This window comes from Pseudomonas sp. E1BtOHC1 (assembly GCF_058744285.1).
In genome coordinates this window covers 5,621,257-5,678,927 of the sequence record NZ_CP196023.1, presented here as the reverse complement: position 1 = coordinate 5,678,927, position 57,671 = coordinate 5,621,257, and the positions used below count along the sequence as shown (strand labels likewise).

Sequence of the window (57,671 nt, the reverse complement as noted above, 5' to 3'; positions counted from 1 at the left end):
ACCGGCAAATTCACGGACCCGGGCCAGGTCGGGGTAGTGAAACAGCACCACGGGCGCCAGGCGCATCAATGAACCATTACCGGCGGTGTGCGGGTCGGTTGCGCCGGCGAAGGGTTGGCCATGTTCCTGGAAATCGCTCAGGGCCTGGCGCACGGTCATGCCGATATCGAAGCATTCGCCGGTGGCGCTCAAGTAGCCCCATTGCCACCAGTTGAGGTAGCGGCCCATCTGGTCGGCCGGGTCGAAGCCGTCCTTGCGCAGCAGGCTTTCCCCCAGGCACAGGGCCATGGAGGTGTCGTCGGTCCACTGTCCGGCCTTGAGGTTGAAGGGGCCGCCGCCCAGCAGATCGGTGACTGGCGCGAAGCTGCCACGGGGCTTGAATTCGACGCTGGTGCCGACCGCGTCGCCACAGGCCAGGCCCAGCAGGCTGCCGCGGTAGCGGTCGATAAGGGAGGGGGGCATGGCAGATCCTTTGCAAAGAGAGGTGCAGTTGCGCCGGCGACATTAGCATTTTTCGTTGGGGACGATCAGTCGCGCCTTCGGCCAGATAAAGGTTGCGCTGCAGTCACAGAGGTCTAAGGTCTGTACGAAAACTCGCCGAACGAAGATCAGGTAGTTTCCCTACAGAGCTAGTGTTCATCACTGGAGGTGATCCATGAACTCTTCAGATCGTATCGAACGCAAGATCCTGCTCCATGCCAGCCCGGCTCAGGTGTGGACGGCGCTGAGCGAAGCCGAGACCTTCGGTCGCTGGTTTGGCGTGGCCCTGCAGGGCCAGCATTTCGTGCCCGGCCAACGCGCTCGGGGCGCCGTCACTTACCCTGGTTATGAACACCTGACCTGGGATGTGCAGGTGGAACAGATGCTGCCCGAGGAGCTGTTTTCCTTTCGCTGGCATCCCTACGCCGTTGACCCGGCGCATGACTACTCGGCGGAGCCCACCACCCTGGTGCAGTTCGAACTGGAACAGCACGGCGGCGGCACCTTGCTGCGGGTTATCGAATCGGGCTTCGACGGCATTCCCAGCGAGCGCCGGCTCAAGGCTTTTCGCATGAACAGTCGCGGCTGGGACGAGCAGATGAGCAATATAGAAAACCACTTGCAACTGCGCTGAAGCCATTGGCGGCAAGCGGCACGTTGCGGATCGAGTCGTGGCGTTTGAAACTTACCGCTTACCGCTTACCGCTTACCGCTTACCGCTTACCGCTTACCGCTTACCGCTTGGAGCTGCTGTTTTGTTCGCAACCTATCTCGAACGCTGGCGTCTGTTGCCCGATGGCGAGGCCATCGTCACGCCGGGCAGCCGCTTGCTGCCGGTGCGTCTGGAAGACGGCGCGCCGGCGATGCTGAAGATCGCTCTGGATGAAGACGAGCAGGCCGGCAACCGCCTGATGGCCTGGTGGGCCGGGGAGGGCGCGGCGCAGGTTTATGCCCAGGAGGATCAGGCGCTGTTGATGGCGCGTGCGCTGGGACCGCGTTCATTGATGCGCATGGCCCTGGCGGGCGAGCACGATGCCGTCAGCCATATCGTCTGCGCCACGCTGGCGCGCCTGCATGCGCCACGTGCGAAACCCTTGCCGGCGTTGCTGCCCCTGGATCATTGGTTCAAGGATTTGCGCGAGGCGGCGCAACAGCAGGGCGGCTTGTTTCTCAATAGCCTGGCCATGGCCGAGCACCTGCTGGCCGCGCCTCGGGACCCCGTGGTGCTGCACGGCGATGTGCACCACGACAATGTGCTGGACTTCGGCGAGCGCGGCTGGCGGGTCATTGATCCAAAGCGCGTGCACGGTGAGCGCACCTTCGACTTTGCCAACCTGATCTGCAATCCGGACTTGCCCAGCGCCACCGATCCACTGCGCTTTGCCCGGCAGGTCCAGGTGATCGCCGCGGCGGCGCAGCTCGATCCTCGACGCCTGGTGCAATGGGTGCTGGCATTCAGTGGCCTGTCCGCCGCCTGGTTTCTCCAGGATGACCACCAGGCCGGCGCCCGCCACCAGCTCAAGCTCGCGGCTTTGGCCGTTCGGGCACTGGAGTGTTGAGCTAAGGGTTTGCGTAAGTGAGCTATAGCGAATTTCCTACACGCGCTGTAATTCAATGCGCCTTCTGCGCACCGGGCTTTGTGTTTAATCTTCTTTCCCACAACTGCAGCGCAGGAAGCGCTCAGGATCAAGGAAGATCGACCATTAGCACGGATGCTGCAGACAGGAAGTCATAATGGTCTTGGAAAAAACCCGCTTCGGCGGGTTTTTTTTCGTCCGGCATTTCGTGCCTGCTGCCTGGGTGCGGTGGCCGCTTTGATACTTCACGCAGTGGAACATGAACGTGGCAGGTTTTTTTCAGCCCGACGCTAAGCGCGGGCTTCTGTGCAAATGGCCGTGGTTGCGGCAGATCGTTGTACTGGGGGCGGCGCTGCTACCCACCTTGAGCTGGGGGGGAATGTCGTGCCAAGGGCCGGATTGCCCCGGCTTGCTGACGATGCTGGCATTTTTCCTGGGGGCCTTTGTCCTGGCCAATATCCTTGGTGCGCTGTGGATGATCGGCCGGAAGATCAAGTCGGTCTGGCGGCGCTGGCGTGCTCCGAATGGCCGTGAGGCGTGCGAGCCGCCCGCCACGGATGATGCCTGCGGCCATTGACGCCGGTGAGCGGGCGCTCTTCGCCGGCAAGCCGGCTCCTACAGGTGTGCTTAGCGGGTGATTTCGTTGCGGACCTTTTCCAGAGCCTGCTCCAGCAGCGGCAGGCCGATGGAGCCCAGGGCCAGGCGCAACGCCTGGGGTACATGGGCGGTGGTGGCGAAGGGCTCGGCCGAGGTCACCGTTACCCCCTGATGTTTCAGGGCCGCCACCACGGCATCGGCCCTCCGTCCTTCCGGCAGTTTCAGCCAGAGAAAATACGATGAGCCATAGGCCTGGTAATCGCAGCCCTTGAGCACCCTCCGGGCCAGTTGCTGGCGGCTGCGGGCATCGTTGCGCTTCTGTTCTTCCAGGCTGTCCACCAGCCCCGATTCGATCCAGCGGCAGCCCAGGGTCACGGTCAGCGACGGGGTGCTCCAGGTGGACACGCGGATCGCCCGTTCCAGGGCCGGGATCATCTCCAGGGGCGCGACGATAAACCCCAGGCGCAAGCCCGAGGCGACGCTTTTCGACAGCCCGGAAATATACAGCGTGCGCTCCGGGGCCAGGGTCTGCAGCGGCGGCGGTGCCGGTTCGGCGAGGAAGGCGTAGGCGCCGTCCTCGATCAGCAGCAGGTCATGTTCGCGAGCCAGTTGCGCCAGGCGCCGGCGTTCGGCCAGGGGCATCACCGTGCCCAGGGGGTTGTGCAGGGTCGGCATGCAGTACAGCGCCCGCACCGGGCGCCGGCGGCACAGGGCCTGCAGGGCGTCGAGGTCCATCTGGCCGTTGTGCTGAGGCAGCGCTTCGAGGTCCAGGCGATGGACCTGGGCCAGGGTCTTGAGGCCGGGGTAGGTCAGGGCGTCTACCGCCAGGATGTCCCCGGGCTGGAGCAGCGCCAGCAGGCTCACCGCCAGCCCCTGCTGGGCGCCGTTGACGATCAGCACCTGCTCGGCGGCGACACGGATTTCACGGTTGCGCAGGTGCCGCGCCGCGGTCTGGCGTTCATGGGGGCGGCCGCCCTGGGGCGCGGAATGCAGCAGGGCATCCAGGTCGCCGGAGGCGGCTATCGCCCGCAGCCCCTCGCGCAGGCTTTCCGCCTGGCCGGGCAGGGACGGGTAGTTGAACGCCAGGTCCACCGAGGCGGCGCTGGCCGGGTGCTGTTCCAGGCCCATGCCCCGGGGCAGGCTGGTGTCGCGGACAAAGGTGCCGCGCCCGGGCTCGCCCACCACCAGGCCGATGGCTTCCAGCTCGTGGTAGACACGCAGCGCCGTGGCCAGGGCCACCTGCTCGCTGGCCATCAGCGCCCGCACCGTCGGTAGCTGAGTGCCTGGGCACAACTGGCCGGCGCGGATGCGCTGGGCGAAGTGATCGACGATGGTTTTGTAGCGGGTACGGCGCATGCTCGGCCACCTTATGTATCTAGAACACTTTTTTGTTTGTATCAGGTAGGCGTCCTAATCTAGCGGCTTTTGCGCAGGAGCGCTCACATGCCGGACCTTTCCACCCTGTCGATCTTCCTCGGCGCCGTGCTGCTGTTGCTGCTGTCGCCGGGACCCAACATGGCCTTTGTCATCAGCCACGGCGTGGCCTATGGCTGGCGCGGTGGGGTGGCGTCGGGGCTGGGGATTGGCGCGGCGGATATTGGCCTGACCCTGCTCACGGCCACAGGCGTCACCGCCGTGGTGGCCAACTGGCCGCCGGCGTTCGATCTGCTCCGCTATGCCGGGGTTGCCTACTTGCTGTGGCTGGCCTGGAAAGCCCTGGCGGGTAACGGCGCCTTGAACCTCGTCGATACTGTCCGGGTGCCGCTGTCCACGGTGTTTGTCCGGGCCCTGTACAACAGCCTGCTGAACCCCAAGGCGTTGTTGTTCTTCATGGTGTTCCTGCCGCAATTCGTCAGGCCGGATCACGGCAGCATCGCCTGGCAGCTGGTTGTCCTGGGACTGTTGCTGACCCTGGTCAGCGGAATCTTTCACACCAGCCTGGGGATCTTCGGCGCGCTCCTGATACGCAGCTTTTCCGGTACGACGGCACGTTTTGCCCGGCTGCAATCCTGGCTGCTGGCGGCGGTGTTGCTGGCGCTGGCCTTGCATCTGGCACTGTTGGCCCGCCCGGTCTGACTTATCACCTCAACGGAGTTCAAGCATGTACATCGCCGCCTTTATCTATAAGCCGGGCCAGCGGGACGAGGAGTTCCATCGCCTCAGCGCGATCATCGACGACATCGCCATCAGCCTGCCGGGTTTCGTCGGCGCCCAATCCTGGACCAGCGCCGACCAGGCACTGATCAATGCCAGTTACTACTGGGAGGATGAGGCTTCGATCCAGGCCTTCGCCCGTCACCCCAGGCACCTGGAAGCCAAGCGCCAGTACCGGCGCTGGTACGCCGGTTATCAGGTGGTGATTTCCAAAGTCGAACGCACTTATGGTGACGGCGCCATTGCTCAGTTGCTGAGCAATGATCGTCAGGGACAGGTACGCCGCGCCTGAGGGGCGGGGCGTTGCGGGGTCAGCCGGCTTGCAGCCGGGCAGCCGCCCGCAGGGTGATCTCCCGGCGCTTGTGCAGGGAGTCCGCTGCCCGGCTGCGGGCTTCTTGCACCACGCTGGCCGGGGCGGTGTCCGGGCTGCCGGCTTCGAACGGCGGCGCCGGGGCGTACTCCAGTTGCAGTTGCACCCGCTGCGCGGTGGCAGCGTCGAACAGTTCGGCGGCCAGGGTCAGGGCGAAGTCGATGCCGGCGGTGATGCCGCCGCCGGTCAGCAGGTTGCCGTCACGCACCACCCGCTCGCGCACCGGGATCGCTCCCAGGGGCGCCAGCAGTTCGTGGTAGGCCCAGTGGGTGGTGGCGCGTTTGCCCTGAAGCAGTCCGGCGGCGCCGAGTACCAGGGAGCCGGTGCACACCGACGTCACATAGCGCGCCCGGGCTGCTTGGCGACGGATGAACGCCAGGGTCTGGGGATCTTCCATCAAGGGCCCGACCCCGGCGCCCCCGGGGATGCAGAGCACATCCAGGGGCGGGCAGTCGGCAAAGCCCGTGGTGGCCTGCAGCACCAGGCCGGAGCTGGCGACCACCGGTCCGGCTTCCTTCCAGATCAGGTGCAGCTGTACGTCGGGCAGCGATGCCAGCACGTCGTGGGGACCGGTCAGGTCCAGTTGTTGAACCTCGGGAAACAACAGAAAACCTATCTGCAATGCCATGGCCTGTTCCTTGTGTGGGTGGGGTGGACGGCTTGACTCTAGCGTTCTAGGATTTGGCGCATACGCCAACCTGCCCTCGATTCACGCCAATCATGCCCAGCTCCGCGAAAAACGTGTTTGTCCTGGCCTTTGCCAATGCCCAGTTGTTGGATGTCACCGGCCCGTTGCAGGTGTTCGCCTCGGCCAATGACCGGGCCCGTGGCCTGGGCTTGCCCTTGCCCTACAACCCCCGGGTCATTGCCAACCCGGGCGGGGCGACCCTGAGTTCCTCGGGGCTGGCGCTGCTGGCCGATGCCCTGCCGGCGCCGGAGGTGGCCTGCGATACCTTGATCATCGCCGGCGGTTGGGGCGTCTATGAGGCGGCCCGGGATCCGGAACTGGTCGCCTGGGTCGCCCAGCGTGCAAGCGCCTCGCGGCGGGTGGCCTCGGTCTGCACCGGGGCCTTTATGCTGGCTGCCAGCGGCTGGCTGGACGGGCGCCGGGTGGTGACCCACTGGACCCGCTGCGATCAACTGGCCGAGCAATACCCGCAGTTGCGGGTGGAGCCCAATCCGATCTTCATCAACGATGGCCCGGTGTGGACTTCGGCCGGGGTCACCGCCGGCATCGATCTGGCCCTGGCCCTGGTGGAGGCCGACCTGGGGCGCGAGGCGGCGCTGGATGTGGCCCGGCAACTGGTGGTGTTTCTCAAGCGCCCGGGAGGCCAGTCGCAGTTCAGCGTGACCCTGTCGCTGCAAAACAGCGGCGGGCGTTTCGATGGCTTGCACGCCTGGATTGCCGAGAATCTCAGCCGCGAATTGACCTTGCCGATCTTGGCCCAGCAGGCCGCCATGAGTGAGCGCAGCTTCATCCGTCACTACCGCGCCGACACCGGCCAGACTCCGGCCCGGGCCATCGAACTGATCCGGGTGGAAACCGCCCGGCGCCTGCTGGCCGACACCGGCCTGCCGATCAAGCGCATTGCCGCACAATGCGGTTTTGGCAGTGAAGAAACGCTGCGCCGCAGTGTGCTGCGGGCCCTCGGGGTGACGCCCCAGGCCTACCGCGAACGCTTTGCCGCCACCGAGCAGGCCTGAGCCCCGGGGGGGTGCGGTTCAGCCCTCGACCAGGCTCAACTGGCCGTCGGCATACAGCACTTCGCGTCCGACCCAGGCCGGGTCCACTTGCGGCAGCACCGCCGACGGCTTGCGCAGTTCTCGCAGCAGCGTGGAGCCGTGGGACAGGCGCCCCCCCATGCGCGCAATCACGGCCCGGGCCGCTTGGTAGTGGGCGTGGCGCCCGGGATCGAGGGTGTCTTCCAGGAGGATATCGACCCCCAGCACGCCCTGTACCTGTCCCGGATAGATCATGAAGCCTGCGGCCTGCTCGCTGCCTTCGCGGCCGTCCTGCCAGAAGCTGCCGCCGCGGCTGCGCGGATGCTCGTGGGGGGCAAACCAGTAGTCGCGATCGGCCTCGGGCACGGCGTGGTGCAGGCGGAAAAAGATCCGCATCAGGTTGTCCCGGTACCACTCGCGCACTTGCAGGTAATAGCCGCGCATACCCGGCAAGCCCAGGCGATGGGCCAGGGCAATGGCCGGGCTCCAGTGCGCAAATGCCTGCAACGGCAGTTCGGCGCACGGCGGGCGCGGGGTGCCGGGGTCGGTTTCCCAGGGCAGGCGGTGAGGGCTGTTGTCCAGGTTGTCGTAAGCGGTGGGCGGGCGCCCCAGCAGCGCGCCGCCGCTGCTGGCCAGGGCGGTGGCGATGCACAGGTTGCCCTGCACCACGAACACGTAGAAACGGCTGAACCAGTCCGCCAGTTGCTGACCATCGGCAGCGCCCTGGTGCAACTGCGCCAACTCGTCATCGAAGCGCCGCAGGCCCTGTTCCAGGGTCAGCAGATGGCCTCGGGCGACGTGCTGCATGCGCAGGAAACGCGGCAGCGAACGCAACAGGCGCAGCGGGCGCAGGGGCAGCTCCGGGGTGGCGCCACCGACTTCTCCGGCATAGCTGGAGGAGGGCAGGCCCCAATCGGCCAGGCGCGCCAGGAACAGGTCGTTGTTGATATAGGAGGCGCCGCCGAACACCGCGGTGAAGGGTTCGTTGTCCTGCAAGACCCGGGTGTCCCAGCGGGCCATGATCGCCGGGATGCTCGCCGCTGCCCGGCGTTGGCCGTACTCGACGAAGCGGCTGGGTTGCGGCGGCAGGATCTCGGCGATATTGGCCGCGGTCAGGTGCCGGCGCCAGCCGTAGTCGCTGATGGGGCGGTACTGCAGCAGCCACAGTTGCTGGCCGTCCCAGGCCCACTCCACATCGCCGGGCACATAGTGGAAGACCTTCAGCACCCCTTGCAGGAAGTCCCACAAGGCGCTGGCGTCGAGTCCCTGGGTGCTGGCGAAGTGGCCACTTTCCCAAGCACTGCCCAGACGCGAGAGCACCGCCCGCTGGGGGCTGACCTGACCGTCGGCGAGGCTTTCCAGATGGCCTTCGACCCACTCCAGTTCCACCGAGAGATGACGCACGAAGGCGATCCCCGACAGGGTCGGCTGGATGAAGCGCTGCACCACCACTTCCTCGACGCCGGCGTCCCGCAGCTCACCAATGCGCGACGCCACCTGATCCCGGGGGACCCGCAAGTAAGTGGTGCTCAGCCCGGCATTGGCCGAGTCGGCTTGATCCTCGCCGTAGCTGGAGGAGCGCACTGCCCACAGGGCCTGCGGCTGGCTGGCGAGCAGGGTCGGCAGGCGCGGGTCGCCGGCGCTGTCCAGGGACAGGGCGCTGGGCACCGGCTGGCCGGCCAGCTCCGCCAGACGCAGGCGACCGCCCTTGGTGTGGGCGACAAACCCCGGGTCGGCGGATTCCAGCCAGTCGACGAACGCCGTCGGCGCATCGATCCAGGGGTAATGGCCCCAGCCCGGCTTGAGGCTGATCCGCAGGTCGGCCCGAGCCAGGATCGCCGACCAGGCCGCGGCCTGGGCAATCCCCAGCAGCCGGTCCTGGTCGCCCCAGACCAGTTGGACCGGGTCCTTGATCCACTCCAGCAGCGGCAGCGCGGTGTCGGCTCGCAGCTGTTCCCACAAGGGCACGAAAGACCGGCAACGGGCGTAGCCCGAGCCCATGCGCAGGTACTGCTGCGGCGTCCATGGCTGGCGCGAGAATTTGCCGGCGAACAAGGTTGGTTTATGGCTGAGCAAACCATGAATCAGCAGGCGCGCCGGCAGCGGCGACATCAGTGCCGGCAGGCGCCGTTGCCAGAGAAAGGCCCCCACCGGAGACAGCAGCACACTGCGCGAGAAATGCCCGGGGCGGCGTTGCAAGGCGTGCAGCACGATCAACGCGCTGACCCCCACCGCGACAATCCCCTGGCCCGGCTCGGTCATGCCCAGCAGGGCCTCGGCGTACTCACCGAGGTCATTGCAAGGAGGCAGTGGATTGTCGCCAAAACCCGGTAGCTCCAGGGGCTGCACCTGATAGCGCTGAAAGTGCGGCAGGGCATCGTCCCACCAATCGGCGGCGCTGCCATTGCCCGCCAGCAGGTACAACAGGGGCTTGCTCATGGGCATTCCTCAGCTCAGGTCAGGTCCCGCAGGGCGGCGTCCAGGGTCGGGTAACGGAAGCGGTAGCCGGCCTGCAGCAGGCGCGCGGGCACTACTTTCTGGCCGTCAAAGAACAACTCGGCCATTTCCCCGGCCAGGGCTCGCACCGGCGCGGCCGGCACATGCAGCCACACCGGGCGCTTGAGCACCTTGCCGACCGTGGCGGCGAAGGTGCCCTGGCTCACGGCTTCCGGCGCCACCATGTTGTAGGTGCCGGACAGAGAGGCGTCGTTGATGGCCCGGGCCATCACTTGCAAGACGTCGTCGCGGTGCACCCAGCTCATGATCTGCTGGCCATTGCCCATGCGTCCGCCAAAGCCGAAATGGAACGGCATCAGCAGGGGTTTCAGGGCGCCGCCGGGACCGAACACGATGCCTAGGCGCAGGACCACCTGGCGCACGCCGAAGCGGGTCGCCGGTTCCGCCGAGGACTCCCAGCGGGCGCACAGGTCGGCCATGAAACCTTCACCGCGCTCGGCGTTTTCATCCAGGCTCTGGCTGGCGTCGCGCACCCCGTAGAAACCGATGGCCGAAGCCTGGATCCACAGCTCCGGCTTGTGCTGGGCGTGCTGCAGCCAGTTGAGCAGGGCCTCGGTGGTGCCAACCCGGCTGGCCAACAGTTGCGCCTGGCGCTTGGCCGACCAGCGCGGTCCGGCCACCGGGGCACCGGCCAGATTGATGATCACGTCAAAGGCCTCGCCGTGGCCCAGCTTGCCCAGGGAGCGCAGGCAGCGGGCGCGGCCGTCGAACAGGTAGGCGGCGCGCAGCGGATCACGGGCCAGCACACTGACGGTGTGCCCGGCATCCAGCAGTTGGTTGACCAGGGTTTCACCGATAAAGCCGGTGCCACCGGTGACCAGCACCCGTTTGCCAGTACCGCCGGCAAAGGGGTTGGCCGCCTGACCCTGGCGTTGCAGGCGCAACGCCGCCAGGCCGTCACGAATGCCCGACGCCGTCACGCCGACGGCAAACAGGCTCAGGGCCCAGCCTTGCCAACCCAGGTCGATGGGGCTCAAGGCGCTGGGCAGGCGCGACCATTCCAGCAGTTGCAGGCCGTACAGGGCGAAGAAGGCCCCGGCATTGATCGCCAGCACGGTGTGCATGATGCGTTCGATGGCCGGCAGCTTGCGGCTGCGGTCCTCGACTACGAAGTCCCACAGGGTCAAGCCGATTTCCAGGGCGAACAGCACGGCGATCACCAGGGCCCAGATGCCCTGGAACGCCAGGTGGGCGATGCCCATGAACAACACGCCGTAGAAGCACGAGCGCAAGGCATGGATGCTCAGTTCCTTGCGGGCGCTGTGGCGTTGCGGCAGGGCCACGGTGAGTTCGTGATGGTAGATCGTGTCCAGGGCGCCGAGCACGCCTTGGGCGAGCAACAGGGCGATGGCCCACTGCAGGATTGGCAAATCAGCCACGATGGTGAAGTCCTTTTACGAGGGAAGACGAGAGGTATGGCGGTCATGGCGCTGCAGCCACAGTAACGGTGGCAGCAGCACCAGCAGGGCGAAGCTGTCGATCCACAGGTGGGCGGTCATGTTCATCTGCCACGACAGCCACATGTCCTGAGGTGCCCACAGCACAATCCCGGCCATCAGCCAGGCCCAGGCCGCCGGGGCCCGCAGGCGATTGCCCAGGTGCACCAGGCCCAGCAGGTACAACGAATAGCTTTGCAGGGTGGCGCCGAACAGACCCAGCCACCAGATCTGCTGAGCCCGGGCCGGAGCCGGTGCGGCGGCGCCCCAGAAAGCCTGTTCGATACTGGCCAGGTAGTCGTTGAACAGGCCGCTGTGGCCGGCCCAGGTCAGCAGCAGCCCGGCCAGCAGATGACCGGCGCCGACAGCGTAGAGCCAAAGCACCAGGACCCGGCGCAGGCCGGGCCGGGGAGAAGTCGTGGCGGGTAACATTCCATGTCCTGTGGGGGATCAAAGGCGCGAAGTGTACCGATTTTTCCCCGGCATGGCGTGCGGCCTGCTGCTCTTCTCAGGCGTTCTGGAGCAACTCCAGCAGCGCGTCGAGGGTGGCTTGGGGGGCTTCCTGGGGCAGGTTATGGCCGACGCCGGGCAAGATCCTGCGCTGATAGGGCCCGCTGAACAGGCCGATATCGGGGTCCGGCTCGGTGGCCGGACCGACCCCGTCATCGGCGCCACAGAGTGCAATGGTCGGCACCTGGATGGGCGGTTGTGCCTGCAACGCCTGCTCGATGCTTTCCAGGCTGGGGTCGCCGGGTACGTAGCCGAAGCGATGGCGGTAGGAATGGATCACCACTTCGACAAAGTCCGGGTTGTCGAAGGACGGCGCGCTCAGGCCATAGCACTGCGGTCCCTGGTTCCAGGTCGGCGACCACTGGCGCCACAACAGCTCGCAGAAGGCCCGACGGTTGGCCGTCAGCCCGTCCACCCCGCGCTGGGTGTTGAAGTAGTACTGGTACCACAACCGATGCTCGGTCTCCGGCGCCCTGGGTTCGCAGGCCCCGGGGATGTCCTGGATGTTGTAGCCGTCGGCGCTCATCAGGCCCTTGACCCGCTGCGGCCACAGGGCGGCGACGATGCAGGCGGCACGACCGCCCCAGTCGTAGCCGGCGAGGGTGGCCCGGGGCAACTGCAGTGCATCCATCAGTTCCAGTAGGTCCCGGGCCAGCGCCGCCTGCTGCCCGGAGCGCATGATCTGCCGACTGACGAAGCGCGTGGGGCCGTAGCCCCGCAGGTAGGGAACGATGACCCGATAGCCGCGCTCGGCCAGCGGCGGGGCGATCTCGTCGTAGGCTCGCACGTCGTAGGGAAAGCCGTGGAGCAGGATCACCGGCTCGCCGCTGGCCGGGCCGTGTTCTTCATAGGCAAGGTGCAGGCTGAGGGTAGTGACCTGATGCAGGGCGGCTGAACTGGGCATGGCGACTCCGGGGTTTGGTGACTTGGAACACCCTAGCTCAAAACGCGTTACGGGCGATCTACAGCGACTCGTACTGGCCGTCCTCGTCGACGTAGAACACTTCGCTGAGGTACCAGCGCTGGCCGCTGAAGATCAGGTGGTAGTGGTAATCGGCAGCAAAGCCCAGCTCGGGACTGACCGAGCGGGTTCTCACCAGCGCACGATCGGCTGTTCGGCTGCTGGAAAGGATCTGTTCGTACTGCGCACCGTGGCTGGCCGGAGAACTGAAGGCAATGGGCTGGCCCTGAAAGCCCGGCAGACAGAACTTGGTCAGCAACTGGGCGTACTCCTGCTGTGCCAGATCCATCGATTGCAGGGGCGCGTTGTCCGCTTGGCGGGCGCTGGCCCTGTCGCTCCACTGCTGATAGTCGGCAATGAATTGCCGTACCAGCGCTTCGGGTGAGTCGCTGAACGAGGCGCTCAAGGCGACGTTGTTGAACAGCAGGGCCAGCAGGGCGACCAATTTTTTCATGGGGGTGGGAGTCCCTTGCGTTGTGGTGTAGGCGAGCGGATCGAAGGCGCGGAGTTTAGCGCTGGCTGGCCCCCGGCGTATCGATGGCCTGCCACCGCCTTCACCGGCAAGCCGGCTCCTACGGGTGGCGCAGTGCCTGAGCGGTTGGCGTAGGAGCTGGCTTGCCAGCGAAAGGGCCGGTGAGATCGCCTTCGCCCACAAACCGGCCCCTACAGTTCGTCGCTGCGGATCAGGTGCTTGAAGTGATGCCGCCACAGCTCGATGCCCAGGCCGCCGCTGCGGTCCAGGGATGAGCCCACGGTCAGGTCGGTGAGCAGGGTCGGCTGCAGGCCGGCATCGAACAGGGCAAAACCCGCGGCCAGGACGCAGGTGTCGGTCTGGATGCCGCACACCAGCACCCGCTGGGGACTTAGGCTTTTCAGGTAATCGAGGAGTTCCTGTGTAGGCCCGTAGCCGTGCTTGATAAAGACCTTGTCGGCGGCCACCAGGCTCTGGTCGTCCACCGGCGGTTGCCAACCCAGTTGCCGGGCGAACGGCGTGCGGCTTTCATCATGGCGTTCCACCGTGGCCACCGAGGGCATCTGTCCCAGCAGTGCGTTGATGCCTTCCACCAGCCATTGCGGAGGGTTGAAACAGGGTTGCACATCAATGATCAGCAGCACCTGATGCATGCCGTTTCTCCTTGGGGCTCGGGTGAAAAGCTCGTCAGTGTGCCGCCAGTTAACGCGTCAGGCGAGCGTCGCCGGCTGGCGCAGGCCGATGCAGTTGCCCCAGGGGTCTTGCACCTGGCAGATCCATTCGCCGCCTTCGATGGCCAGGGGGCCGCGATACAGGCGTGCGCCCAGGGACGCCAGACGCTGTACCTCGCCGGACAGGTCGCTGACCTGCCAATACACCACTGTGCCCGCCGGGCCCTGGCCCACCTTGGCGTCGCTGGGGACGATTTCCAGGGACAGGCCATCGAGCTGCAAATGGCCAAAGTCATCCGGTTCATGCACGACCCGGCGAGCCCGGGGAAAGGCCTCGGCGTACCAGGTGGTCGCGGCGCGCCAGTCGGCGGCGTGGATCATTACGGCGATGATCGGAGAGTCGGGCATGGGATCCATTCCATCAGATAAAGGTGTTTGGGCGTTCAGCGGATGCGCTCGATCCACCGGCCATGTCAGTGGCTGGGCGCCTCGCTGCTGGCCAGATGCTGACGAATCAGCTCGGCGCCGGAACTGGCCGACTGCAACAGGGCCCGCTCCGTTTCCAGTGCCAGGGCAAAGAAGTCCTCGACCTTGCGGACGATGGCAAATGAGCGATGGCCGGCCAGCTTCAGGTCCAGTTGCCGGGACTCCTCAATCTGCTGCTGACGGACCCGAATGCTGGCGCGGTGTGCGTGGACGGCGTGTTGCAGAAAGTCCAGCTGGGCCAGCAGTTGTTCTCGGGTGGTACGCGGATCGTCGATAAACAGCCGCATCAACTGCGGCTGTTGGAACGAGCCCTGATGCTCGCTGCAAAAGCGCAGGTGAAAGTGTTCCAGGCGGTCGCCAACGGCTTCGCCGAAGGCCTGGGCCAGTTCGTCGAGTTGCTGGGGGGCGAACAGCATGTCACCCATTTTCAGGGCCACGCAGATATCCGTCAGTGAGCGCAGTTTCAGCGGCTTGATAAAGGGGCAGGCCTGTTGGGTGAGCGTGGCGATGTTCATGTTCAGTTGGTGAAAGAAGTCGCTCAGGTCCTGTTCCTGGTGCTGTTCGATAAAACTCACTGACAGCAGGTCGGCGACTTGGCTGTGGATGATCACCGAGTCGGTGACATCGACCAGCAGATCGCTGCGTTCGAGGTCTCCCGGGGTCATCAAGTGCGCGGGTTGCCCGCTCAGGGGGACCCCGCACTGGGCAAAAGCGGAGGCGATCAACTGCGAGCAGAAGAGCCGGTCTTCATCGGCGGTTGGGACGCGAGCAGTGGCGATCTGGGTCAGCAGCGCGCCTTTGAGCGAGTACCGTTTGTGAACATGGGACTTGGCGACGCTGGCCAGTTGAGCCTTGTCCAGGATGATCTGTTCCTTGAGTCTGAGCACCTTGATGCTGGCCCGGGTGAGAGCGGCGCGTCCCAGCATCGAACTCAGCTTGACCCCGGTCTTGATGGCTTCGATCAGCACGCCACCGTCGTGAACGAACAGCGCCGCGTGGCTGAATCCGGAGCCGGTGGCGGAACGGATCAGGCTGCTTTGCAGTGCATCGTTGCGGCTGAGCAGAATGTCGCCCACCTGCAGTTTCGAGACATCGAGGAGAAAACAGCAGGAGGCTGGTTGGGCAGGGCGTCGGGTCAAGCTGTCCATGGTTCTATCACTCTGAGGCAGGCGTGGTGTCAGCGCTCGGCGAGCGATTGTCGCGGCGCAAGCCCCGCAGGATCAGTTGCAGGCCCACCCGACTCTCTTCGAGTTTCTGTGCCGGTTGCGGCGCATTGGCAATCCACAAGGCGGCCTCCACCAGGCTGCCGTTGATCAACCGTGCCAGGGCCTGGGGCGACGCCGGTTCGATCACCTGCTCCTGGATCAGCCGGCTCAGCAGGGCGCCAAGGGTGTCGATGCACTGATCCTCGCCGGCCTGGGTGACGTTCCCCAGCACCGCCCGTGCGTCCTGCAGGACGATACGTTGGATTTCCGGCTCCAGCGCCATCTCCAGATAGGCCTGGCAACGCTGGCAGAAAGCCTCCCAGGGATCGGCAACCTCGCTGGAGATGGCCTCCAGGCGTTGATCCATTTCCCCGTCGATCTGCTCCACTACCGCCGCCAACAGGCCCTGCTTGTCACCGAAGTGGTGATACAGCGCGCCGCGGGTCAGCCCGGCTTCGGCGGTCAGCTCGTCCATGGACGTCTTGGCGTAGCCCAGGCGGGCAAAGGCCTGGCGCGCGCTGGCAATCAGCCTGGCGCGGGTGGCTTCGATCATCTCGGCGCGAGGGCGGCTGCTCATGAACACAGTTCTCCAACAAAGGGTGGGTTGACATACGCGGCGTATGTTTACATGATTTTTAACATACGCGGCGTATGTGTTTCTACTGCGCGAGCACTTTGTGGCAAGTTGCACCCCCCCAAGGAGTCGTTGTAAATGGCAAACCCCTATCGCGAACTGTTCAATGCCCCCGGCAGCCGGGCGTTCGTCCTGGCCGGGATGATCGCGCGCATGCCGATCTCCATGACCGGTATCGGCCTGATCACCATGCTCGCGCAGCTCCATGGCGGTTATGCCCTGGCCGGTTCGGTGGCAGCCACCTTCGCCTTGGCCACGGCCTTTTGCGCGCCCCAGGTGTCACGCTGGGTGGATCGCTTCGGCCAGGGCAGGGTGCTGCCCCTGGCCGCGGGCCTAGGAGGCGGTGCCTTGCTGGCGCTGCTGCTGTGCACGCGTTTGCAGGCCCCGCACTGGACCCTGTTCATCTGCGCCGCCCTGGCCGGCTGCATGCCCAGCATGTCGGCCATGGTCCGCGCCCGCTGGACCGAGCTGTACCGTGGCCAGCCGCAGTTGCAGACCGCCTACGCCCTGGAATCGGTGCTCGATGAAGTCTGCTTCATCATCGGTCCCCCGGTGTCGGTGGGCCTGTGCGTGGGGCTGTTCCCCGAGGCCGGGCCCCTGGCCGCGCTGTTGATGCTGGCCCTGGGGGTCAGTGTGTTCGTCATGCAGAAAAGCACCGAGCCGCCGGTGCATCCCCACGAAGAGGGGCATGCAGGCTCGATCATTCGCTCCGCTGAAATCCGCCTGTTGATCCTGTTGATGGTGGCCATGGGCACCATAGTCGGCGTGGTGGATGTGGTCAGCGTGGCCTTCGCCCAGCAACAGGGGCAGCCGGCGGCGGCGAGCGTCGTGCTCTCGGTGTACGCCATCGGCTCGTGCCTGGCGGGCATCGCCTTCGGCGCGCTGAAACTGGCCACGCCCTTGCCCCGGCTGTTCATGTACGGCGGTATCGCCACGGCCCTGGCCACCTTGCCGTTGCTCTGGGCGAGCAACATCTTTGGCCTGTCCCTGGCGGTGTTCGTCGCCGGGCTGTTTTTCTCCCCGACCCTGATTGTCGCCATGGCCCTGGTGGAACGCATCGTGCCCCCGGCCAAACTCACCGAGGGCCTGACCTGGCTGGTCACCGGTCTGAGCATTGGCGTGGCCCTGGGGGCTGCGGGTTCCGGGGGGCTGGTGGACCATTTCGGCGCCCGCAGCGGCTTCTGGCTGGCCCTGGCCGGCGGCGCGGTGGTCCTGGGGGCGGCGTTGCAGAGTTATCGCCGCCTGCGCTGAAGCGACCGTCGGACTAATTTGTCCGCCCCGTGCCGCGTTGTTCTTAACAGATCATCTGTTGAGGGATAAACCGTGACCCAGTTGAACCTGCTGTGCCTGCCGTATTCCGGAGCCAGCGCCATGGTCTACAGCCGCTGGCGGCGCAAGCTGCCCCAGTGGCTGCACCTTGCGCCCGTGGAACTGCCCGGGCGCGGCGCCCGTTACAACGAGCCCCTGCACACCGACATGCGTGTGCTGGCGATGCAGCTTGCCCGGGAAGTCCAGAGCACGTTGCGCGCACCCTATGCCCTGTTCGGTCATAGCCTGGGGGCGTTGCTAGCCTGCGAATTGGCCCACGCCCTGCGTGCCCTGGGATGTCCGGAACCGGTGGCACTGTTCGCTTCCGGGACGGCCGCACCGACCTTGCGCAGCGAGTACGACCGGGGTTTTGCCGAGGCCAAGACTGACCAGCAACTGATCGAGCAGTTGCGCACCCTCAATGGCACCAGCGAAGAGGTGCTGGCCAACCAGGAACTGATGAGCCTGACCTTGCCGATCCTGCGGGCCGATTTCCTGCTGTGCGGCCGTTTTCGCCCGTTGCAGCGCCCGTTGCTCAATTGCCCGGTGCATGTCCTGGGGGGCAAGACCGATCGCGCCACCACCGAGCAACTGATCGGCTGGAGCAAGGAAACCTGTGGCAGCTTCTCCGTGGACATGCTGGCGGGCGGGCACTTCTTCATCCACGAGCAGGAAGCCAAGGTCCTGAGCCTGATCAAGGGGCACCTTGAGGTGCATCGTCGGCGTCATCTGCAGCCTGAAGTCGCCGCGGCCCTGTAGCCGCCGGGCTGACTGCGCCGGCGGTTGCAGGTGCAGTCAGCCCAGGGACGTCCCCAGGCGCCAGTAACCCATCAGGGTCAGGTTGCGGCGTTCCTGGCCGCGCTCGTTGATCAGGTGGCGGCGGATGCTCATCACCGTCGCCGACTCGCCGGCCACCCAGGCATAGAAACTGTTGTCCGCCGGCGCCGCAGTGTCCCACAGCCGTTGTGCTTCATTGCGCTCGCTGACCTTGATCGGCCGTCGGCCACTATTGGCCGGCGGCAGCTCGGCCAGCTCCCGGGCGGCATGGATCAGGGTTTCACCGTGTTGGGCATTGAGCACGTCCCGCGGCAGCCAGTTGACCCGGGTCTGCGGGTTGCAGCGCAGGTCGATGCAGTCGCTTTCGTAGGGCACCTCGATGAATACCTGCACATCCGGGTAGTCCGGATAATCCTGCAACTCCTCCAGAATCCCGGCGATGGCGGGCAGGGCGGTTTCATCGCCCATCAACAGCACCTTGCGAATCCCCGCCGGCGGCAGCCACTCATAACCGCCGGGGTCACCGCTGTAGGCCTTGTTCGGCACCACCATCTGCAGGCGGTCGCCGGGCTGGGCGTGGGTGGCCCAGGTGGAGGCCGGCCCATTGACCCCGTGCAGCACGAAGTCCACATCCAGCTCCGCCGGCTGCATGCGCAGGGCGCGAATGGTGTAGGTGCGCATCGGTGGTTGCTGCTCGGCCGGCAACTGGCGCCGGGCGGCCTGCCAGTCACCTTGCACCGGCAACTGCGCAACGCTGCCATCGGCCCCGGGAAACAGCAGCTTGATGCGCTGGTCCGGGGCCAGGGTGCGGGCCTGGGCAACGTCCTCGCCGCCGAACACCAGGCGCACCAGGGAGGGGCTGAGGTCGATGCGTTGCTTGAGTTCGACGTTGATCACCCGGTAGCCCTTCGGCCTGGACCGATCGACGCCGGTCAGTTTGCGCAAGCCTTGGGTGAGGAGGCCGGTCAGCGATTGAGCGGAGGACATGGGCAGGTACCTGCTGCAAGGGGAGGATAAGGAAGGAACGAAGGATGGCCGAGGTGATTTACTGCCGGCGCCGTCTGTCGGGTCGCCTTGAGGGGCCCGGAGGTTGCTGGGTCGAGCCGTGTGTCGGGTTAATTTTCCCCGGCCTTCATCCGTTCCGTAGGGATGACCGAGCCAATGCTCGATACCCAACAAGTAAGTACGGATGACTCCCGATGAATGCAGAAGACTCCTTGAAGCTCGCCCGCAGATTCATTGAACTGCCGCTGGAAAAGCGCCGGCTGTTCTTGAAGGCTCTGGACAAGGAAGGCGTCGACTTCTCTCTGCTGCCGATTCCTGCGGGGGTTGCGGTGCCTGATCGCCAGGCCCTGTCCTACGCGCAGCAGCGCATGTGGTTTCTCTGGCAACTGGACCCGCAGAGCGCGGCCTACAACCTGCCCAACGCGGTCCGCCTGAGCGGGTCTCTGGACCGGACAGTGCTGGCGCAGGCCTTCGATTGGCTGCTGGAGCGGCATGAGAGTCTGCGCACGGTCTTTGCCCTGGAGGACGATGAGCCTCGGCAGGTGATTCAGGAGGCGCGGGTCGACATCGATTATCGGGATCTCTGCGACCTCGGCCCGGCGCAGCGCGAAGCCCGGGTGCAGCAGTTGGCCGACGCCGAAGCGCGCCGGCCCTTCGATCTGCAACAGGGGCCTTTGCTACGGGTTTGCGTACTGGGCCTGGGCGAGCAGGAGCACGTGATGCTGTTGACCCTGCACCATATCGTCGCGGACGGCTGGTCGATGGGGGTCTTGATCGAGGAGTTCCTGCACGCCTACGACAGCCTGCTTCAGGGTGAGGCGCCAAGTGTTCCGGCGTTGCCGATCCAGTACCGCGACTACGCCCTGTGGCAGCGCAGCTGGCTGGAGGCGGGGGAGCAGGAGCGTCAATTGGACTACTGGCGGGCCAAGCTGGGTGACGAGCATCCGCCGCTGAAACTCCCCACCGACCATCCGCGGCCGACCCATTCCAGCCGCCAGGGGCGCCGCCTGGATTTCGCACTGGAGCAGCCTCTGGCCCAGCAACTGGGCGCCCTGGCGCGCCAGCAGGGGGTGACCCTGTTTGCCGTGCTGTTGGCTGGCTTCAAGCTGCTGCTGTCGCGCTACAGCGGCCAGCAGGACATCCGGGTCGGTGTGCCCATCGCCAACCGCACGCGCCAGGAAGCCGAGGGGTTGATCGGTTTCTTCGTCAACACTCAGGTATTGCGCACCGAGCTGAGCCCGCAATTAACGGTGCAGCAACTGCTGGCCGATATCCGTGAGACCACCCTGGGCGCCCAGGCCCATCAGGACCTGCCCTTCGAGCGCCTGGTGGAAGCTCTGCACCTGGAACGCAGCCTGAGCCACAGCCCGCTGTTCCAGGTGCTGTACAACCACCAGCCCCAGGTCACCGAACTGACCACCCTGCGCAGCCGCTCCGGGCTGGAAGTGCAGGCCTTGCCGCGCAACGAGCGCACGGTGCAGTTCGACTTGACCCTGGACACCTTCGAGCGCGGCGGTCAGTTGCAGGCCGCCTTCACTTATGACTGCCAACTGTTCGAGCCGCAGACCATCGAGCGCATGGCCGGCCACTGGCAGAACCTGCTGTGGGCGATGGTGCGCGAGCCGCAGTCGGCGCTTGCCGAACTGCCGCTGCTCAGTGCCCAGCAGCACCGGGGCATCCTGGCCCAGGGGGTTGGCGCAGAAGAGGTGTTCAGCGCCGAATCGGTGCTCGAACTCTTTGCCCGCCAGGTCGCCGCGCAGCCCGAAGCACCGGCCCTGGTATTCGCCGGGCAGTGCCTGAGCTACCGCGAGCTGGACCTGCGTGCCAGCCGTCTGGCCGCAGCGCTGGTGGCGCGTGGCGTGGGGCCGGAAGTGCCGGTGGGTATCGCTGTGGAGCGTTCCCTGGAGATGGTGCTGGGCCTGTTGGCGGTGCTCAAGGCCGGCGGTGCCTATGTGCCCCTGGACCCGCAATACCCCGAACAGCGCTTGAGCTACATGCTTGAAGACAGCGGCGTACGCCTGTTGCTGAGCGAGACGGCGGTGCAGCCGCGGCTGCCGGTGGCGGCCCGGGTCGAGGTGCTGTTGCTGGATCAGGCACAGGCCTGGGCGCCGGACAGTGACCCGCTGGCAGCCTTGCCCGGGATGGCTGCCGGGAACCTGGCCTATTCGATCTACACCTCCGGCTCCACCGGTGCCGCCAAAGGCGTGAGCATCACCCACGGAGCCCTGGCCAACTATGTGCAGGCGATCATCCAGCGCCTGCCGCTGGGGGCTGCGCGCACTATGGCCGTGGTCTCGACCATCGCCGCGGATCTTGGCCACACCACGCTGTTCGGCGCCCTGTGCTCCGGCAGTTGCCTGCACGTGATCGACCTGGATACCGGGTTGGACGCCGACGCCTTCGGCGCCTACCTGCACACCCACCAGATTGATGTATTGAAGATCGTCCCGTCGCATTTGCAGGCGCTGATGAGCGGCGAAGAGCCGGCCCGTTCCCTGCCGCGCCAGTGCCTGGTGCTGGGCGGCGAGGCCTGTCCGGCGGCGCTGGTCCGCAGGATCGCGACCCTGGCGCCAGAGTGCGCGGTGTTCAACCACTACGGCCCCACGGAAACCACGGTCGGCGCCCTGACCATGGCTGCCGCTGCGCTGGCGGACGAGCTGGCGGTGGTGCCCCTGGGCCAGCCTCTGGCCAACGTCCGCGCGCGGGTCCTGGATGCATCGCTGCAGCCGGTGGCGCCCGGCACCCCGGGCGAGCTGTACCTGGGTGGCGCCGGCCTGGCGCGGGGTTACCACCAGCGCGCGGCCTTGACCGCCGAGCGTTTCGTGCCGGACCCCTTCAGCGGCGATGGGCAGCGTCTGTACCGCACCGGTGACCTGGCGCGCTATCTGGAGGGTGGGGTTATCGACTACCTGGGGCGCATCGACCATCAGGTGAAGATCCGCGGCTACCGTATCGAACTGGGGGAAATCACCGCGGCCCTCAAGCAGTTGTCCCAGGTCGAAGACGCCGTGGCGCAGGTGGTCAGTGTGGCGGGCGAGTCGCAAGTGGTGGCCTATGTGGTACTGGCCAAGGCTCAAGAGCCGGAGGCGGCGTGGCAGGAGATTCGCCGGCAACTGGCGGTGGCCTTGCCCGACTACATGTTGCCGATGCATTTCCTGGCGTTGGACGGCATGCCTTTGACCCCCAACGGCAAGCTCGACCTGCGGGCCTTGCCGCCGTTGCAGCAGCAGGCGCCGGTGGAGGCCTTTGTGGCCCCGGTCAGCGAGCTGCAGCAGGGCATCGCGGCGATCTGGCAGGCGGTGCTCAAGGTCGAGCGGGTGGGCCTGGGTGACAACTTCTTCGCCCTGGGCGGTCATTCATTGCTGGCGACCCAGATCATGTCCCGGGTGCGACGCCTGCTGGCGGCGGACGTGCCGCTGCGGGTGCTATTCGAAACCTCGCGCTTGGACGAGTTCGTCGAACAGGTACAGGCCTGCGCGGGCGCCGCGGCACTGCCGCAGATCGAGGCGCTGGAGCGTGATGGGCCCTTGCCGGCTTCCCATGCCCAGCAGCGGCAGTGGCTGTTCTGGCAGATGCACCCGCAGAGCACCGCCTACCACACGCCGATCGTGGTCCGGTTGCAGGGGGGGCTGGACCAGGCTGCCTTGCAGCAGACCTTCGACGCCCTGACGCAGCGCCATGAAGCGTTCCGCACCACTTTCACCCAGCATCAGGACCGTCTGTGCCAGGTGGTGCATGCGCAAGGTGAGATCAGTGTGGCCTGGGAGCGGCTGGCGCCGGGCCTGCCCCGCGCGGCCGTCCAGGCCCGCGCTCTTGAGGAGACCCAGCAACTGTTCGACTTGGAGCACGGCCCCCTGTGCCGGGCCCGGGTGCTGCAGATCGCCGAGCAGGATTGCCTGCTGGTGGTGACCTTGCACCACATCATTTCCGATGGCGCTTCCATGAGTGTGCTGGCCCGGGAATTCGTCGCGCTGTACCGCGGCTTGATCCAGGGGCAGGCACCGCAGTTCGAGCCGTTGAGCGTGCAGTACGCCGACTACGCCAACTGGCATCGCAACTGGCTGGAGCAGGGCGAGCAACAGCGCCAGCTGGATTACTGGCGCCAGCAACTGGGGCTGGAGCATCCGGTGCTGGAGCTGCCTCTGGATCATCCACGCCAGGCCCTGGTCACCCACCGCCAGGAGCGCCTGGGCCTGCGCCTGCCGACGGACCTGGAACAGGGGTTGCGCCGGGTGGCGCGGGAACATGACATGACCCTGTTCCAGCTTTTCCTGGGATCGTTCGCGTTGTTGTTGCACCGTTACTCCGACCAGCCGGATATCCGCATCGGGGTGCCGGTGAGCAATCGTCGCCACCAGGAAATGGAAGGGGTGATGGGCTTCTTCGTCAACACCCTGGTGATGCGCATTGAGCTGGCGCCGAACCTGCCGGTGGGGCAGTTGCTGCGGCAGGTCAAGGCTACGGCCCTGGCCGCCCAGGCGCATCAGGACCTGCCGTTCGATCGTCTGGTGGATGCTCTCAAGCCTCAGCGTGCGTTGGACCAGAACCCGTTGTTCCAGGTGATGTACAACCACCTGAGCATTGCTGGGGAGAGCACCGACGGCGCCAGTCTGCCGGGCCTGCTGGCCGAGGAAATGGTCCTGCAGGGCGGGACCGCGCAATTTGACCTGACCCTGGAAACCCTGGAGACCGACGCCGGGATCAACGCTTCGTTCATCTATGCCGGCGAGTTGTTCGAGGTGGCCACCGTCGAACAGTTGGCCGACCACTGGCGCAACCTGCTGCAAGGCCTGCTTGAACCGCAGCGGGCCCTGGGCGAGCTGCCGATGCTGGGTCAGGACGAGCAGCGCCGCATTCGCCAGGATTGGGACCACACCGATGTGGTCTACCCGACCCACCGTTTTGTCCATCAGCTGTTTGCCGATCAGGCGGCCAAGGCCCCGGATGCGCCGGCGGTGTTCTTCGCCGAGCAGCGCCTGAGCTACCGCGAGCTGGATATTCAGGCCAACCAACTGGCGCACAAGCTGATCGAACTGGGAGTGGGCCCGGAGGTGCGGGTGGCCATCGCCATGCCGCGCTGCGCGGAAATCATGGTGGCCTTCCTTGCCGTGCTCAAGGCCGGTGGGGTTTATGTGCCGCTGGATATCGAGTACCCCCAGGACCGTCTTCGCTACATGATGCAGGACAGCGGCGCGTGGCTGCTGCTGACCCAGAGCCATCTGTTGGATCGCTTGCCGATTCCTGATGGCCTGCCGACCTTGTCGGTGGAGCGGGCCGCGGATTTTGCCGGCTATCCCGCCAGTGCCCCGCAGGTGGAGCTGGCCGAGGAAAACCTCGCCTATGTGATCTACACCTCCGGCTCCACCGGGCTGCCCAAAGGCGTGGCGGTGTCCCATGGCCCGCTGGCCATGCACAGCCTGGCCACCGGCGAGCGTTATGAAATGAGCCCGGCGGATTGTGAGCTGCATTTCATGTCCTTCGCCTTCGACGGCTCCCATGAAGGCTGGATGCACCCGCTGATCTACGGCGCCAGCGTGCTGATCCGCGACGATAGTTTGTGGTCGCCGGAATTCACCTACGAACAGATGCATCGCTACGGCGTCACCGTGGGCGTGTTCCCGCCGGTGTACCTGCAACAACTGGCGGTACACGCCGAGCGCGACGGCAATCCGCCGGCGGTGCGGGTCTACTGCTTCGGCGGCGATGCAGTGCCCCAGGCCAGTTACGATTTGGCGTGGCGGGTGCTGCGTCCGAAGTACATTTTCAACGGTTACGGCCCGACCGAAACTGTGGTTACGCCGTTGATCTGGAAGGCCAAGGCGGGCGATCCGTGCGATGCGGCCTATGCGCCTATCGGCAATATCGTCGGCAATCGCAGCGCCTATGTGGCCGATGCCAACCTCAACCTGTTACCGGTTGGCGTGGCCGGCGAGTTGTACCTGGGTGGCCTGGGCGTAGCCCGGGGCTATCTGGATCGTCCGGGCCTTACGGCGGAACGCTTTATCCCTGACCCCTACAGCACCACCGGTGCCCGGCTGTACCGCAGCGGTGACCTGACCCGCTATCGCACCGACGGTCTGGTGGAATACGTCGGGCGTGTCGACCATCAGGTGAAGGTGCGGGGTTTCCGTATCGAACTGGGCGAGATCGAAGCGCGCCTGTTGGAACAGGACCCGGTGCTGGAAGTGGCGGTGATCGCCCAGCCAGGGCCGAGTGGCCAGCAGCTGGTGGGCTACATCGTGCCGGTGGACGCCGAGGTGGCGTTGAGCAACGAGCGTCAGGCGCAGTTGCGCGAGAGCATCAAGGCGCGTCTGCGGGAGAGCCTGCCGGACTACATGGTGCCGACCTACCTACTGTTCCTCGAAGCACTGCCGCTGACGCCGAACGGCAAGCTGGACCGCAAGTCGCTGCCGAAAGTCGATGCGCAGTTGATGCAGCAGACCTACGTGGCGCCGCAGAACCCGCTGGAACAACAGATCGCGGCGATCTGGGCCGATGTGCTGAAACTTGAGCAGGTGGGCGTCACCGACAACTTCTTCGAGCTGGGGGGCGACTCGATCATCTCGATCCAGGTGGTCAGCCGTGCGCGGCAGGCCGGTATCCGCTTCACCCCCAAGGACCTGTTCCAGCACCAGACGGTGCAAGGGCTGGCCACGGTGGCGGAGCAGGGCGAGGGCGGGTTGCAGATCGACCAGGGTCCGGTGCGTGGCGAAATGGCGCTGCTGCCGATCCAGCAGTGGTTCTTCGACACCCCGGTACCGGAGCGTCATCACTGGAACCAGTCGGTGCTGCTCAAGCCGCTGAAGCCTCTGAGTGCCCAGGCACTGCAGCAGGGCTTGCAAGCCTTGCTCGAACACCACGACGGCCTGCGCCTGAAGTTTGTCGAAGAAGGCGCAGCCTGGGTCGCGACTTATGCTCCGCTGGGGCAGGTGACTGCGGCACCGTTGGCGGCGACGCAGGCCGATGCGCTGCTGTGGCTGGCGGACGACGCCAATGAAGAATCGCTGCAAGCCCTGTGTGATACCGCACAGCGCAGCCTCGATCTGCAACAGGGGCCTTTACTGCGTGCCGTGCTCTTCACGTTGCAGGACGGCACCCAGCGCCTACTGCTGGCCATCCATCACCTGGTGGTGGACGGGGTGTCCTGGCGGGTGCTGCTGGAGGACCTGCATCAGGCCCTGGTACAGCAGGCCGCCGGGCAAGCCATCAAACTGCCGGCCAAAACCAGCTCCTCTCAGGCCTGGGTCGGGCAATTGCAAGCCTATGCCAACAGCGCGGCGCTGCAGCAGGAGCTGGGTTACTGGCAGGCGCAACTGCAGGGCGTCGAGTCGGGCCTGCCTTGTGACCGGACAACGGATCAGGTCGTGATCAAGGACGCCCTGAGCGTCAGCACCGAACTGGACCCGAGCTATACCCAGCGTCTGTTGCAGGACGCGCCGGCAGCCTATCGCACCCAGATCAACGATCTGCTGCTCACTGCCCTGGCCCGGGTCATTACCCGCTGGACCGGCGACAGCAGCGCCCTGGTGCAACTGGAGGGCCACGGCCGCGAAGAGCTTTTCGACAGCATTGACCTGAGCCGCACTGTGGGCTGGTTCACCAGCATGTTCCCGGTGAAGCTGACACCGCAGCCGGCGCTGGCCGACTCGATCAAGCTCATCAAGGAACAGCTGCGGGCGGTGCCGAACAAGGGCATCGGCTTTGGTGCCCTGCGCCACCTGGGGGATGCTCAAGCACAGGCAGCCCTCGCGGCACTGGCGGTGCCGCGCATCACCTTCAACTACCTGGGCCAGTTCGATGGCAGCTTCGATGAGCCGGATGCCTGGTTTGCCCCCAGCGCCGAAGCCAAGGGTGCCGATCAAGGCGCCCAGGCTCCGCTGGGCAACTGGCTGAGCATCAATGGCCAGGTCTATGGCGGCCAATTGAAGCTGGGCTGGACCTTCAGCCAGGCGATGTTCGATACCACCACCATCCAGCGCTTGGCAGACGAGTATGCCCAGGAGCTCCAGGCCCTGATCGAGCATTGCAGCCAGCCCGAGCACCGTGGGGTGACCCCGTCGGACTTCCCGCTGGCGGGCCTGAACCAACAGCAACTGGACCAGTTGCCACTGGCCCTGGCTGAGGTCGAAGACCTTTATCCGCTGTCGCCGATGCAGCAAGGCATGCTGTTCCACACCCTCTACGAGCAGGGCGCGGGCGACTACATCAACCAACTGCGGGTGGATGTGGACGGGCTTGAGCCCGAGCGCTTCCGCCAGGCCTGGCAGGCGGCCATCGACGGCCATGACATCCTGCGCAGCGGCTTCCTCTGGCAGGGCGAGCTGCCGGCGCCGATCCAGGTGGTGCACAAGCGTATCCGCCTGGACTTTGTCGAGCATGACTGGCGGGCGAACGAGGCCGTGCCAGCCGCCCTGGATGGTTTGGCCGAGGAGGAGCGCCTGCGTGGTTTCGACCTGCTGGCCGCGCCACTGCTACGCCTGACTCTGGTGCGCACTGGCGAGCAGCGTTACCACCTGATCTACACCAACCACCACATCCTGATGGACGGCTGGAGCAACTCACGGCTGCTAGGGGAAGTGCTGCAGCGCTATGCGGGGCAGTTCGCGAGCCAGGCACCCGGGCGCTATCGCGACTACATCGCCTGGCTGCAACGCCAGGACGCCCAGCTCAGTGAGACCTTCTGGAAACAGCAACTGGCGGCCCTGGATGAGCCGACCCGTCTGGCCCAGGCCATCAGCCGCGGTGGCCAGGCTCCGGCCGGCAAGGGCTACGCCGCCCATCAGCAGCACCTGGATCTGCAACAGACGCAACGCTTGAGCGAGTTCGCCCGCCAGCAGAAGGTCACGGTCAATACCCTGGTGCAAGCCGCTTGGCTGTTGCTGCTGCAACGCTACACCGGGCAGGACAGCGTGGTGTTCGGTGCCACCGTGTCCGGGCGTCCGGCGGAGCTCAGGGGCGTGGAGCAGCAGATCGGCCTGTTCATCAACACTCTGCCGGTCGTGGCTGCGCCGCGTCCGGACATGCCTGTCAGTGACTGGTTGCAACTGGTGCAGGAACGCAATCTGGCCCTGCGTGACTTTGAACACACGCCGCTGTACGACGTGCAGCGCTGGGCCGGCCTGGGGGGCGAGGCGCTGTTCGACAACATCCTGGTGTTCGAGAACTACCCGGTGTCCGAGGCCCTGGCCCAAGGCGCCCCGGCACAGTTGCGCTTTGGCATGGCGGCCAACCATGAGCAGACCAACTACCCGCTGACCCTGTCGGTCTACTTGGGGCAGACTCTGGCGTTCGACTACAGCTATGCCCTGGAGCATTTCGCCCAGGCGAACATCCAGCAACTGGCGGGCTACCTGGAGCAGGTGCTCATGGCGCTGGTGGAGCAGCCGCAGTCGAGCATCGGCGAGTTGGCGCTGACTGGCGCTACCGAGCGCCGCTTGATCGAGGAACAACGCAGTCGTACTCCGGCGCGTGACCTGTCGCCGCTCTGTGTCCAGCAGTTGATCGAGACCCAGGCCGCGCGCACTCCGGATGCCGTGGCGCTGCTGTGCGCCGGTGAGCCACTGAGCTATGGCCAATTCAACCAGAGGGCCAACCAGTTGGCCCATAAGTTGATCGAGCAGGGCGTGGGCCCGGATGTGCGGGTGGGCATCGCCGTGGAGCGCGGGCTGGACATGATTGTCGGATTGCTGGCAGTGCTCAAGGCCGGCGGCGCCTACGTGCCGCTGGACCCCGAGTACCCCCAGGACCGGCTGCACTACATGATGCAGGACAGCGGCATCCAGCTGCTGCTGACCCAGACTCCACTGCTGGAGCGCCTGCGCGACGGCGTGGAGGTACCCCACCTGTGCCTGGATCAGCAGGGCCTGGACGGCTATGCCCGGAGCAACCCGCAACCGCGGGCGCAGGGTGCCAATCTGGCGTATGTGATGTACACCTCCGGCTCCACCGGACGGCCCAAGGGTGTAGATATCAGCCACAGCGCCTTGAGCCAGCACGCCCAGGTTTCCCGGGACTACTTCAACATGAGCGCGGCAGACCGTGGCCTGCAGTTCTCCACCTTCAACTTCGACGCCTTTGTCGAACAGCTGTACCCGGCGCTGATCTGTGGCGCCTCGGTGGTGATTCGCGGCAAGGAGCTGTGGGATAGCGAAACCTTCTACCGCGAGCTGATCGAGCAGGGCATCAGCATCGTCGACTTGAGCACCGCTTACTGGTTCATGCTGGGCAAGGATTTCGCCACCCGCGAACCCCGCGACTTCGGTCGCCTGCGCCAGCTCAACCTGGGGGGCGAAGCCATGCCGGCAGAAGGCGTGGCGGCGTGGAAGAAGGCCGGCCTGAAACACGCCTGCCTGCTCAACACCTACGGGCCGACCGAGGCCACGGTGAGCGTTACCGCCCATGACTGCAGTCGCTACCTGCAGGATGGGCAGGCGTTGCCGAGCCAGATGCCGCTGGGCAAGGGTTTGCCGGGCCGCTCCATCTACCTGCTGGACAACAGCGGCAACCTGACCCTCAGCGGCGCCACCGGCGAGCTGATGATCGGTGGCGAGTTGCTGGCCCGGGGTTATCACGACCGCCCAGGCCTGACCGCCGAGCGTTTCATTCCCGATCCGTTCAGCAGCGATGGTGGGCGCCTGTACCGCTCCGGTGACCTGGCCCGCTATGACGCCGAAGGCGTGATCGAGTACGCCGGGCGCATCGACCACCAGGTGAAGATCCGCGGTTTCCGTATCGAAATGGGTGAGATCGAAGCGCGGCTGCTGGAGCTACCGCTGGTGCGCGAGGCAGTGGTACTGGCCCAGGAGGCAGCCGGTGGTCCACAGCTGGTGGCCTACGTGGTGGCGGCCGCGGGCGTGGCGGTGGAGGGCCCGGAACAGCAGACGCAGTTGCGCGAGCAATTGAAAGCGGCCCTCAAGCAGGTGTTGCCGGACTACATGCTGCCGGCGCACCTGCTGTTCCTTGAGGCTCTGCCGTTGAGCCCCAACGGCAAGCTGGACCGCAAGGCTCTGCCCAAGGCCGACGCCAGCCTGTTGCAGCAGGCCTACATCGCTCCACAGAGCGAACTGGAACAGCAGGTCGCGGCGATCTGGGCCCAGGTGCTGGAGGTCGAGCAGGTGGGCATGAACGATAACTTCTTTGAACTAGGTGGGCATTCCTTGTTGGTAACCGCGATGGTCTCTCGAGTCCAGCTCAAGCTTGGACGCCAGGTCAGTGTGCAGATGGCGTTTGAATTTCCCTCCCTGGGGCTGTTCGTCAGCCAGTTGCAGAAGACGCCCGGCCAGGTGCAAGACGCCGACCTGAGTGCGCTGGAACTGTTGCTCGACGAAATGGAGGCTGTGTAATGGACAACACCACCGCGCTGAAAATTGTCAAAGGCTTCATCCTGCTGCCCCTGGAAAAACGCAAGGTCTACCTGCAGAAGATGCTCGAACAGGGCATCTCCCCGGCCAACCTGCCGATTCCCGAGGTACGCCTGAGCCAGGAGCACCTGCCGCTGTCCTATGCCCAGCAACGCCAGTGGTTCCTCTGGCAACTGGCGCCCGAGAGCACGGCCTATCACATTCCCAAAGCCCTGCGCCTGCGCGGGAAGCTGAACGTCGAGGCCTTGCAGCGCAGTTTTGACAGCCTGATCGCCCGCCATGAAAGCCTGCGCACGCATTTTGTCGAGGAGGCCGACACGGCGCTGCAGGTGGTCGCCCCCGAGGCGCGCCTGGAACTGGTGCGCCAGGCACTGCCGGCGCAGGCGAGCGAACAGCAGATCCAGGTGGCCGTGCAGGACTTCGTCCAGGCCCAGACCCGGCAGCTGTTCGATCTGCTGGCCGGGCCGTTGCTCAGGGTCGGCCTGTTGCAGGTGGCCGAGGATGACCATGTGCTGGTCCTGACCCAGCACCACATCGTCTCCGATGGCTGGTCGATGCAGGTCATGGTGGATGAACTGATCGCGCTCTACATCGGTTACTGCCAAGGGCAGACGGCGCCGTTGCCGGCGCTGCCGATCCAGTATGCCGACTACGCCCTCTGGCAGCGCCACTGGATGGAGGCCGGTGAAAAGGACCGGCAACTGGCCTACTGGACGGCGCAACTGGGCGGCGAGCAACCTTTGCTTGAACTGCCTCTGGACCGCCCGCGTCCCGCGGTGCAGAGCCATCGGGGCGGGCGCCTGGAGCTGACTCTGGAGCAGCCGTTGAGTGAAGCCCTGGGCAGCCTGGCCCAGCGGGAAGGGGTGACCCTGTTCATGCTGTTGCTGGCCTCTTTCCAGACCCTGCTGCACCGCTACAGCGGTCAGGCCGATATCCGCGTCGGTGTACCCATTGCCAACCGCAACCGGGTCGAGACCGAGCGCCTGATCGGCTTCTTCGTCAACACCCAGGTGCTCAAGGCCGAGATCGACGGGCAGATGTCCTTCAGCCAGCTGTTGCAGCAGGTGCGCCAGACCGCCCTGGCGGCGCAGGCGCACCAGGACCTGCCTTTCGAGCAACTGGTGGAGGCCTTGCAGCCGGAGCGCAGCCTGAGCCACAACCCGCTGTTCCAAGTGATGTTCAACCACCAGGTGGAAGCGGCGGTCGCAGGCAAACCCCTGAACCTGCCTGGCCTGAGCATCGAGGCTCTGGACTCCCAAGGGCAGTCGGCGCAGTTCGATCTGACCCTGGACACCGTGGAAACCCAGGGTCGGATCGCCGCGTCCCTGGTCTATGCCACCGATGTGTTCGACGCCGCCACCATCGAGCGCCTGGCCGCCCATTGGCGTCATTTGCTGCAAGGCGTTGCCCGCCAGCCGCAGCAGCGCATCGGCCTGTTGCCATTGCTGGGGGCCGACGAGCAGGCGCAGATCCTCGACCAGTGGAACCCGCAGCAGCAGGCATTCCCTTCCCGGGCCTGCGTCCATCAGCTCATCGAGGCTCAGGCCGCCAGGGCGCCCCAGGCCATTGCCCTGACCTTCGCCGGGCAGAGCCTGGACTACCGGCAGCTCAACGATCGGGCCAACCGCCTGGCGCACAAGCTCATCGAGCAGGGCGTGGGCCCCAATGTACTGGTGGGGCTGGCGGTGGAGCGCAGCCTGGAGATGGTCATTGGCCTGCTGGCGATCCTCAAGGCCGGCGGTGCCTATGTGCCGCTGGACCCGGCCTATCCCCAGGATCGCCTGCAGCACATGATGCAGGACAGCGCCATCGCGTTGCTGCTGACCCAGGGGCATCTGCTGCAGGGCTTGCCGGCGTTTGCCGGCAGTACCTGGTTGCTGGAGCAACCCCTGGACGGCTACCGGGTCGACAACCCCGAGGTCGGGGTAACACCCGAGGACTTGGCCTACGTTATCTATACCTCCGGCTCCACCGGCAAGCCCAAGGGCACCTTGCAGCCGCACCACAACGTCCTGCGCCTGTTCGCGGCCACCCAGGAGTGGTTTCAGTTCGGCCCCGAGGATGTCTGGAGCCTGTTCCACTCCTATGCGTTCGACTTCTCGGTGTGGGAGATTTTCGGGGCCCTGTTGTACGGCGGGCGGCTGCTGATCGTGCCCCAGGAGGTGGCGCGCTCGGCCCAGGACTTCTACCCGCTGCTCTGCGCCGAAGGCGTGACGGTGCTCAACCAGACGCCGTCGGCGTTCCGCCAGTTGATGCACGTGGCCTGCAGCGCCGAGCCTGTGCATCGGTTGCGCTACATCGTGTTCGGTGGCGAGGCTCTGGAGGTCAATACCCTGCAACCCTGGTTCCAGCGTTTCGGCGATCAGCGCCCGCAGTTGGTGAACATGTACGGCATCACCGAAACCACGGTACACGTGACCTATCGTCCCTTGTCCGTGGCGGATCTGAGCCTGACGGGGGCCAGCCCGATTGGCGAGCTGATTCCCGACATGTCCTGGTATTTGCTGGACGGCAACCTGCAACCGGTGCCCAAGGGCTGCATCGGTGAGCTGTATGTCGGGCGTGCCGGGCTGGCCTGGGGCTACCTGAACCGCGGCGACTTGAGTGCGGCGCGGTTTGTCCCGGACCCGTTCGGCGAGGCTGGTGGGCGTCTCTACCGCACCGGCGATCTGGCGCGTTATCAGGCCGACGGTTCGATCGGCTACATCGGCCGTATCGACCACCAGGTGAAGATCCGCGGTTTCCGTATCGAGCTGGGGGAGATCGAAGCGCGGCTGCTGGAATTGTCTGCGGTGCGTGAGGCGGTGGTGCTGGCCCCGGAAGGCCCCGACGGCCCGCAACTGGTGGCCTACGTGGTGCCCGCCGGCCTGGACTGGAACGGCCAGGACCCGCTTGCCGAGCAACTGCCACTGCGCGACGCCATCAAGGTCGGGCTGCGCGAGCACCTGCCGGGCTACATGGTTCCGGCCCATGTGCTGTTCCTCCAGGCGCTGCCCCTGACCGCCAACGGCAAGCTCAATCGCGCTGCCTTGCCGGCCATCGACGGCAGCCTGTTGCAGCAGGCCCACGTGGCCCCGCGCAGCGAGCGCGAACAGCAAGTGGCCGGGATCTGGGCCCAGGTGCTGAAACTGGAAAAGGTCGGCTTGACCGATAACTTCTTCGAGCTCGGCGGCCATTCGCTGCTGGCTACCCAGGTGATGTCGCGCATCCGCCAGGAGCTGGGCATCGAGGCGCCGCTCAAGCTGCTGTTCGAAGGCGAGTCGCTGGAAGATTTCGTCCGCCTGCTGGGGCCGGAAACCGCCCAGTCACTCCAGTCGATTCCCCTGGTGGACCGGCAGCAGCCGCTGGTGGTGTCCTATGCCCAGGAGCGCCAGTGGTTCCTCTGGCAGCTGGACCCCGACAGCAGCGCCTATCACATCCCCATGGCCCTGCGCCTGCGTGGCGCTCTGGATAGCCAGGCCCTGCAAAGCAGTTTCGATGCCTTGATCGCCCGCCATGAAAGCTTGCGCACGCACTTTGTCGAGAGCGCCGGGGGCCTGACCCAGGTGATCGCGGCCCAGGCCCGTTTGCCCATCAGCCAGCAGGACTTGTCCCTGTTGGTGGAGGCCGGCAATGCCGATGACTTGATCAAGCAGGTCATCGACACTCAGGTACGGCAGGCGTTCGACCTGCGCCAGGGGCCTTTGCTGCGGGCCACCCTGGTGCGCCTGGCGGCGGACGAGCATGTGCTGGTGCTGGTCCAGCATCACATCGTTTCCGATGGCTGGTCGATGCAGTTGATGGTGGAGGAACTGATCCGGCTCTACGGCGCCCATAGCCAGGGGCAGGAGGCCGAGTTGCCGGCGCTGGCGGTGCAGTACGCGGACTACGCTGCCTGGCAACGCCAGTGGATGGAAGCCGGTGAGCGCGAGCGGCAACTGGATTACTGGTTGCAGCAACTGGAAGGCGGCGCTCAGGTTCTGGATTTGCCTCTGGACCATCCGCGGCCGTTGCAGCAAAGCCACAAGGGCGCGCGCCATGGCATCAGCCTGGATGGCGCCTTACCGGGGGGGCTGAAACAGCTGGCCCAGCGCGAAGGGGTCACGCTGTTCATGCTGTTGCTGGCCTCGTTCCAGGTACTGCTGCACCGCTACAGCGGTCAGGCGGACATCCGCGTCGGGGTGCCGACCGCCAACCGCAATCGGGTGGAGACCGAGCGCCTGATCGGCTTCTTCGTCAATACCCAGGTGCTCAAGGCTGAAGTCGACGGGCAACTGAGCTTCAGCGACTTTCTAAGTCAGGTCAAAAGACGCGCGCTGGAGGCCCAGGAACATCAGGACCTGCCCTTCGAACAACTGGTGGAAGCCCTCAAGCCGGAGCGCAGCCTGAGCTACAGCCCGCTGTTCCAGGTGATGTTCAACCACCAGGCTGCCGCCCGCCAGGACGCTGCAACCCTGGAGATTCCAGGGTTGCAGGTGCAGATGCTCAGTGGCGAGGACAGCACGACCCAGTTCGATCTGAGCCTGGACACCTTCGAGTCCGGGGATCGCCTCTGGGCTTCCCTGACCTACGCCACCGACCTGTTCGAGGCATCAACCATCGAGCGTCTGGCCCAGTCCTGGGTGCAGTTGCTGCAGGGCATCGTCCAGCAGCCGCGCCAGCGTCTGGGGGATTTGCCGCTGCTGGGTGCTGCCGAGCAGAACCAGTTGCTGCACGAGTGGGTCCCGGCCACCGGTGAGTTTGCCGGCGAGCACTGCGTGCACCAGTTGGTACAAGCGCAAGTACAGAAAACCCCTAACGCCGAAGCCCTGCTATTTGCCGGTCAGCGCCTGAGCTACCGGCAGCTCAACGAGCGGGCCAACCGTCTGGCGCACAAGCTGATCGAGCTGGGTGTGGGGCCTGAAGTGCGGGTGGGCGTGGCCTTGCAGCGCACCCCGGAAATGGTCGTGGCGCTGTTGGCGGTGCTCAAGGCCGGTGGCGCCTATGTGCCCCTGGACCCGGATTATCCACAGGATCGTCTGGCCCACATGCTGCGCGACAGTCAGGCGCAGATTCTGTTGACCGAAAGCGCGTTGCTGGCACTGCTGCCGTCCGTGGAATCCCTGCAGACCCTGCAACTGGATGCCCAGCCGGGCTGGCTGGATGGGTACTCGACAGACGACCCCGCGCCACGAGCGACCCCGGACAATCTGGCCTATGTGATCTACACCTCCGGTTCCACCGGTCTGCCCAAGGGCGTGGCGATTGCCCATCGCAACGTGCTGGCGCTGATCCACTGGTCGAACCGGGTGTACAGCGCTGAAGACTTGCAAGGGGTGCTGGCCTCGACTTCGATCTGCTTCGACCTGTCGGTGTGGGAGCTGTTTGTCACCCTGTCCAGCGGCGGTTCCATCGTCCTGGCCCGCAATGCCCTGGAACTGCCGGAGCTGGCGGATCGCGACCGGGTGCGCTTGATCAACACCGTGCCGTCGGCAATTGCCGCGCTGCAACGCAGCGGGCAGATTCCGCCTAGCGTGCGAATCATCAACCTGGCGGGCGAACCACTGAAGCAGGCCTTGGTAGATAGCCTCTACCAACAGCCCGGGCTGGTGCATGTCTACGACCTGTACGGCCCTTCGGAAGACACCACCTACTCGACCTACACCCGGCGCGAGGCGGGGGGGCAGGCCAATATCGGCCGGGCCATCAGCAACACCCAGAGCTACATCCTCAGTCCGGACCTGCAACCGGTGCCGGTGGGCAGTGCCGGCGAGCTGTATCTGGCCGGCGCCGGGGTGACCCGAGGCTACCTGGCGCGTCCAGGGCTGACCGCCGAAAAGTTCGTGCCCAACCCGTTCTCCAGCGACGGGGGCCGGGTGTACCGCACTGGCGACCTGACCCGTTACCGCGCCGACGGGGTGATCGAGTACATCGGCCGTATCGACCATCAGGTGAAGATCCGTGGTTTCCGTATCGAGCTGGGGGAAATCGAAGCGCGGCTGGTGCAGCAGGCGGCGGTGCGTGAAGCCTTTGTCCTGGCCCATGACGGCGAGAACGGCCAGCAACTGGTGGCCTATATCGTGCCGAGCGACGCCGCAATGGCGGTGGCAGGGGACGCTCAGGCGGCCCTGCGCGAAAGCATCAAGACGGCGCTGAAAGAGCATGTGCCGGACTACATGGTGCCGGCCTACCTGCTGTTCCTGGAGGCGCTGCCCCTGACCCCGAATGGCAAGCTCGATCGCAAGGCCCTGCCCAAGGTCGACGCCCAGCAGATGCAGCAGGTCTACGTGGCGCCGCAGAGCGAACTGGAGCAACAGATCGCGGCGATCTGGGCCGATGTGCTGAAGCTGGATCGGGTGGGCATGAGCGACAACTTCTTCGAGCTGGGCGGCCACTCCCTGTTGGTGGCTCAGGTGGTGACTCGGGTCAAGCAGCAGTTTGGCGTGGATATGCCCATCAAGTCGCTGTTCGGCGCGGAGAGCCTCGCAGCCTTTGTCGAGAAGGTTCAGGCCCTGCGGCAGACAACTTCTTCACTGCAGGATGAATTGGCTAAATCTTTGGAGGCCCTCAAACGTTTATCTCCCGATGATCTTGAAAAAATAATTTCTTAGGCGAGGTAGTACATGCAAGCTTTAATCGACTCGGTAGGCACGCTTTCTTCCAAGGAAAGAAGAGCCCTGGCGATTTTGCTTAAAGAAAAGGGCATCAACCTCTTTGGTATCGCTCCTATCTGCAGCCGCGGCGCCGACGAGGCGCCGGTTCTCTCCTATACCCAGGAAAGCCAATGGTTCCTTTGGCAACTGGAGCCCGACAGCACCGCCTACCACATCACCACGGCGCTGCGCTTGACCGGAGAACTGGACCTCGACGCGCTGCGCCATGCATTCGATACCCTGATTGCCCGGCATGAAACCCTGCGCACTACCTTTTCCGAAGACGATGGCACTGCGGTACAGGTGGTCCATCCACCGGCACCGCTGGACATCGAGGTCATCGAACTGCACGCCGGCGGCCTGTCCTATGAGGCCCAGGTCCATGCCCTGACCGACAGCAAGAGCCAGCCGCCCTTCGATCTGCGCAATGGCCCGCTGTTGCGGGCCAAGTTGCTGCGGGTGGCGGCAGACGAGCATGTGCTGGTCCTGACCCAGCACCACATCGTTTCCGATGGCTGGTCGATGGGGGTGATGGTCGACGAGCTGATCCAGCTCTATGCCGGCTACCGCCTGGGACGCACGATCAACCTGCCGGACTTGCCGATTCAATACGCCGACTATGCCAACTGGCAGCGCCAGTGGATGGATGCCGGCGAGCGTGAGCGGCAACTGGGCTACTGGCTGGAGCAACTGGCTGGGGAGCAACCCTTGCTGATGCTGCCGCTGGACCACTCGCGCCCGCCGATCCAGAGCTATCGTGGGGCGCTGTTGGATATTCCCTTGCCGGAAGAGCTGCGCCTGGGCCTCAAACAACTGGCACAGCGTGAAGGGGCGACCCTGTTCATGTTGCTGCTGGCCTCGTTCCAGGTGCTGTTGCACCGTTACAGCGGCCAGGCGGACATCCGCGTCGGCGTGCCGACCGCCAACCGCAACCGGGTGGAGACCGAGCGCCTGATCGGCTTCTTCGTCAATACCCAGGTGTTCAAGGCCGAGGTCGACGGGCAGCTGGGCTTCAATGATTTCCTGCAGCAGGTCAAGCAGACCGCGCTGATGGCTCAGTCCCATCAGGACTTGCCTTTCGAACAGTTGGTGGAAGCCCTGCGCCCCGAGCGCAGCCTGAGCCACAGCCCGCTGTTCCAGGCGATGTTCAACCACCAGACCGCGGTCAAGAAAGGTGGGCAGAGCCAGCGTTTGGACGACCTGAGCATCGAGACCTTGAGCTGGCAGGGGCGTGCCGCGCAGTTCGACCTGACCCTGGACACCTTCGAATCCGAGGATGGCCTCTGGGCCTCCCTGACCTACGCCACCGACCTGTTCGAGGCGTCCACCATCGAGCGTCTGGCCCAGTCCTGGGTGCAGTTGCTGCAGGGCATCGTCCAGCAGCCGCGCCAGCGCCTGGGAGACCTGCCGCTGCTGGGCGCTGCCGAGCAGCACCAGTTGCTGCACGAGTGGGCCCCGGCCACCGGTGAGTTCCCCAGCGATGGTTGCGTGCAGCAGTTGGTGGAAGCACAAGCACTGAAAACCCCGGAGGCCGAAGCCCTGCTGTTTGCCGGCCAGCGCCTGAGCTACGGAGAGCTCAATGCCCGAGCCAACCGCCTGGCGCACAAGCTGATCGAGCTGGGCGTGGGGCCTGAAGTGCGGGTCGGCGTGGCCTTGCAGCGCACCCCGGAAATGGTCGTGGCGCTGCTGGCGGTGCTCAAGGCCGGCGGCGCCTATGTGCCCTTGGACCCGGATTATCCCCAGGACCGTCTAGCCCACATGCTGCGCGACAGTCAGGCGCAGATCCTGCTGACCGAAAGCGCCTTGCTGTCGCTGCTGCCGTCCGTGGAATCCCTGCAGACCCTGCAACTGGATGCCCAGCCGGGCTGGCTGGATGGCTACTCGACAGACGACCCGGCGCCACGCGCGACCCCGGACAATCTGGCCTATGTGATCTACACCTCCGGTTCCACCGGCCTGCCCAAGGGCGTGGCGATTGCCCATCGCAACGTGCTGGCATTGATCGATTGGTCGAGCCGGGTGTACAGCACTGAAGACCTGCAAGGGGTGCTGGCCTCCACCTCGATCTGCTTCGACCTGTCGGTGTGGGAGCTGTTCGTCACCTTGTCCAGCGGCGGTTCCATCGTCCTGGCCCGCAACGCCCTGGAGCTGCCGGAGCTGGCAGACCGCGACCGGGTGCGCTTGATCAACACCGTGCCCTCGGCGATTGCCGCGCTGCAGCGCAGCGGGCAGATTCCGCCCAGCGTACGGATCATCAACCTGGCGGGGGAGCCGCTGAAACAGGCCCTGGTGGACAGCCTCTACCAACAGCCGGGGCTGGTGCATGTCTACGACCTGTACGGCCCATCGGAAGACACCACCTACTCGACCTACACCCGGCGCGAGGCCGGCGGTCAGGCGAATATCGGCCGGGCCATCAGCAATACCCAGAGCTACATCCTCAGCCCGGACCTGCAACCGGTACCGCTGGGCAGTGCCGGTGAGCTGTACCTGGCCGGTGCCGGGGTCACCCGTGGCTACCTGGCACGCCCGGCGTTGACCGCCGAGAAGTTCGTGCCCAATCCGTTCTCCAGCGACGGTGGCCGGGTGTATCGCACCGGCGACCTGACCCGTTACCGCGCCGATGGGGTGATCGAATACATCGGTCGCATCGACCATCAGGTGAAGATCCGCGGCTTCCGTATCGAGCTGGGGGAAATCGAAGCGCGGCTGGTGCAGCAAGCAGCCGTGCGCGAGGCTTTCGTCCTGGCCCACGAGGGTGACAACGGCCAGCAACTGGTGGCCTACATTGTGCCGAGCGACGCGGCAATGGCCGTCGCCGGGGATGCCCAGGCCACCCTGCGCGAGAACATCAAGAGTGCACTCAAGGAACATGTGCCGGACTACATGGTGCCGGCGTACTTGCTATTCCTCGAAGCATTGCCCCTGACCCCCAACGGCAAGCTCGACCGCAAGGCCCTGCCCAAGGTCGATGCCCAGCAGATGCAGCAGGTCTATGTGGCGCCGCAGAGCGAGCTGGAACAGCAGATCGCGGCGATCTGGGCCGATGTGCTGAAGCTCGAACAGGTCGGTGCCACCGACAACTTCTTCGAACTGGGCGGTGATTCGATCATCTCGATCCAGGTGGTCAGCCGCGCGCGGCAGGCCGGTATCCGCTTCACCCCGCGGGATCTGTTCCAGTACCAGACGGTACAGGGGCTGGCGGCAGTGGCCGAGCAGGGTGAAGGCGGGGTGCAGATCGACCAGGGCCCGGTGCATGGCGCGACTGCGCTGCTGCCGGTGCAGCAGTGGTTCTTCGAGCTGCCCATGAGCGAGCGTCATCACTGGAACCAGTCAGTGCTGCTCAAACCGTCCCAGCCGCTGTGTGCCGAAGTGGTAGAGAGCGCCTTGCAGGCGCTGCGGGTGCAGCATGACGCCTTGCGGTTGCAGTTCCGCCAGGAGGCTGATGGCTGGTCGGCGCGTTTTGCCGATGCCAGCCAGCGGCCGGAGCTGCTCTGGCGGGTTGCGGTGGATAGCGCCCAGGCCATGGAGCAGTCGGCGATCGAGGCGCAGCGCAGCCTGAACCTGCAGGACGGGCCGCTGCTGCGGGCCGTGCTGTTCAGCCTGGAGGACGGCAGCCAGCGTCTGTTGCTGGTGATCCACCACCTGGTGGTGGACGGCGTGTCCTGGCGGATCCTGCTGGAGGATCTGCAACTGGCCCACACTCAACTCAGCGCCGGCCAGCCCCTGGCGTTGCCGGCCAAGACCAGCTCGACCCAGGCCTGGGCCGAGCAGATGCAGACCTATGCCCAAGGTGCAGCGCTGCAGGAAGAACTCAAGTACTGGCAGGCCCAGTTGCAGGGCGTCGAGTCGAACCTGCCGCAGGATCGCCCGGTCACCGAGTTGCAGAACCAGCACGCCAGCAACCTGAGCTCACGCCTGGACAAGGCCCATACCCAGCGCCTGCTGCAGGACGCCCCGGCGGCCTACCGCACCCAGATCAACGATTTGCTGCTCACCGCCCTGGCCCGGGTCATCACCCGCTGGACCGGCGAAGCCAGTGCCCTGGTGCAACTGGAAGGCCACGGCCGCGAAGACCTGTTCGACAGCATCGACCTGACCCGCACCGTGGGTTGGTTCACCAGCATGTTCCCGGTGAAGCTCACGCCCCAGGCGTCCCTGGCCGACTCGATCAAGTTCATCAAGGAACAACTGCGGGCGGTGCCGAACAAGGGCATCGGCTTTGGCGCCCTGCGTTACCTGGGGGATGCTCAGGCGCAGCAGGCCCTGGCAGCCCTGGCCGTGCCGCGTATTACCTTCAACTACCTGGGCCAGTTCGACGGCAGTTTCGACGAGCAGGATTCCCTGTTCAAACCCAGCGGTGAAGCCAAGGGCGACGACCAGAGCCCACTGGCCCCGCTGAGCAACTGGCTGAGCCTGGATGGCCAGGTCTATGGCGGCGAGTTGAGCCTGAACTGGACCTTCAGCCAGCAGATGTTCGATACCGCCACCGTGCAGCGGCTGGCCGACGACTATGCCGAGGAGCTCAAGGCGCTGGTGGCGCATTGCTGCACACCGGAGCAGGCGGGCGCGACCCCGTCGGACTTCCCGCTGGCGGGCCTGAACCAGCAGCAACTGGATCGCCTGCCGGTGTCGATGGCCGGTGTCGAAGACCTCTACCCCCTGTCGCCGATGCAACAGGGCATGCTGTTCCATACCCTCTACGAACAGGCGGCGGGCGACTACATCAACCAGCTGCGGGTAGACGTGGATGGCCTCGATCCGCTGCGCTTCCAGCAGGCCTGGCAGGCGGCCCTCGATCGGCATGACATCCTGCGCACCGGCTTTATCTGGCAGGGCGAGGTGTCGACGCCGCTGCAAGTGGTGCACAAGCACATTGCCCTGGACTGCACCGAACATGACTGGCGCGGCCAGCCGCAGCAGCAGGAAGCCCTGGATACCCTGGCCACCGCCGAGCGCCAGCGTGGCTTCGAGCTGGATGCCGTGCCCTTGTTGCGCCTGACCCTGGTGCGTATCGACGAGCAGCGCTACCACCTGATCTACACCAACCATCACATCCTGATGGACGGCTGGAGCAACTCGCAGTTGCTTGGCGAAGTGCTGCAACGTTATGCCGGTCAGTTGCCCAGCCACGCTCCGGGCCGCTACCGGGACTACATCGCCTGGCTGCAACGCCAGGATGCCCAGGCCTGTGAAAAGTTCTGGAAAGAACAACTGCAGACGCTGGATGAACCGACCCGCCTGACCCAGGCGCTGTCCCGGGTCGCGGACATTGCGGCCGGCACCGGCCACGGCAAGCACCATCGCGAGCTGGACCTGGCACAGACGGCTCGGCTTGGCGAATTTGCCCGGCAGCAGAAGGTCACGGTCAACACCCTGGTGCAGGCGGCGTGGCTGCTGTTGCTGCAGCGTTGCACCGGGCAGGACAGCGTGGTGTTCGGCGCCACGGTAGCGGGGCGCCCGGCGGAGCTCAAAGGCATCGAGCAGCAGGTGGGCCTGTTCATCAACACCTTGCCAGTGGTGGCCACGCCGCGCCCGGACATGACCGTGAGCCAATGGCTGCAAACGGTGCAGAGTCGCAACCTGGCGCTGCGCGACTACGAATACACGCCGCTGTACGAAGTGCAGCGCTGGGCCGGGCTGGGTGGGGATGCGCTGTTCGACAGCATCCTGGTGTTCGAGAACTACCCGGTGTCCGAGGCCCTGGAAAAAGGCGCTCCGGCGCAACTGCGCTTTGGCGCGGTGGGCAACCACGAGCAGACCAACTACCCACTGACCGTCGCGGTGAACCTGGGGGCGAGCCTGTCGTTCGAGTTCATCTATGCCCGTGAATCTTTCTCCGAACCTTCAATGGTGCAGTTGGGCGGGCACTTGCAGGGCCTGTTGCTGAGCCTGATGGAGCATCCACAGACTGGGCTGGGTGAGTTGCCATTGCTGACGCAGGACGAGCAGCGCCGCATTCGCCAGGATTGGGACCACACCGATGTGGTCTACCCGACCCACCGTTTTGTCCATCAGCTGTTTGCCGATCAGGCGGCCAAGGCCCCGGACGCGCCGGCGGTGTTCTTCGCCGAGCAGCGCCTGAGCTATCGCGAGCTGGATATTCAGGCCAACCAGCTGGCGCACAAGCTGATCGAACTGGGGGTGGGCCCGGAGGTGCGGGTGGCCATCGCCATGCCGCGCTGCGCGGAAATCATGGTGGCCTTCCTTGCCGTGCTCAAGGCCGGTGGGGTTTATGTGCCGCTGGATATCGAGTACCCCCAGGACCGTCTTCGCTACATGATGCAGGACAGCGGCGCGTGGCTGCTGCTGACCCAGAGCCATCTGTTGGATCGCTTGCCGATTCCTGATGGCCTGCCGACCTTGTCGGTGGAGCGGGCCGCGGATTTTGCCGGCTATCCCGCCAGTGCCCCGCAGGTGGAGCTGGCCGAGGAAAACCTCGCCTATGTGATCTACACCTCCGGCTCCACCGGGCTGCCCAAAGGCGTGGCGGTGTCCCATGGCCCGCTGGCCATGCACAGCCTGGCCACCGGCGAGCGTTATGAAATGAGCCCGGCGGATTGTGAGCTGCATTTCATGTCCTTCGCCTTCGACGGCTCCCATGAAGGCTGGATGCACCCGCTGATCTACGGCGCCAGCGTGCTGATCCGCGACGATAGTTTGTGGTCGCCGGAATTCACCTACGAACAGATGCATCGCTACGGCGTCACCGTGGGCGTGTTCCCGCCGGTGTACCTGCAACAACTGGCGGTACACGCCGAGCGCGACGGCAATCCGCCGGCGGTGCGGGTCTACTGCTTCGGCGGCGATGCAGTGCCCCAGGCCAGTTACGATTTGGCGTGGCGGGTGCTGCGTCCGAAGTACATTTTCAACGGTTACGGCCCGACCGAAACTGTGGTTACGCCGTTGATCTGGAAGGCCAAGGCGGGCGATCCGTGCGATGCGGCCTATGCGCCTATCGGCAATATCGTCGGCAATCGCAGCGCCTATGTGGCCGATGCCAACCTCAACCTGTTACCGGTTGGCGTGGCCGGCGAGTTGTACCTGGGTGGCCTGGGCGTAGCCCGGGGCTATCTGGATCGTCCGGGCCTTACGGCGGAACGCTTTATCCCTGACCCCTACAGCACCACCGGTGCCCGGCTGTACCGCAGCGGTGACCTGACCCGCTATCGCACCGACGGTCTGGTGGAATACGTCGGGCGTGTCGACCATCAGGTGAAGGTGCGGGGTTTCCGTATCGAACTGGGCGAGATCGAAGCGCGCCTGTTGGAACAGGACCCGGTGCTGGAAGTGGCGGTGATCGCCCAGCCAGGGCCGAGTGGCCAGCAGCTGGTGGGCTACATCGTGCCGGTGGACGCCGAGGTGGCGTTGAGCAACGAGCGTCAGGCGCAGTTGCGCGAGAGCATCAAGGCGCGTCTGCGGGAGAGCCTGCCGGACTACATGGTGCCGACCTACCTACTGTTCCTCGAAGCACTGCCGCTGACGCCGAACGGCAAGCTGGACCGCAAGTCGCTGCCGAAAGTCGATGCGCAGTTGATGCAGCAGACCTACGTGGCGCCGCAGAACCCGCTGGAACAACAGATCGCGGCGATCTGGGCCGATGTGCTGAAACTTGAGCAGGTGGGCGTCACCGACAACTTCTTCGAGCTGGGGGGCGACTCGATCATCTCGATCCAGGTGGTCAGCCGTGCGCGGCAGGCCGGTATCCGCTTCACCCCCAAGGACCTGTTCCAGCACCAGACGGTGCAAGGGCTGGCCACGGTGGCGGAGCAGGGCGAGGGCGGGTTGCAGATCGACCAGGGTCCGGTGCGTGGCGAAATGGCGCTGCTGCCGATCCAGCAGTGGTTCTTCGACACCCCGGTGCCGGAGCGTCATCACTGGAACCAGTCGGTGCTGCTCAAGCCGCTACAGGCGCTGCAAGCCCAGACCCTGGAAAGCGCATTACAGGCCCTGACGGTGCAGCACGATGCCCTGCGCCTGCGTTTTACCGAACATCAGGGCATGTGGAGCGCAGCCTTTGCCGACGCCGATGAGTCGGTGCAACTGCTGTGGCAGGCCAATGTGGTCGACGCCCAGGCGTTGCAGCAGTTTGCCGAGCAGGCCCAGCGCAGTCTCGACCTGCAGGCCGGCCCGTTGTTGCGTGGCGTGCTGTTCACCCTGGCCGATCAGAGCCAGCGCCTGTTGCTGATCGTCCATCACCTGGTGGTGGATGGGGTGTCCTGGCGGATTCTCCTGGAGGATCTGCAAGCCCTGTTGGGCAATCAGACGCTGCCGACCAAGTCCAGCTCGACCCAGGCCTGGGCCGGGCAATTGCAAGCCTATGCCAGCAGTGCTGCGCTGCAGCAGGAGCTGGCTTACTGGCAGGCGCAACTGCAGGGTGTCGAGCCGAACCTGCCCTGTGACCATGGCCACGACGGTTTGCAGAACCAGTACGCGAGCAGTGTCGAAACCCGGCTGAGCAAGGGTGATACCCAGCGCCTGTTGCAGGACGCGCCGGCAGCCTATCGCACCCAGATCAACGATCTGCTGCTCACCGCTCTGGCCCGGGTCATTACCCGCTGGACCGGCGACAGCAGCGCCCTGGTGCAACTGGAAGGCCACGGCCGCGAAGAGCTGTTCGACAGCATCGACCTGAGCCGCACCGTGGGCTGGTTCACCAGCGTGTTCCCGGTGAAGCTGACGCCGCAGCCGGCGCTGGCCGACTCGATCAAGCTCATCAAGGAACAGCTGCGGGCGGTGCCGAACAAGGGCATCGGCTTCGGTGCCTTGCGCTACCTGGGGGATGCGCAAGCACAGACAGCCCTCGCCGCACTGGCGGTGCCGCGCATCACCTTCAACTACCTGGGCCAGTTCGACGGCAGTTTCGATGAGCAGCAGGCATGGTTTGCCCCGGCCAATGAGGCCAAGGGCGACGACCAGAGCCTGCAAGCCCCCCTGGGCAACTGGCTGACCCTCAACGGTCAGGTCTATGGCGGTGAGCTGAGCCTAGGCTGGAACTTCAGCCAGGCGATGTTCGATACCACCACCATCCAGCGCCTGGCAGACGAGTATGCCCAGGAGCTCCAGGCCCTGATCGAGCATTGCAGCCAGCCCGAGCACCGTGGCGCGACGCCGTCGGACTTCCCGCTGGCCGGCTTGAACCAGCAGCAGCTGGACCGCTTGCCGCTGGCCCTGGCCAAGGTCGAAGACCTTTATCCGCTGTCGCCGATGCAGCAAGGCATGCTGTTCCACACTCTGTATCAAGAGGAGGGCGGCGACTACATCAACCAGTTGCGGGTGGACGTGGACGGGCTCGATCCCGAGCGCTTCCGCCAGGCCTGGCAGGCAACCATCGAGCGCCATGACATCCTGCGTAGCGGTTTCCTCTGGCAGGGCGAGCTGCCGGCGCCGATCCAGGTGGTGTACAAGCAGGTCAGCCTGGAGTGTGCCGAACACGATTGGCGCTCGGCGCAGCAGACCCCGCAAGCCCTGGACGCCCTGGCGGCGACCGAACGTCAACGGGGCTTCGATCTGGCCGTTGCACCTCTGTTGCGCCTGACTCTGGTGCGTACTGGTGAACAGCGCTACCACCTGATCTACACCAACCACCACATCCTGATGGATGGCTGGAGCAACTCGCAGTTGCTCGGTGAAGTACTGCAACGTTATGCCGGTCAATTGCCGCAGCACTTGACCGGGCGCTACCGCGACTACATCGCCTGGCTGCAACGCCAGGACGCAACCCTCAGTGAGCATTTCTGGAAACAGCAACTGCAGGGGCTGGATGAGCCGACCCGTCTGGCCCAGGCCATTGCTACCGGTGCACGTGCGCCGCTGGAGGAGGGGCATGGTAGCCATGGCTGCACCCTCGACGAGGTCCAGACCCGCAGCCTGGGCGAGTTTGCCCGCCAGCAGAAAGTCACGGTCAACACCCTGGTGCAGGCCGCCTGGCTGTTGCTGCTGCAACGCTGCACCGGGCAAGACACGGTGGTGTTCGGCGCCACGGTGTCCGGCCGGCCGGCGGAACTCAAGGGCGTGGAGCAGCAGATCGGCCTGTTCATCAACACCTTGCCGGTGGTGGCCGCGCCACGTCCGCAGTTGTCGGTCAGCGACTGGTTGCAGGCTGTGCAGGAACGCAACCTGGCCCTGCGTGACTTTGAACACACGCCGCTGTACGACGTGCAGCGCTGGGCCGGCCTGGGGGGCGAGGCCCTGTTCGACAACATCCTGGTGTTCGAGAACTACCCGGTGTCCGAAGCCCTGGAGAAAGGTTCGCCGGCACAGTTGCAATTTGGCGCGGTAGGCAATCATGAGCAGACCAACTATCCGCTGACGTTGTCGGTGTTCGTCGCTGAACGCTTGTCGTTCGACTACAGCTATTCGTGCCAGCACTTCAGTGGCGCAGTGATCCGGCAACTGGCCGAGGGTCTGCAGCACCTGCTGCTGGCCATGATCGGCAACCCCGGGCAGTGCCTGGGGGATCTTTCGCTGCTCAGCGACGGGCAACGGGCAGCCGTTGAACAAGAGTCCCGCCGGGCGGCCGGGCAAGTGGGCCGAGACCTGAATATCCACCAGTTGATCGAAGCCCAGGCCGCGCGCACTCCGGATGCCGTGGCGCTGCTGTGCGCCGGTGAGCAACTGAGCTATGGCCAGTTCAACCAGCGGGCCAACCAGTTGGCCCATAAGCTGATCGAGCAGGGCGTGGGCCCGGATGTGCGGGTGGGTATTGCCGTGGAGCGCGGGCTGGACATGATTGTCGGCTTGCTGGCGGTGCTCAAGGCTGGCGGCGCCTATGTGCCGCTGGACCCTGAGTACCCCCAGGAGCGCCTGCACTACATGATGCAGGACAGCGGCATCCAGTTGCTGCTGACCCAGTCGCCGCTGCTGGAGCGTTTGCAGGATGGCCTCGTGGTGCCGTACCTGTGCCTGGACCAGGCTCCCGTCTGGCTGGCCGGTATGGCGCAGGGCAACCCGCCAGAGCGCAGCAGTGCAGAAAACCTGGCCTACGTGATGTACACCTCCGGCTCCACCGGCCGGCCCAAGGGCGTAGGCATCACCCACAACGCCCTGAGCCAGCATGCACGGGCCACCGCCAGCTATTTCAACATGACGGCTACGGACCGTGGCTTGCAGTTCTCCACCTTCAACTTTGATGCCTTTGTCGAACAGCTGTACCCGGCGCTGATCCGTGGTGCTTCGGTGGTGATCCGCGGCAAGGAGCTGTGGGACAGCGAAACCTTCTACCGCGAGCTGATCGAACAAGGCATCAGCATCGTCGACTTGAGCACCGCCTACTGGTTCATGCTGGGCAAGGACTTCGCCGCCAAGGGGCCGCGGGACTTTGGCCGCCTGCGTCAGCTCAACCTGGGGGGCGAGGCCATGCCGGCGGAAGGTGTGGCCGCCTGGAAACAGGCTGGCCTGAAACACGCCTGCCTGCTCAACACCTACGGGCCGACCGAGGCCACCGTGAGTGCCACGGCCCATGACTGCGGTGCCTACCTGAAGGGGACCGAGCCGCTGCCGGCGGTGATTCCACTGGGCAAGGCCCTGCCGGGCCGCTCCATCTATTTGCTGGACAACAGCGGCAACCTGCCGCTCAACGGTGTGATTGGCGAGCTGATGATCGGTGGCGACCTGCTGGCCCGGGGTTACCACGACCGCCCAGGCCTGACTGCCGAGCGATTCATTCCCGATCCGTTCAGCAGCGATGGCGGTCGCTTGTATCGCTCCGGTGACCTGGCCCGCTATGACGCCGAAGGTGTGATCGAGTACGCCGGGCGCATCGACCACCAGGTGAAGATCCGCGGTTTCCGTATCGAAATGGGTGAGATCGAAGCGCGGCTGCTGGAGCTGACGCAAGTACGCGAGGCGATTGTGCTGGCCCAGGACGGCGCGAGCGGGCCGCAGCTGGTGGCTTATGTGGTGCCAGCCGCGCAGGTGGCGGCCGATACGCCAGAGGCCCAGGCGCAATTGCGCGAGCAATTGAAAGCGGCCCTCAAGGAGGTGCTGCCGGACTACATGCTGCCGGCGCACCTGCTGTTCCTCGAAGCGTTGCCGCTGAGCCCCAATGGCAAGCTGGACCGCAAAGCCCTGCCCAAGGCCGACGCCAGCCAGTTGCAGCAGGCCTACAACGTTCCACAGAGCGAACTGGAACAGCAGGTCGCCGCCCTCTGGAGCCAGGTGCTGGGCGTAGATCAGGTGGGCCTGGACGACAACTTCTTCGAGCTGGGTGGGCACTCCCTGGATGCATTGCGCCTGATCGGCGCCATCAACCAGACACTGGCTGTGCAACTGAGCATCAATGCCCTGTTCACGGCGCCGACCGTGGGGCAACTGGCTGGCGTGATCGCAGCCGGTCAGGCCGACAGTGCACAGAACGTCATCGCCCTGGGCGGCTCCGGCCAGCCGCTGTTCTGCTTCCACCCGGCGGGGGGCAGCGTGTATGGCTACCTGCCGTTGGCGGCGCAGTTGCGCGACCGTTGTGCGGTGTATGGCGTGCTGCACCAGGCCTATCTGCAAGCCGACTGGAGCGAGGTTTCATGGCTGGCGATGATCGAGCGCTATGTCGCCAGCATCCGTCAGGTACAGCCGAGCGGTCCCTACTATCTGGCGGGCTGGTCCCTGGGCGGGTCCATTGCCATGGACGTGGCCAGCGAACTGGAGGCGGCAGGAGAGACGGTACGCTTCCTCGGCCTGCTCGACCCGACGCCGCCCCAGGGCACCGGGGATGACCTGGTTCAAAGGCAGGAGGCGCCGGTCACCGTGACAGCCGAGTCCGAGTGGCGGGCGATCATCGACAAGCTCTGCCAGCAGTTCCCGGGCAGTGCAGGGATGATCGAGAGCCGCTTGACGCGCGAAGCCGAGCTCGACTGGCAGAGCATCCATGGCTGGGTGGCCGGTAATATCCCCCTGGCTCCCGGCGAGCTGGATCGGGTGGTGGGGCTGTTCAAGGCCGAGTTCGACGCCTCGCTGGTCAGCGCTGTGTTCAATGACTTGAGCGCCTTGTCTGCGGCCTATGCCTATCGCCCCCTGCGGGTTGCGCCACGGCTATGGTGGTCCAGTGACTACACTCCGGAGCAGATCCAGGTCCTGGAGCAGGCCATGGGTTGCGAGGTGCAGGGTGGTGAGATCGCCGCTTCACGCCGTATCGAGGTCCGCCATGAAGCCATGGTGGACAGCACTGCCTTGCTGGAAAGCTTCAGAGAGCAGTTGTCGATCTGCTTGAACTGAGTGGTCAGCAAAGGCCTGGGCCGGCAACGGTCCAGGCCTTTGTCGTTTGCGCCATAAGCAAATCAACGGCCCGCCATCGCTCTGTAGGCGCTGGCTTGCCAGCGAATGTGCGCAGGCCTGGAGGGCGCTTTCGCCGGCAAGCCGGCTCCTACGGGGGCGTAGGTGGGACGGGTGGGGAATTCATCGCGTTGTAGGAGCTGGCTTGCCAGCGAAGGTGCGCCAGTCTTAAGGGCGCCCTCGCCGGAAAGCCGGCTCCTACAGGGGGAGGGGGTGTTTCACAGAGACCAGCTGACTGTGACCATGGCGTTGCGCGGGTCGCCGTAGAGGCTGGTGCCGTAGTCGGTGTTGGTGCCGATGCTCTGGTAGTAGCGCTTGTCGAACAGGTTGTTGACGTTGAGGCGAATGTTCACATTCTCCGAGGCCTTGTAGCTGGTCATCAGGTCCACCAGGGCATAGGACTTCTGTTCGATGCGGTAGTCGAAGGTGCTCAGGTAGTTGTTGGTGCCCTTGTTGTAGATGGTGTTCTGGCCATAGATCCCGCCACCAATGGTCCAGCGGTTCAGGTCGCCGGGCAGTTGGTAGGTGGTGAAGGCCTTGAACACGCTGCGCGGGATGTCGGTGTCGAACAGGCGGCCGACGTTGGCTTCGTTGGAGTCCTTGGTGTACTTGACCGAGGCATAGGTGTAGCCCGCCCCCAGTTCCCAGCCCGGGGCCAGGGTGCCGTTGATTTCCAGCTCGATACCTTCACTGCGCACCTGGCCTGCGGCTTCGTAGCAGGCGGTGCCGGGGCTGCACAGGTCGGGGTGGAGTGCCTTGGCGCGGTTTTCCTGGTCGATGCGGAAGATCGCCGCGCTGGCATTCAGGCTGCCGTCGAAGTACTCGCCCTTGATGCCCAGTTCGTAGTTCTTGCCTTCGATGGGCTTGAGGGCGCTGTTGGACGCGTCGAGCTCGGTCTGCGGCTTGAAGATATCGGTGTAGCTGACATAGACCGAGTGGTGCTGGTCCAGGTCATAGATGGCCCCGGCATAGCGGGTCAGGTGGCGTGTCACTTTGTTCGGCAGGCTGGAGGCCGAAGGCTTGCCGTTCCAGGTGGTGGTCACGTCGTAGTCGTACCAGTCCAGGCGGCCGCCAAGGATCAGCTTCAGGTCATCGGTGATGCTCAGCCGAGTGGTGATGTAGGTACCTTCCAGCTGGCTGGTACGGCGTTGGGTCCAGGGGTTGGCACTCATGTCCGGTTTGGGAATGCCGCTGGGTTTGTAGATGTTGGTGTGGGTCTCAAGGTCGATGGGCAGGCCCTTGCCTTTGAACGTCAGGTCGCGCCGGCTGGCGCCCACCACCAGTTCATGGGTACGCCCGAACAGGGAGAAGGGACCGGTGACGTAGCCGTCGTAGCTGTTTTGCTGGTCTTCGTAGTCGTAGCGACCGATATTCTGGCCGAACTCATCGTAGTTGGCGCCCATGCGTTCCGGAATGGAGCCGAGCATGTTCAGGTCCGACCAGCTCTTGCTGGCGGACAGGAGCATTTTCCAGCTATTGGCGAAACGGTATTCCAGGCGGCTGAACGCTGTGGTGTTGTTCTGATCCCAGTACTCCCACTTGCTGCCCAGGTAGCTAGAACGCTTCAGGTGCAGGTCGCTGCCGTCGGCGGCAACCGGCAGGCCACCCCAGGAAGTGTTGTTTCTGCCGCTCTGGTTGGAGGCGCCAAAAGTGAAGGTGGTGTCTTCGTTCAGGTCGGCTTCGGTAATGCCATAGAACACCGAACGTTCGGAACTGACGAAGTCCTGGAAGCTGTCCTTGCTCTGGTAGGCGGTGACCACCCGGCCTCGTAGGGTGCCACTTTCGTTGAGGGCGTTGGAGGCGTCGATCTCGGTACGGTAGTTGTCCCAGCTGCCGGCACTGCCGGTGACGGTGACCCGCGGGGTGGCGGTCGGGCGCTTGCGCACCATGTTGATCGCTGCCGACGGGTTACCCGCGCCCTGCATCATCCCGGTGGCGCCACGCACCACTTCCACATGGTCGAAGATCGCCATGTCAGCCGAGGAGTTCATGTCCCGGCTCAGGTAGTGGGACAAATCGTTGGGCAAGCCATCGGTCATCAGGTTTTCGACGGCAAAGCCACGGGAATAGAAGGTCGGCCGCTGCGGACCGTCCTTGGTGATGGAAATGCCGGGGGTAGCCTTGAGCACATCCTCCAGGGATTTCATGTTCTGGTCGTCCATGCGCTGGCGGGTGATGACCGTGACCGACTGCGGGGTTTCCCGGGCCGTCAGCGACAGCTTGCTGGCGGTCTGCATGGCCCCGGTGGTGTAGGAGCCGGTGTCCTCGGTGGTGGTGCCCAGGCCCTGGCCGCTGATGGTGCTGGTCCCCAGTTCCAGCGAGCCGTTGCCACCATGGTTGCGGATGGTGACCGAGTTGTCCTTGAGGGTGTAGGCCACCCCGGTGCCATTGAGCATGGCCGCGATGGCCCGCTCCGGCGAATAGCTGCCGCTGAGGGCGTTGCTGCGCTTGCCTTGCACATCGTCAGGGTTGTAGAGCACCTGCATATTGGCCTGGCGCCCGAACTCCTGCAGGGCCGCAGACATGGACTGCGAGACGATGTTGAAATGGATTTCCTGGGCCTGGACCTGAGCCATCAGTGGCAGGGTCAGGGCCAGGCCCAGGGCGCGGGAAGCCAGTTTTGGCGAGAACGCCTGGCGAAGCAGCGCTTTCGTCAAAGGGGTCAGTCGGTGTTGTGCGGGCATGCTCATATGCTCTTATAAATCCGGCAGATGTAATGACTGTTAATGGTATTAATTCTCAGTTCTGTCTGTATGACGCATCAGCTGCCATAAACCGGAAACAATCACGCCGGTTGCAGTTCAGTCAGGACTCGTCCGGCCTTCATGCGCACCAACTGATCGGCAATGTCGAAGTAGCGATCGTCGTGGCTGATCACGATGATGGTCTTGCCCAGGCGTTTGAGATCGGGCAGCAGCTCGGTGTAGAAAATCCGCCGGAAGGCCGGGTCCTGGTCGGCGGCCCATTCGTCGAATACCAGCACCGGGCGTTCTTCCAGCCAGGCATTGACCAGGGCCAGGCGCTTGCGCTGGCCGGTGGACAGGTCGGTGGTGGTGAAGGCGTCATCCTTGACGCTGACCTTGTGGGCAATTTCCAGGCGGTTCAGGTACTGGGTGGCGACATCCAGCGACTTGCCGGCGTTGCCCTGGACCAGGTCGTCGAACAGGTAGTAGTCGGCAAATACCGTGGTGAACAACTGCCGGTAGTCATCCCGGGCCCGGTCGGTCACTGCTTCGCCGTTGAGACGGATTTCCCCGGACTGAGGCTGGTACAGGCCCAGCAACAGTTTGATCAGGGTGGTCTTGCCGCAGCCGTTCTCGCCGACGATGAAGACGATGTCGCCCTGCTTGATGTTCAGGTTGATCGGGCCCAGGTGGAACGGTTCGCTGCCTTCTACCGGTGGTGGGCTGTAGCGCACTTCGCGCAGTTCCAGGCTGTGCACCACCGCTTGCGGCGCTTCGCTGTCGTCCATCAGCAGATGCGGCTCGGGAGAGGAGAAGCGTTCGGACAGTTCGCTGATCCGGGCGAAGGCGATCTTTGCCTTGCCGACGATGGGCAGGTAGCCGACCACGTGCTCCAGGGGGCCCTTCATGTACAGCAGCACCAGCACGAAGCCGGTGATCACCGCGGGGTCCGGGTTCGGGTAGTAGGCCTGCATGGCCAGGGCCAGGCCGATGACCACGAAGAACAGCATCGAGCCGAAGCTCTTGGCCAGGATGTAGATGTTCACCGAACGCACCTGGATATCGCTGATGCGATCCGCGGTTCTCTGGATGCGCTGGGTGTTCATGCGAAAGCGCCGGGGCCGGTGGATACGCAGTTCCTTGGCACCGGAGGCGATCGCGTTGTAGTAGCGCTGCAGCTCGTCCTCATGGTCGCGAGCTTCATCGAAGCCCTTGATGCCCTTGCCGCCGGCCACCAACTGCACACTGGTGCCGATGATGATGGCCACCACCATCATCAGGAACATCGGCACCGAGAGGTACGCCAGGTAGCCCAGGCAACCCAGGGTGACGGTAGTGGCGATGGCCAGGGGAGTGAAGGCGAAAGAGAAGTCGCTGATGGTGTCGACGTCGTGGGTCAGCACCGGGATCAGGCGGTGGGAGCGATAGCGCTCGATCTGGGTGATGGGCGCCGAAAGTACTTTTTCACCCAGGTCCTTGCGCAGGGCAGCAATGATCCGTTGTCCCACATAGTTGGTGCCGATGTCCGAGACGATGGAACTGATCAGGGCCAGCACGCACAGGGCGGCGAAGGTCAGGACCACGCCCTGGGTCATGCCGGTCGCCGAGTGCAGGGCGTTGTTGATGGTGGCCAGCAACAGGGTGATGGCCAGGCCGCCGGCCATGCCCAGGGCAACGGAGATCACCACGATGGTGCGAAAGGGCCTGAGCAATGCGAGCAGACCGTTGAAGGCGCCGCGCTTGGGGTCGGTCATAAGTACTTCCCAGAGAGTGGATAGAGGGTCGTAGCACGCAGACCCTTACCCCTGACAAACGAAGCGCCGACGCCAGTATTTAGCTCGGCATGCCAGCCTCGCGGGCACTGCGGATAAATTGCCCTGCCTGTGGTTCGTTCTTGTTCTGTGGGCGCACGTGTATCGACGCAGTGCCTGAACCATTGAGCGAGAGCGAGCAAATGACAAAGAAGAATCTGGTGTATGTCTGGTCCCTGCGAAATGCCGCCGCCGACAAGGCCGGGCAGGCGGTGGCTTACAAGGACCACGAGCGCTATATGAAATCGGTGCTGGAATTTCTGGTTCAGACGCTGAACCAGACGCCCCTGGGCGAGGCCTACGAACTGGTGGGCGTGGTCTACGACGATGACGAGCAGTCGCCACGGGACCAGCAGCTGGTCAGCGACTACGGCTTTGCCTACCAGCCGGGCCGCCAGTGGCTGTACCCGGCGGACCTGGAAGTGCAGGGCAAGCGGGTCAACGACTTGCTGCTGAGCGTGCCGTCCACCTATCGTCGCCATCCCCGCGGCAGTGCCGAACACATCGCCGGCAAGCAGGATTTCGAACGCCGCCTGCACGACACTCTGGTGGAACTCAAAGCCGATATCGTGGTGCTCGACGGCCTGCTGGTGATCCTCGATGAGCTGGTACGCCCGGGAGCGCCTTTCGCCCGGCGGATCATGAACATCCACCCGGGCATCACCCGCATCGAGTCGCCCTATGAGCGTCGCGGAGCCTATGCCACCTGGAATGCCCTGTACGGCGCCCGTGGGCAGAAAGTAGTGGATTGGGCGACGAAGGAAACCGAGCCGACCGAGCCGTTATACCTGACCGGGGCGTCGTTCCACTACGTGGACAACGGTATCGACTCCGGCGAGGTGCTGCATGACGTGCTCAACACCGAAATCGGCCCCGAGGACACCATCCTCGAACTGCGCTGGAACAACTTCAACAACAGCCTGTTCCCGGCCTTGCGCCAGGGCCTGTGGCTGATGCTGGAGAATCTTCGTCAGGCTCAGGCCGACAAGTCCCGGGACGTCGCCTGATACTGTCAGTGGCCCGGTGCGGTTGTTGAGCCGGGCCGCTGTTCATCGGGGTGTCTACTTGTGGCTGGCGCCGGGCTGTTCCAGCTCACGCACGACTCGGAAGCTCAGCCAGTCGCCGCGCACTTCGCGCTTGCGGCTGTTGCGGTTGCCCGAACGCGAGAATACCGGTGCCTCGCCCCAGTCGTTGCCGCGGATCTGGGCGTCCAGGCACACCCCTTCCGACTCTTCCATCCATGCCCGGCCATCGGCAGGCGCGCCTGCATAGTCCGGGTGCCAGCAATCGGCGACCCACTCATAGGTATTGCCGTGCATGTCGTACATGCCGAAGGCATTGGGCGGATAGCTGCCCACCGGGGCGGTGAAGCTGAAGCCGTCCTTGGGGCCGTAGGTGTTGGCGTGCTGGGTGATCTGGTACTGGCCTTCCTCATCGAAAGGGAAGGGGAAGGAGCCGGTGCTGCCGGCGCGTGCGGCATATTCGCGTTCCGCCTCGCTGACCATGCGGTAGTGCTTGCCGGTTTTCTTCGACAGCCACTGGGTATAGGCCTGCACGTCGGCGTAGTCGACGCAGACCGCCGGCTGGCGCGGCCCCTGTTCATAGCGTGGCTTGCTGGCCTGGCACAGGCGGCCGGGGCGGTCGTCGCCGTCCTTGATCACAGTGCCGGTTTCGCGGATGTAGGCGTCAAGCTCGGCGGCGGTCACGTGGAAACGGCTCATGGCGAAGGCTTTCTTGAAGGTCACGGTGTGCTGCGGGCCTTCATCGGGCTCGCGGCCCACTTCGTCTTCCGGGGTGCCCATGACAAAGCTGCCGACAGGCAGGACTACCATTTCCGGGCAGTTCTTGCAGTCCTTGAACACGCTGCCGGGCTTGGGAGGTTCTACCGCGTGGGCGTTGAGGCTGATCAGGCAACCGGCCAGGGCGGCCAGGGAGGAGTAGGCGACGGGTTTCATCAGTCAATAGCCTTGTGCAATGTGAGTTCAGGGGGCCAACGGCTCAGGCGGTCTTGCTGCTGCGCAGGCGTTTGCCCAGCAGGTCCATGGTCCGGTCGATATCCGCCTCGCTGTTGAGCAGGCCGGGGGCCATGCGCACTACCGGCCCGGCATCACGGTCTACTGCGTCCACCAGGATGCGGTTCTCGATCAGCCAGGCGGCGGTGGCATCGGTGTCCAGGTTCTGGCCACGGAAGAAGGTGAAGCCGGCGGAATGCTCCGGGCTCAGGGGCGTGACCAGTTCGATGCCTGGGTGCTCCTGCAGGCGCTGCTTGAGGTAGCTGTTGAGTTCATGGATTCGCGACTGGATGTTGGCCTTGCCCAGCTGCATGTGCAGGTCGAAGGCCTGGTCCACGGCCCAGCGGTGCTCGAAGCTGTGGTAGCCACCGGGGGTCATGATGGTGGCGAAGTTCTGGTTTTCGGAGAAGGTCGCCACCATCGGCGTCAGGTGCTCGAGTTGTTCCGAGCGCGAGCAGAAGATCCCGGTGCCGCGCGGGCCGAACATCCATTTGTGGGTGCCGGCGACGAAGAAGTCGCAGTTCAGGTCGGCGAAGGTGATGTTCTCCACCCCCAGCCCGTGCACGCCATCGACGCAGTAGAGAATCCGCTCGTGCTCATCGCGATTGCGGTTGTGCTGGTCCACCAGCTTGCCGATCTCGCCGATCGGCAGTTTCACGCCGCTGCCCGACTGCACCCAGGTCATGCCCAGTACGCGGGTGTTGGCGCGGATGTTGCGATCGATGTTGCCCAGCACTTCGTCGGTGGACATCCGGTGGGGCGACTTGAACAGTTCGATGGTGCGCACCTGGGTGCCGTCGCGCTGGGTGCGGTACTTCAGCGCGTTGCGGGTCGAGTAGTGCTCGTGAATCGTGGTCAGGATCTCCTGTCCGGGGCGCACGTGGATGCCGCCATACATCAGGGCCAGGCCTTCTGTGGTGCTGCCGGTCAAGGCCACCTGGCCGGGCTTGATCTGCAGGTAGCGGCCGACACTTTCGCGCACCTGGGCCTCGCGCTGCCAGGTGTACTGGGTGTCGTAGTCCATGGCCAGGGCCGGGTTGCGATC

The 57,671-nt window shown here is 65.0% G+C and carries 28 protein-coding genes and 1 pseudogene (2 of these 29 only partly in view); 12 read left to right on the top strand and 17 right to left on the bottom strand.

Annotated features, from left to right (window positions below):
* Nucleotides 1-462, bottom strand: a pseudogene (locus ACSSVC_RS25545) (ADP-ribosylglycohydrolase family protein); its annotated part reaches 435 nt to the left of the window's first position; the annotation flags it as partial.
* Between the two features lie 193 nt (nt 463-655).
* Between ACSSVC_RS25545 and ACSSVC_RS25540 the strand changes: the two are divergent.
* The 3 genes from ACSSVC_RS25540 (at nt 656) to ACSSVC_RS25530 (ending at nt 2,634) form a co-directional block, all read left to right on the top strand.
* Nucleotides 656-1,114: an SRPBCC family protein gene (locus ACSSVC_RS25540; RefSeq protein WP_346636179.1), complete on the top strand. Its 459-nt coding sequence runs from the start codon at nt 656-658 to the stop codon at nt 1,112-1,114.
* 121 nt (nt 1,115-1,235) lie between these two features.
* Nucleotides 1,236-2,039, top strand: a complete 804-nt coding sequence (locus tag ACSSVC_RS25535; RefSeq protein ID WP_346636178.1) for an aminoglycoside phosphotransferase family protein — start codon at nt 1,236-1,238, stop codon at nt 2,037-2,039.
* Nucleotides 2,040-2,316: 277 nt separating this feature from the next.
* Nucleotides 2,317-2,634 (top strand): hypothetical protein, encoded by a 318-nt coding sequence (locus ACSSVC_RS25530; RefSeq protein ID WP_492611640.1) that lies wholly within the window; start codon nt 2,317-2,319, stop codon nt 2,632-2,634.
* A gap of 50 nt (nt 2,635-2,684) precedes the next feature.
* Here the strand turns inward: ACSSVC_RS25530 and ACSSVC_RS25525 are convergent, their stop codons facing one another.
* Entirely contained in the window at nt 2,685-4,010 is a 1,326-nt protein-coding gene (locus ACSSVC_RS25525; protein WP_492611639.1) for an aminotransferase-like domain-containing protein, read from the bottom strand.
* Nucleotides 4,011-4,097: 87 nt separating this feature from the next.
* Between ACSSVC_RS25525 and ACSSVC_RS25520 the strand changes: the two genes are divergently transcribed.
* Both ACSSVC_RS25520 and ACSSVC_RS25515 read left to right on the top strand, forming a co-directional pair.
* Nucleotides 4,098-4,730, top strand: coding sequence for a LysE family translocator (locus tag ACSSVC_RS25520; protein ID WP_346636175.1), 633 nt, complete (start codon nt 4,098-4,100; stop codon nt 4,728-4,730).
* Between the two features lie 25 nt (nt 4,731-4,755).
* On the top strand, nt 4,756-5,100 hold the full coding sequence (locus tag ACSSVC_RS25515) for an antibiotic biosynthesis monooxygenase family protein (protein ID WP_492611638.1): 345 nt from the start codon (nt 4,756-4,758) through the stop codon (nt 5,098-5,100).
* Nucleotides 5,101-5,119: 19 nt separating this feature from the next.
* On the opposite strand, the gene inhA is transcribed toward ACSSVC_RS25515, so the two are convergent.
* Nucleotides 5,120-5,806: an isonitrile hydratase gene (inhA, locus tag ACSSVC_RS25510; RefSeq protein WP_377706454.1), complete on the bottom strand. Its 687-nt coding sequence runs from the start codon at nt 5,804-5,806 to the stop codon at nt 5,120-5,122.
* 92 nt (nt 5,807-5,898) lie between these two features.
* Here inhA and ACSSVC_RS25505 point away from each other — a divergent pair, with 92 nt between their 5' ends.
* Entirely contained in the window at nt 5,899-6,882 is a 984-nt protein-coding gene (locus ACSSVC_RS25505; RefSeq protein WP_492611637.1) for a GlxA family transcriptional regulator, read from the top strand.
* Between the two features lie 18 nt (nt 6,883-6,900).
* Here ACSSVC_RS25505 and ACSSVC_RS25500 read toward each other — a convergent pair whose 3' ends face one another.
* From ACSSVC_RS25500 to ACSSVC_RS25460, 9 genes are all read right to left on the bottom strand, one after another.
* The gene (locus tag ACSSVC_RS25500) at nt 6,901-9,339 is read right to left on the bottom strand and encodes an alpha/beta hydrolase (RefSeq protein WP_346636172.1); all 2,439 of its coding nucleotides are present in this window, start codon (nt 9,337-9,339) and stop codon (nt 6,901-6,903) included.
* 14 nt (nt 9,340-9,353) lie between these two features.
* Nucleotides 9,354-10,796 carry a TIGR01777 family oxidoreductase gene (locus ACSSVC_RS25495; RefSeq protein WP_346636171.1) on the bottom strand — a complete coding sequence of 481 codons (1,443 nt, stop codon included), beginning with the start codon at nt 10,794-10,796 and terminating at the stop codon, nt 9,354-9,356.
* Between the two features lie 15 nt (nt 10,797-10,811).
* Nucleotides 10,812-11,285 carry a hypothetical protein gene (locus ACSSVC_RS25490; RefSeq protein ID WP_346636170.1) on the bottom strand — a complete coding sequence of 158 codons (474 nt, stop codon included), beginning with the start codon at nt 11,283-11,285 and terminating at the stop codon, nt 10,812-10,814.
* Nucleotides 11,286-11,361: 76 nt separating this feature from the next.
* Nucleotides 11,362-12,267, bottom strand: coding sequence for an alpha/beta fold hydrolase (locus tag ACSSVC_RS25485; RefSeq protein ID WP_492611636.1), 906 nt, complete (start codon nt 12,265-12,267; stop codon nt 11,362-11,364).
* 58 nt (nt 12,268-12,325) lie between these two features.
* Nucleotides 12,326-12,778 carry a hypothetical protein gene (locus ACSSVC_RS25480; RefSeq protein WP_404937380.1) on the bottom strand — a complete coding sequence of 151 codons (453 nt, stop codon included), beginning with the start codon at nt 12,776-12,778 and terminating at the stop codon, nt 12,326-12,328.
* A gap of 209 nt (nt 12,779-12,987) precedes the next feature.
* Nucleotides 12,988-13,449: a cysteine hydrolase family protein gene (locus ACSSVC_RS25475; RefSeq protein WP_492611635.1), complete on the bottom strand. Its 462-nt coding sequence runs from the start codon at nt 13,447-13,449 to the stop codon at nt 12,988-12,990.
* A gap of 57 nt (nt 13,450-13,506) precedes the next feature.
* Nucleotides 13,507-13,875 carry a VOC family protein gene (locus ACSSVC_RS25470; RefSeq protein WP_492611634.1) on the bottom strand — a complete coding sequence of 123 codons (369 nt, stop codon included), beginning with the start codon at nt 13,873-13,875 and terminating at the stop codon, nt 13,507-13,509.
* Between the two features lie 65 nt (nt 13,876-13,940).
* The gene (locus tag ACSSVC_RS25465; protein ID WP_492611633.1) at nt 13,941-15,101 is read right to left on the bottom strand and encodes a YiiX/YebB-like N1pC/P60 family cysteine hydrolase; all 1,161 of its coding nucleotides are present in this window, start codon (nt 15,099-15,101) and stop codon (nt 13,941-13,943) included.
* Between the two features lie 7 nt (nt 15,102-15,108).
* Complete coding sequence (locus ACSSVC_RS25460) at nt 15,109-15,735, bottom strand: TetR/AcrR family transcriptional regulator (RefSeq protein ID WP_492611632.1); 627 nt, start codon at nt 15,733-15,735, stop codon at nt 15,109-15,111.
* Nucleotides 15,736-15,870: 135 nt separating this feature from the next.
* Between ACSSVC_RS25460 and ACSSVC_RS25455 the strand changes: the two genes are divergently transcribed.
* Both ACSSVC_RS25455 and ACSSVC_RS25450 read left to right on the top strand, forming a co-directional pair.
* The gene (locus ACSSVC_RS25455) at nt 15,871-17,043 is read left to right on the top strand and encodes an MFS transporter (protein WP_346636163.1); all 1,173 of its coding nucleotides are present in this window, start codon (nt 15,871-15,873) and stop codon (nt 17,041-17,043) included.
* Between the two features lie 72 nt (nt 17,044-17,115).
* On the top strand, nt 17,116-17,859 hold the full coding sequence (locus ACSSVC_RS25450; RefSeq protein WP_346636162.1) for a thioesterase II family protein: 744 nt from the start codon (nt 17,116-17,118) through the stop codon (nt 17,857-17,859).
* A gap of 36 nt (nt 17,860-17,895) precedes the next feature.
* Here the strand turns inward: ACSSVC_RS25450 and ACSSVC_RS25445 are convergent, their stop codons facing one another.
* Nucleotides 17,896-18,864 carry a siderophore-interacting protein gene (locus ACSSVC_RS25445; protein ID WP_492611631.1) on the bottom strand — a complete coding sequence of 323 codons (969 nt, stop codon included), beginning with the start codon at nt 18,862-18,864 and terminating at the stop codon, nt 17,896-17,898.
* 212 nt (nt 18,865-19,076) lie between these two features.
* On the opposite strand from ACSSVC_RS25445, the gene ACSSVC_RS25440 reads away from it, so the two are divergent.
* The 3 genes from ACSSVC_RS25440 to ACSSVC_RS25430 are packed head-to-tail and all read left to right on the top strand — an operon-like array spanning nt 19,077 to nt 50,062.
* A complete protein-coding gene (locus ACSSVC_RS25440; protein ID WP_492611630.1) occupies nt 19,077-30,224 on the top strand; it encodes an amino acid adenylation domain-containing protein in 11,148 nt (3,715 codons plus the stop codon).
* The gene (locus ACSSVC_RS25435) at nt 30,224-36,811 is read left to right on the top strand and encodes an amino acid adenylation domain-containing protein (protein WP_492611629.1); all 6,588 of its coding nucleotides are present in this window, start codon (nt 30,224-30,226) and stop codon (nt 36,809-36,811) included. The genes ACSSVC_RS25440 and ACSSVC_RS25435 overlap by 1 nt, the downstream gene beginning before the upstream one ends.
* A 12-nt stretch (nt 36,812-36,823) precedes the next feature.
* Nucleotides 36,824-50,062, top strand: coding sequence for a non-ribosomal peptide synthase/polyketide synthase (locus ACSSVC_RS25430; RefSeq protein WP_492611628.1), 13,239 nt, complete (start codon nt 36,824-36,826; stop codon nt 50,060-50,062).
* Nucleotides 50,063-50,337: 275 nt separating this feature from the next.
* Here ACSSVC_RS25430 and ACSSVC_RS25425 read toward each other — a convergent pair whose 3' ends face one another.
* Nucleotides 50,338-52,809 (bottom strand): TonB-dependent siderophore receptor, encoded by a 2,472-nt coding sequence (locus ACSSVC_RS25425; RefSeq protein WP_404937374.1) that lies wholly within the window; start codon nt 52,807-52,809, stop codon nt 50,338-50,340.
* 95 nt (nt 52,810-52,904) lie between these two features.
* Complete coding sequence (locus ACSSVC_RS25420; RefSeq protein WP_492611627.1) at nt 52,905-54,557, bottom strand: cyclic peptide export ABC transporter; 1,653 nt, start codon at nt 54,555-54,557, stop codon at nt 52,905-52,907.
* Nucleotides 54,558-54,757: 200 nt separating this feature from the next.
* On the opposite strand from ACSSVC_RS25420, the gene ACSSVC_RS25415 reads away from it, so the two are divergent.
* Nucleotides 54,758-55,621 carry a formyltransferase family protein gene (locus ACSSVC_RS25415; protein WP_492611626.1) on the top strand — a complete coding sequence of 288 codons (864 nt, stop codon included), beginning with the start codon at nt 54,758-54,760 and terminating at the stop codon, nt 55,619-55,621.
* Between the two features lie 54 nt (nt 55,622-55,675).
* Here ACSSVC_RS25415 and pvdO read toward each other — a convergent pair whose 3' ends face one another.
* Both pvdO and pvdN read right to left on the bottom strand, forming a co-directional pair.
* Nucleotides 55,676-56,569, bottom strand: coding sequence for a dihydropyoverdine dehydrogenase (gene pvdO / locus ACSSVC_RS25410; RefSeq protein WP_404937372.1), 894 nt, complete (start codon nt 56,567-56,569; stop codon nt 55,676-55,678).
* Nucleotides 56,570-56,612: 43 nt separating this feature from the next.
* Nucleotides 56,613-57,671, bottom strand: partial view of a pyoverdine-tailoring periplasmic protein PvdN gene (gene pvdN / locus ACSSVC_RS25405; RefSeq protein WP_492611625.1) — the 3' portion only. Its footprint extends 252 nt past the window's final position; the window shows 1,059 of its 1,311 coding nt (coding positions 253-1,311); the start codon falls outside the window, past its right edge; the stop codon is at nt 56,613-56,615.

Bases quoted from the DNA above. Each gene is read 5' to 3' on its own strand.
- ACSSVC_RS25540 (WP_346636179.1), top strand. From the start codon at position 656: ATGAACTCTTCAGATCGTATCGAACGCAAGATCCTGCTCCATGCCAGC.
- ACSSVC_RS25530 (WP_492611640.1), top strand. From the start codon at position 2,317: ATGAACGTGGCAGGTTTTTTTCAGCCCGACGCTAAGCGCGGGCTTCTG.
- ACSSVC_RS25525 (WP_492611639.1), bottom strand. From the start codon at position 4,010: ATGCGCCGTACCCGCTACAAAACCATCGTCGATCACTTCGCCCAGCGC.
- ACSSVC_RS25520 (WP_346636175.1), top strand. From the start codon at position 4,098: ATGCCGGACCTTTCCACCCTGTCGATCTTCCTCGGCGCCGTGCTGCTG.
- ACSSVC_RS25515 (WP_492611638.1), top strand. From the start codon at position 4,756: ATGTACATCGCCGCCTTTATCTATAAGCCGGGCCAGCGGGACGAGGAG.
- inhA (WP_377706454.1), bottom strand. From the start codon at position 5,806: ATGGCATTGCAGATAGGTTTTCTGTTGTTTCCCGAGGTTCAACAACTG.
- ACSSVC_RS25505 (WP_492611637.1), top strand. From the start codon at position 5,899: ATGCCCAGCTCCGCGAAAAACGTGTTTGTCCTGGCCTTTGCCAATGCC.
- ACSSVC_RS25500 (WP_346636172.1), bottom strand. From the start codon at position 9,339: ATGAGCAAGCCCCTGTTGTACCTGCTGGCGGGCAATGGCAGCGCCGCC.
- ACSSVC_RS25490 (WP_346636170.1), bottom strand. From the start codon at position 11,285: ATGTTACCCGCCACGACTTCTCCCCGGCCCGGCCTGCGCCGGGTCCTG.
- ACSSVC_RS25485 (WP_492611636.1), bottom strand. From the start codon at position 12,267: ATGCCCAGTTCAGCCGCCCTGCATCAGGTCACTACCCTCAGCCTGCAC.
- ACSSVC_RS25480 (WP_404937380.1), bottom strand. From the start codon at position 12,778: ATGAAAAAATTGGTCGCCCTGCTGGCCCTGCTGTTCAACAACGTCGCC.
- ACSSVC_RS25475 (WP_492611635.1), bottom strand. From the start codon at position 13,449: ATGCATCAGGTGCTGCTGATCATTGATGTGCAACCCTGTTTCAACCCT.
- ACSSVC_RS25470 (WP_492611634.1), bottom strand. From the start codon at position 13,875: ATGCCCGACTCTCCGATCATCGCCGTAATGATCCACGCCGCCGACTGG.
- ACSSVC_RS25465 (WP_492611633.1), bottom strand. From the start codon at position 15,101: ATGGACAGCTTGACCCGACGCCCTGCCCAACCAGCCTCCTGCTGTTTT.
- ACSSVC_RS25460 (WP_492611632.1), bottom strand. From the start codon at position 15,735: ATGAGCAGCCGCCCTCGCGCCGAGATGATCGAAGCCACCCGCGCCAGG.
- ACSSVC_RS25455 (WP_346636163.1), top strand. From the start codon at position 15,871: ATGGCAAACCCCTATCGCGAACTGTTCAATGCCCCCGGCAGCCGGGCG.
- ACSSVC_RS25445 (WP_492611631.1), bottom strand. From the start codon at position 18,864: ATGTCCTCCGCTCAATCGCTGACCGGCCTCCTCACCCAAGGCTTGCGC.
- ACSSVC_RS25440 (WP_492611630.1), top strand. From the start codon at position 19,077: ATGAATGCAGAAGACTCCTTGAAGCTCGCCCGCAGATTCATTGAACTG.
- ACSSVC_RS25435 (WP_492611629.1), top strand. From the start codon at position 30,224: ATGGACAACACCACCGCGCTGAAAATTGTCAAAGGCTTCATCCTGCTG.
- ACSSVC_RS25430 (WP_492611628.1), top strand. From the start codon at position 36,824: ATGCAAGCTTTAATCGACTCGGTAGGCACGCTTTCTTCCAAGGAAAGA.
- ACSSVC_RS25425 (WP_404937374.1), bottom strand. From the start codon at position 52,809: ATGAGCATGCCCGCACAACACCGACTGACCCCTTTGACGAAAGCGCTG.
- ACSSVC_RS25420 (WP_492611627.1), bottom strand. From the start codon at position 54,557: ATGACCGACCCCAAGCGCGGCGCCTTCAACGGTCTGCTCGCATTGCTC.
- ACSSVC_RS25415 (WP_492611626.1), top strand. From the start codon at position 54,758: ATGACAAAGAAGAATCTGGTGTATGTCTGGTCCCTGCGAAATGCCGCC.
- pvdO (WP_404937372.1), bottom strand. From the start codon at position 56,569: ATGAAACCCGTCGCCTACTCCTCCCTGGCCGCCCTGGCCGGTTGCCTG.